Annotated in this window: 53 protein-coding genes (2 of these 53 running past the window's edge); 4 read left to right on the top strand and 49 right to left on the bottom strand. The window is 47.9% G+C overall.

Features of this window, described 5'->3' with window-relative positions; genetic code table 11:
• The 3 genes in view from HGO97_RS02645 to HGO97_RS02635 are tightly spaced (at most 25 nt apart) and all read right to left on the bottom strand, a layout consistent with a single transcriptional unit that may run on beyond the window.
• Positions 1-443 carry the 5' portion of an ABC transporter permease gene (locus HGO97_RS02645; protein ID WP_216239138.1) on the bottom strand. 556 nt of this gene lie to the left of the window's left edge, so 443 of the gene's 999 nt are visible here — the first part of the coding sequence; its start codon is at positions 441-443; its stop codon lies off the left edge, out of view.
• Positions 436-1,968: a sugar ABC transporter ATP-binding protein gene (locus HGO97_RS02640; RefSeq protein ID WP_216239137.1), complete on the bottom strand. Its 1,533-nt coding sequence runs from the start codon at positions 1,966-1,968 to the stop codon at positions 436-438. The genes HGO97_RS02645 and HGO97_RS02640 overlap by 8 nt, the downstream gene beginning before the upstream one ends.
• Before the next feature lie 25 nt (positions 1,969-1,993).
• Positions 1,994-2,947 (bottom strand): aldo/keto reductase, encoded by a 954-nt coding sequence (locus HGO97_RS02635; RefSeq protein ID WP_216239136.1) that lies wholly within the window; start codon positions 2,945-2,947, stop codon positions 1,994-1,996.
• 353 nt (positions 2,948-3,300) lie between these two features.
• Here HGO97_RS02635 and HGO97_RS02630 point away from each other — a divergent pair, with 353 nt between their 5' ends.
• Positions 3,301-4,449 carry a sugar ABC transporter substrate-binding protein gene (locus HGO97_RS02630; RefSeq protein WP_216239134.1) on the top strand — a complete coding sequence of 383 codons (1,149 nt, stop codon included), beginning with the start codon at positions 3,301-3,303 and terminating at the stop codon, positions 4,447-4,449.
• Positions 4,450-4,518: 69 nt separating this feature from the next.
• Here HGO97_RS02630 and nifJ read toward each other — a convergent pair whose 3' ends face one another.
• The 10 genes from nifJ to HGO97_RS02580 all read right to left on the bottom strand — a co-directional run bounded on the left by nifJ (position 4,519) and on the right by HGO97_RS02580 (position 15,566).
• Positions 4,519-8,061 carry a pyruvate:ferredoxin (flavodoxin) oxidoreductase gene (gene nifJ, locus HGO97_RS02625; RefSeq protein WP_216239132.1) on the bottom strand — a complete coding sequence of 1,181 codons (3,543 nt, stop codon included), beginning with the start codon at positions 8,059-8,061 and terminating at the stop codon, positions 4,519-4,521.
• Between the two features lie 175 nt (positions 8,062-8,236).
• Complete coding sequence (gene lgt / locus HGO97_RS02620) at positions 8,237-9,184, bottom strand: prolipoprotein diacylglyceryl transferase (RefSeq protein WP_216239129.1); 948 nt, start codon at positions 9,182-9,184, stop codon at positions 8,237-8,239.
• A gap of 51 nt (positions 9,185-9,235) precedes the next feature.
• A complete protein-coding gene (ychF, locus tag HGO97_RS02615; protein ID WP_216239127.1) occupies positions 9,236-10,333 on the bottom strand; it encodes a redox-regulated ATPase YchF in 1,098 nt (365 codons plus the stop codon).
• 53 nt (positions 10,334-10,386) lie between these two features.
• Positions 10,387-11,607 (bottom strand): tyrosine-type recombinase/integrase, encoded by a 1,221-nt coding sequence (locus tag HGO97_RS02610; protein ID WP_216239125.1) that lies wholly within the window; start codon positions 11,605-11,607, stop codon positions 10,387-10,389.
• Between the two features lie 107 nt (positions 11,608-11,714).
• Positions 11,715-11,975, bottom strand: a complete 261-nt coding sequence (locus tag HGO97_RS02605) for an excisionase (protein ID WP_329735910.1) — start codon at positions 11,973-11,975, stop codon at positions 11,715-11,717.
• Positions 11,976-12,403: 428 nt separating this feature from the next.
• The gene (locus tag HGO97_RS02600) at positions 12,404-12,655 is read right to left on the bottom strand and encodes a helix-turn-helix domain-containing protein (protein ID WP_173899603.1); all 252 of its coding nucleotides are present in this window, start codon (positions 12,653-12,655) and stop codon (positions 12,404-12,406) included.
• Complete coding sequence (locus HGO97_RS02595) at positions 12,636-13,076, bottom strand: RNA polymerase sigma factor (protein WP_173899602.1); 441 nt, start codon at positions 13,074-13,076, stop codon at positions 12,636-12,638. Before HGO97_RS02595 ends, HGO97_RS02600 begins: the two co-directional genes overlap by 20 nt.
• A 582-nt stretch (positions 13,077-13,658) precedes the next feature.
• On the bottom strand, positions 13,659-14,033 hold the full coding sequence (locus HGO97_RS02590) for a thioredoxin family protein (RefSeq protein WP_069986858.1): 375 nt from the start codon (positions 14,031-14,033) through the stop codon (positions 13,659-13,661).
• Positions 14,034-14,156: 123 nt separating this feature from the next.
• Positions 14,157-15,170, bottom strand: coding sequence for a permease (locus HGO97_RS02585; protein ID WP_216239122.1), 1,014 nt, complete (start codon positions 15,168-15,170; stop codon positions 14,157-14,159).
• Positions 15,171-15,254: 84 nt separating this feature from the next.
• Positions 15,255-15,566, bottom strand: coding sequence for an ArsR/SmtB family transcription factor (locus HGO97_RS02580; RefSeq protein ID WP_033120020.1), 312 nt, complete (start codon positions 15,564-15,566; stop codon positions 15,255-15,257).
• A 174-nt stretch (positions 15,567-15,740) separates the two neighbouring features.
• On the opposite strand from HGO97_RS02580, the gene HGO97_RS02575 reads away from it, so the two are divergent.
• The 3 genes from HGO97_RS02575 to HGO97_RS02565 all read left to right on the top strand — a co-directional run bounded on the left by HGO97_RS02575 (position 15,741) and on the right by HGO97_RS02565 (position 17,976).
• Positions 15,741-16,097 carry a helix-turn-helix transcriptional regulator gene (locus HGO97_RS02575; RefSeq protein ID WP_069987137.1) on the top strand — a complete coding sequence of 119 codons (357 nt, stop codon included), beginning with the start codon at positions 15,741-15,743 and terminating at the stop codon, positions 16,095-16,097.
• A 239-nt stretch (positions 16,098-16,336) separates the two neighbouring features.
• Positions 16,337-16,666 (top strand): plasmid mobilization protein, encoded by a 330-nt coding sequence (locus HGO97_RS02570; protein WP_069986856.1) that lies wholly within the window; start codon positions 16,337-16,339, stop codon positions 16,664-16,666.
• The gene (locus tag HGO97_RS02565; RefSeq protein ID WP_069986855.1) at positions 16,627-17,976 is read left to right on the top strand and encodes a relaxase/mobilization nuclease domain-containing protein; all 1,350 of its coding nucleotides are present in this window, start codon (positions 16,627-16,629) and stop codon (positions 17,974-17,976) included. The genes HGO97_RS02570 and HGO97_RS02565 overlap by 40 nt, the downstream gene beginning before the upstream one ends.
• Positions 17,977-18,156: 180 nt before the next feature.
• Here the strand turns inward: HGO97_RS02565 and HGO97_RS02560 are convergent, their stop codons facing one another.
• The 36 genes from HGO97_RS02560 to HGO97_RS02385 form a co-directional block, all read right to left on the bottom strand.
• Complete coding sequence (locus tag HGO97_RS02560) at positions 18,157-18,522, bottom strand: cysteine-rich VLP domain-containing protein (RefSeq protein WP_076939100.1); 366 nt, start codon at positions 18,520-18,522, stop codon at positions 18,157-18,159.
• Complete coding sequence (locus tag HGO97_RS02555) at positions 18,519-18,731, bottom strand: transposon-transfer assisting family protein (RefSeq protein WP_083256317.1); 213 nt, start codon at positions 18,729-18,731, stop codon at positions 18,519-18,521. Before HGO97_RS02555 ends, HGO97_RS02560 begins: the two co-directional genes overlap by 4 nt.
• Entirely contained in the window at positions 18,728-19,672 is a 945-nt protein-coding gene (locus HGO97_RS02550; RefSeq protein ID WP_069986853.1) for a hypothetical protein, read from the bottom strand. The genes HGO97_RS02555 and HGO97_RS02550 overlap by 4 nt, the downstream gene beginning before the upstream one ends.
• Positions 19,673-19,675: 3 nt before the next feature.
• Positions 19,676-23,392 carry a YodL domain-containing protein gene (locus HGO97_RS02545; RefSeq protein ID WP_216239120.1) on the bottom strand — a complete coding sequence of 1,239 codons (3,717 nt, stop codon included), beginning with the start codon at positions 23,390-23,392 and terminating at the stop codon, positions 19,676-19,678.
• A gap of 202 nt (positions 23,393-23,594) precedes the next feature.
• Positions 23,595-25,694, bottom strand: coding sequence for a DNA topoisomerase 3 (locus HGO97_RS02540; RefSeq protein WP_216239119.1), 2,100 nt, complete (start codon positions 25,692-25,694; stop codon positions 23,595-23,597).
• Complete coding sequence (locus HGO97_RS02535) at positions 25,691-26,392, bottom strand: DUF4366 domain-containing protein (RefSeq protein ID WP_069986851.1); 702 nt, start codon at positions 26,390-26,392, stop codon at positions 25,691-25,693. Before HGO97_RS02535 ends, HGO97_RS02540 begins: the two co-directional genes overlap by 4 nt.
• Positions 26,382-26,639 (bottom strand): DUF4315 family protein, encoded by a 258-nt coding sequence (locus tag HGO97_RS02530; protein ID WP_216239117.1) that lies wholly within the window; start codon positions 26,637-26,639, stop codon positions 26,382-26,384. Before HGO97_RS02530 ends, HGO97_RS02535 begins: the two co-directional genes overlap by 11 nt.
• Positions 26,640-26,681: 42 nt before the next feature.
• On the bottom strand, positions 26,682-28,763 hold the full coding sequence (locus HGO97_RS02525) for a CHAP domain-containing protein (RefSeq protein ID WP_069987135.1): 2,082 nt from the start codon (positions 28,761-28,763) through the stop codon (positions 26,682-26,684).
• 38 nt (positions 28,764-28,801) lie between these two features.
• Positions 28,802-29,683 (bottom strand): DNA-methyltransferase, encoded by an 882-nt coding sequence (locus HGO97_RS02520; protein WP_069986849.1) that lies wholly within the window; start codon positions 29,681-29,683, stop codon positions 28,802-28,804.
• Positions 29,680-32,109, bottom strand: a complete 2,430-nt coding sequence (locus HGO97_RS02515) for a VirB4-like conjugal transfer ATPase, CD1110 family (protein WP_173900120.1) — start codon at positions 32,107-32,109, stop codon at positions 29,680-29,682. Before HGO97_RS02515 ends, HGO97_RS02520 begins: the two co-directional genes overlap by 4 nt.
• Complete coding sequence (locus HGO97_RS02510; RefSeq protein ID WP_069986847.1) at positions 32,057-32,467, bottom strand: PrgI family protein; 411 nt, start codon at positions 32,465-32,467, stop codon at positions 32,057-32,059. The genes HGO97_RS02515 and HGO97_RS02510 overlap by 53 nt, the downstream gene beginning before the upstream one ends.
• A gap of 21 nt (positions 32,468-32,488) precedes the next feature.
• Positions 32,489-33,358, bottom strand: a complete 870-nt coding sequence (locus tag HGO97_RS02505; RefSeq protein WP_069986846.1) for a VirB6/TrbL-like conjugal transfer protein, CD1112 family — start codon at positions 33,356-33,358, stop codon at positions 32,489-32,491.
• 16 nt (positions 33,359-33,374) lie between these two features.
• Positions 33,375-33,590: a Maff2 family mobile element protein gene (locus HGO97_RS02500; protein ID WP_005928550.1), complete on the bottom strand. Its 216-nt coding sequence runs from the start codon at positions 33,588-33,590 to the stop codon at positions 33,375-33,377.
• 209 nt (positions 33,591-33,799) lie between these two features.
• Positions 33,800-34,012 (bottom strand): condensin complex subunit 2, encoded by a 213-nt coding sequence (locus HGO97_RS02495; RefSeq protein WP_069986844.1) that lies wholly within the window; start codon positions 34,010-34,012, stop codon positions 33,800-33,802.
• Positions 34,009-35,790: a VirD4-like conjugal transfer protein, CD1115 family gene (locus HGO97_RS02490; RefSeq protein WP_216239115.1), complete on the bottom strand. Its 1,782-nt coding sequence runs from the start codon at positions 35,788-35,790 to the stop codon at positions 34,009-34,011. The genes HGO97_RS02495 and HGO97_RS02490 overlap by 4 nt, the downstream gene beginning before the upstream one ends.
• Complete coding sequence (locus HGO97_RS02485; protein ID WP_216239108.1) at positions 35,787-36,263, bottom strand: PcfB family protein; 477 nt, start codon at positions 36,261-36,263, stop codon at positions 35,787-35,789. Before HGO97_RS02485 ends, HGO97_RS02490 begins: the two co-directional genes overlap by 4 nt.
• A gap of 94 nt (positions 36,264-36,357) precedes the next feature.
• The gene (locus HGO97_RS02480; RefSeq protein ID WP_005422968.1) at positions 36,358-36,576 is read right to left on the bottom strand and encodes a DUF5348 domain-containing protein; all 219 of its coding nucleotides are present in this window, start codon (positions 36,574-36,576) and stop codon (positions 36,358-36,360) included.
• A 23-nt stretch (positions 36,577-36,599) separates the two neighbouring features.
• Positions 36,600-37,583: a DUF6017 domain-containing protein gene (locus HGO97_RS02475; protein ID WP_069986841.1), complete on the bottom strand. Its 984-nt coding sequence runs from the start codon at positions 37,581-37,583 to the stop codon at positions 36,600-36,602.
• Between the two features lie 726 nt (positions 37,584-38,309).
• On the bottom strand, positions 38,310-38,963 hold the full coding sequence (locus HGO97_RS02470) for a thiamine diphosphokinase (protein ID WP_216239106.1): 654 nt from the start codon (positions 38,961-38,963) through the stop codon (positions 38,310-38,312).
• Positions 38,956-39,618, bottom strand: coding sequence for a ribulose-phosphate 3-epimerase (gene rpe / locus HGO97_RS02465; RefSeq protein ID WP_216239104.1), 663 nt, complete (start codon positions 39,616-39,618; stop codon positions 38,956-38,958). The genes HGO97_RS02470 and rpe overlap by 8 nt, the downstream gene beginning before the upstream one ends.
• Positions 39,619-39,621: 3 nt before the next feature.
• On the bottom strand, positions 39,622-40,500 hold the full coding sequence (gene rsgA / locus HGO97_RS02460; protein ID WP_216239102.1) for a ribosome small subunit-dependent GTPase A: 879 nt from the start codon (positions 40,498-40,500) through the stop codon (positions 39,622-39,624).
• A 3-nt stretch (positions 40,501-40,503) separates the two neighbouring features.
• Positions 40,504-42,654 carry a Stk1 family PASTA domain-containing Ser/Thr kinase gene (pknB, locus tag HGO97_RS02455; RefSeq protein ID WP_216239100.1) on the bottom strand — a complete coding sequence of 717 codons (2,151 nt, stop codon included), beginning with the start codon at positions 42,652-42,654 and terminating at the stop codon, positions 40,504-40,506.
• On the bottom strand, positions 42,648-43,391 hold the full coding sequence (locus tag HGO97_RS02450; RefSeq protein WP_216239098.1) for a Stp1/IreP family PP2C-type Ser/Thr phosphatase: 744 nt from the start codon (positions 43,389-43,391) through the stop codon (positions 42,648-42,650). The genes pknB and HGO97_RS02450 overlap by 7 nt, the downstream gene beginning before the upstream one ends.
• 66 nt (positions 43,392-43,457) lie before the next feature.
• Positions 43,458-44,513 carry a 23S rRNA (adenine(2503)-C(2))-methyltransferase RlmN gene (gene rlmN, locus HGO97_RS02445; protein ID WP_216239096.1) on the bottom strand — a complete coding sequence of 352 codons (1,056 nt, stop codon included), beginning with the start codon at positions 44,511-44,513 and terminating at the stop codon, positions 43,458-43,460.
• Positions 44,514-44,534: 21 nt separating this feature from the next.
• Positions 44,535-45,884, bottom strand: coding sequence for a 16S rRNA (cytosine(967)-C(5))-methyltransferase RsmB (gene rsmB / locus HGO97_RS02440; protein WP_216239094.1), 1,350 nt, complete (start codon positions 45,882-45,884; stop codon positions 44,535-44,537).
• Positions 45,885-45,910: 26 nt separating this feature from the next.
• Positions 45,911-46,609, bottom strand: a complete 699-nt coding sequence (locus HGO97_RS02435; protein WP_216239092.1) for a zinc metallopeptidase — start codon at positions 46,607-46,609, stop codon at positions 45,911-45,913.
• Positions 46,610-46,661: 52 nt separating this feature from the next.
• Entirely contained in the window at positions 46,662-47,606 is a 945-nt protein-coding gene (gene fmt / locus HGO97_RS02430) for a methionyl-tRNA formyltransferase (protein WP_216239090.1), read from the bottom strand.
• A 1-nt stretch (position 47,607) separates the two neighbouring features.
• Complete coding sequence (gene def / locus HGO97_RS02425; RefSeq protein WP_216239088.1) at positions 47,608-48,084, bottom strand: peptide deformylase; 477 nt, start codon at positions 48,082-48,084, stop codon at positions 47,608-47,610.
• Between the two features lie 159 nt (positions 48,085-48,243).
• Positions 48,244-50,469 carry a replication restart helicase PriA gene (gene priA / locus HGO97_RS02420; RefSeq protein WP_216239086.1) on the bottom strand — a complete coding sequence of 742 codons (2,226 nt, stop codon included), beginning with the start codon at positions 50,467-50,469 and terminating at the stop codon, positions 48,244-48,246.
• Between the two features lie 14 nt (positions 50,470-50,483).
• On the bottom strand, positions 50,484-51,944 hold the full coding sequence (locus HGO97_RS02415) for a UDP-N-acetylmuramoyl-L-alanyl-D-glutamate--2,6-diaminopimelate ligase (protein ID WP_216239085.1): 1,461 nt from the start codon (positions 51,942-51,944) through the stop codon (positions 50,484-50,486).
• 245 nt (positions 51,945-52,189) lie between these two features.
• Entirely contained in the window at positions 52,190-53,236 is a 1,047-nt protein-coding gene (locus HGO97_RS02410; protein WP_216239081.1) for a hypothetical protein, read from the bottom strand.
• A gap of 84 nt (positions 53,237-53,320) precedes the next feature.
• The gene (locus tag HGO97_RS02405; RefSeq protein ID WP_216239079.1) at positions 53,321-54,088 is read right to left on the bottom strand and encodes a DeoR/GlpR family DNA-binding transcription regulator; all 768 of its coding nucleotides are present in this window, start codon (positions 54,086-54,088) and stop codon (positions 53,321-53,323) included.
• 92 nt (positions 54,089-54,180) lie between these two features.
• A complete protein-coding gene (locus tag HGO97_RS02400; protein WP_216239077.1) occupies positions 54,181-55,656 on the bottom strand; it encodes an FGGY-family carbohydrate kinase in 1,476 nt (491 codons plus the stop codon).
• 3 nt (positions 55,657-55,659) lie between these two features.
• The gene (locus tag HGO97_RS02395) at positions 55,660-56,481 is read right to left on the bottom strand and encodes a carbohydrate ABC transporter permease (protein ID WP_216239069.1); all 822 of its coding nucleotides are present in this window, start codon (positions 56,479-56,481) and stop codon (positions 55,660-55,662) included.
• A gap of 14 nt (positions 56,482-56,495) precedes the next feature.
• A complete protein-coding gene (locus tag HGO97_RS02390; RefSeq protein WP_216239067.1) occupies positions 56,496-57,374 on the bottom strand; it encodes a carbohydrate ABC transporter permease in 879 nt (292 codons plus the stop codon).
• 13 nt (positions 57,375-57,387) lie between these two features.
• Positions 57,388-57,671 carry the 3' end of an alpha-L-fucosidase gene (locus HGO97_RS02385; protein ID WP_216239062.1) on the bottom strand. It continues 1,009 nt past the right edge of the window, so the window shows 284 of its 1,293 coding nt (coding positions 1,010-1,293); its start codon lies off the right edge, out of view — the gene reads right to left on this strand; its stop codon occupies positions 57,388-57,390.

The raw sequence follows: 57,671 nt of genomic DNA, 5'->3' as shown, positions 1-57,671 counted from the left end.
TTGTTCAACAGTTGTGTACACCCGTCCAGAACAGTTGCCAGTGCAAGTGTACATACAAAAGTCGGAACCCCTATTTTGATCGTAAACAATGCAAGCACCAGCCCGACTGCTACAGATGCCAGAATTCCTGCTAAAAAACCTAAGATCACATAATTGGAATTGACATCCGCGAGAAACTTTCCAAATACTGCACCGACTAAAGTACACTGCGCTCCAATCGAGAAACTCATTTCTCCTGCTGACATCAGTACCATATTTCCCAGTGCAAGCACTCCTACAATACTACTGAGCGCCAACAGATTCATTACATTATTCAGCATTAGAAACCTGGGCTGTACCGAGCGGAACACCGTGACAATAACAAGTAATGCAATCAATAAAAAGAATCTGGGGAGTTGTTCCTTTAAACCTGTTTTTTTCCTCACATATGATTTTTTACTCATCCGTCCGTTTCCCCCTTACCGCTACACTCAGAATATCTTGTTTATCAAATTCCTGCCTGTCAAATCCCTGTATGATATTGCCATCTGCAAATACATAGATCTTGTCACAGACATTCAATAATTCGTCAATTTCTGATGAAATAAATAAGATTCCAATGCGTTTACTTTCCTCTTTGTGATCGGTAAGCTGCCTGATTTTTTGATAAATTTCAAATTTCGCTCCAACATCAATGCCATTTGTCGGCTCATCCAAAATCAGAACATGTATATTCTCTATTGCAATGGAACGCCCTATAATGATCTTCTGTATATTCCCGCCTGACAGGCCGGAAATCGCCTGGGCTGATGAATAATACTTTACATCGTTGTCTTTTAGGATCTGATTCGAAAATTCCCTGCTTTTTCCCCTGCTGACGATCCCGATTCCTCTGCCGGCAAGCTTCTTTTTCAAAAATAGATTGCAGATATTATCCACTAATGAGAGACTTTTGAAGATACCGTTTGATCGCTTTTCCGGTGTCATGATCAATCCCTTTTCGATCATATCTCTTGTATTTGCTTTTGTAATGTTCTCTCCATTGAACTGAAAAGATTTTTCAGATTTTCTAAGGCCGAATAATGATTCTGCACATTCTGTTCTTCCCGATCCAACTAACCCATAAAAGCCAACTACTTCCCCTTTATGAATCTGAAATTTAAGATGGTGCTCTCTTCCATCATATTTAATCTTATCCACATCTAATAGAACCGGAAGCTGTTCAAAATCCTTTTTTACGACCTCCACTCTTCCATAAGACTTTCCTGTCCGCAGCATTGCCGTAATCACCTTTACCTGAGTCAGATTCTCAACCTTATCCGTCAAAGTGTTTCTTCCATCTGTCAGAACGACGATTCGGTCAGAAATAGCAAATAGTTCTTCTATTTTATGTGAAATAAAAATCACAGCTATATCCATCTCATTGCGTATTTCTTTAATGAACTTAAGGAACGGCTCCACTTCTCCTTCTCCCAGTGATGCCGTAGGTTCATCGAGAATCAGGACCTTCGGATTATTGTAAAAGGACCTCATAATCTCGATCAACTGCTGCTCCCCCGCTCCAAGCTCCTCCACCGGAACATCCAGCGGAATCTTAAGATGCAGTCTTTCCCTGATTTCCACTGCCCTCTCATAAGCTTTCTGTTCGCTGAGTATTCCTTTTCCAGGCTCATGGCCAAGGCAAATATTCTGTGCTCCTGTCAGCATGCCCACTAAGTTACGTTCCTGATAGACCATGCTGATTCCAGCCTTCATGGATTCTGTTGTGTTCTTGTAACTCACCTTTTTCCCTTCAAAATACATATCACCGTCATCAATCGAATAAACTCCCGTCAGCATCTTGCAGAATGTACTCTTTCCAGCTCCATTTTCTCCGATTATAGAAACGATTTCCTTGTTATGTACTTCAAAATCAACATGATCAACGGCAACAAAATCACCAAATCTTTTGGTCGCTCCCTCAAAGCGGAGTATTGCCTGATTATCCATCGTATCCACCTGCCAATCTCATTTTCTATTTGCCGACAGTTTCATCAATCGCCTTATCGATCATTGCCATTTCCTCTGATGTCAGTTCCCATTCTGTACATTTGCAGTTCTCCAAAGCTTCCTTTACATTTCTGACTCCGCAGAGTGATGTGGTAACAAAATCTTTCTGTATATTCCAATTCAATGCCACCTGTGCGACCGGCACATTCCTCTCTGCCGCTACTTTGTCCAGTGTCTTTAATAGTTCCATCACCTGTGAGAATCTCGGCTCACGGAAATGCGGATACTGATAAAGGTTCCTGATATCATCCTCGGCAAGTTTCGGCAATTCCCGGATGGCACCTGTCAAAAGCCCGCTTGCAAGAGAACTATGAGTCATAACACCGATATCATGTTCCTTGGCCCAGATCATATTATCTTCCTCACCACGTGACACCATAGAGTATCCTGACTGTACCGCCGTAATATCGATATATTCTCCCATCCTTTCCATGTCATCAATTCCAAAATTAGAAACTCCCAGGAATCGTACCTTTCCTTCCTTCTGCCATCTTTTGACACATTCTGCTGTCTCCTCAAATGGCACATTCGCATCCGGTACATGAATCAGGAAATAGTCTACGTAATCTGTACCCAGATTCTTTAGGGATTCCTCAAAACACGTTGTCATCCACGCTGGAGAACAATCCGGAAAATTAGGTTCCACTCCATCGGCCGGATTTCTAAAGCCACACTTGGTCGTGATCAGGACCTTATCCCTTCTTCCTTTGATGGCTTCACCCACTACCTTATCCGACTCACCTAGACCATACACCCAAGCCGTATCAATATGATTCACTCCTGCATCCAGCATCGCATGTACGGCGGCGATACAATCCTTCCTTTCAACAGATCCATAACCAAGTCCTCCCATCGCCCATGTCCCAATCGTTAATGCCGATACAGATACCTCTGATTTTCCTAATGTTTTGTAACGCATAATTTTCCTCCTTCTGCTTTTGGTTTACTTTCTATGCTTCGATGTTAACATATGTTCATATATTGTGTCAATTGTTCTTTCGAAACTTTTTGTTTGTTTTCTTTTTAACAATTATAATTCAATTGACAAGCATTTAATTGTGTTTTATAATAATTTTAAGAAAACGAAGTGTTCATTTGTTCATTGTAATCATCATTTGTTCTAATTATAAAAATCAATTTCTCATTAAAAAGAACAAATGACCACAAAAATCTACATACAAAATCATTGGAAGGAGGGAATACACAATAACGGCACTTCGGGGGACATGCTATAAATCCAAATAGTATAAGATTGAAAGGATGGTAAATTTTATGAAAAAGAAAGCACTTTGCACTTTGTTATCGATCGGACTGGTATTATCACTGACCGCCTGTGGAGGTTCTTCCGATTCCTCTTCATCCGCATCTGACAGCAGCAGCTTGGCAGAAGCCTTTGACGATTACTCTCGTCCGGCGATTGCCAAGGAGGATGAGGTCAGCATTATTTATCTTGTTTCTAACCTTACAGACGAGAGCAATATCCGCTGCGAACAGCAGGCTGCGATAGAGGCAGCACACCGGGGCTGGGATTACCAATGTATCAATTATGAAAAGGAAGATAATTTCCGCGAATATTTCCAAAATGCCATTAACCAGAACCCAACCGCCATTATCATTGGTGTTACACAGTCATTCGATTCCTATCAGGACCTTGTAGCACAGGCCCGCGATGCAGGTATCGGCATCTACTCGAATGACAATAGTGTCATTGAAGGAGTCATCTCTAACTCTACCATGGATAACAAGGAAGCATCGAAAGCAATCATGGAGCAAGTTGCCAAGGACCATCCTGACGGATTGAATTACGCGGTATTTGAACTCGGAATGTCAGAGGTCGTAACACTGCGCGCCGACGAAGCCAAGGCCTATGCCGACGATAATTCCTCTTACAAGTTATTAGATTCCATCGATCTGGCATCCACAGGCGACCTGAATACAGCAGGTTATACCATCGCCCAGACTTGGCTGCAGCAATATGGAGACAGCCTTAATTTTATCTTCTGTTCCGCTGACACTCCCGCTCTTTCTGCTGCCGAAGCAATTACACAGGGCGGCGATGCAAAAGGAGAGAAGACTTTCGTTTCCGGCGTTGACGGTGGTTCCTCTACATGGAGTTATATCCGCAACAATACGCCACTGAAATACACGTACTCCCAGCCATTTGAGTATTTTACACATATGACCTTCGAAGTCATCCATGACATCCAGGTCGAAGGCCTGAACCCTGGCGATAAAGACTGTGCTATTTCAAAGGCCGGCGAGTACATGACCGCATCCGGTATCGTAACAACTGTTGATAACTGTCCTGCTGCCGGAGATTCTATTCATTCTGTATTCGATTATTATAGGGAAAGTCCTGATGCAAAAGATGCATGGTATACCTGGACAGACGGCCCTGGTATTTATGAAGTGACCGATTAATTTCAAAAAAGGCAGGCCCCTTTTCAGGGAACCTGCCTTTTATCTGTTGGGAACTTATCCCGTCAGTTCTTATTCTTCTCCGTAAAGAGTGATCAGTTTCTTAAGGTAAGCGTATCTTTCCTTAGCTTCCTTCTCATTCAGAGCGAAGAGTTTCTCAGCCTTTTCTGGATTAGCTCTCTTAAGTGCATTGTAACGAACTTCTCCGTCAAGGAATGCCTGGTAGTTCTCCAGGTTAGGCTCTTTGCTGTCCAGTGTGAACTTAGCGCCTTCTGCTGCCGGATTGTATCTGAAGTTGTTCCAGTATCCGCACTCTACTGCTAACTGCTCTTCTGTCTGAGCCTTGCTCATACCCTTCTTGATACCATGGTTGATACATGGAGCGTAAGCGATGATGAGTGATGGTCCCGGATAAGCCTCTGCCTCTGCAATTGCTTTTACGGTCTGGTTGAAGTCAGCACCCATAGCGATCTGTGCAACGTATACATAGCCGTAGCTCATTGCGATGCTTGCAAGGTCTTTCTTCTTGGTCTCTTTTCCGCCTGCTGCGAACTGTGCTGTAGCACCAGTCTTTGTAGCCTTGGAGGACTGTCCACCTGTGTTGGAGTAAACTTCTGTATCGAATACCATGATGTTGATGTCTTTTCCACTTGCTAATACGTGGTCAACACCGCCGAATCCGATATCGTAAGCCCATCCGTCACCACCGAAGATCCACTGTGACTTCTTAGCGAGGAAGTCTTTGTTCTTCAGTAAGTCAACCTTTTCTGCTCTGTCACATCCGCAAGCTTCGAGAGCTGCTACTAATTTATCTGTAGCTGTTCCATTGGTAGCTCCGCATGAGAAAGTATCCAGGTATTCCTGTGCAGCTGCTTTCACATCTGCATTCTCAGCTGTCTCGGCAAGTGCTTCAACTTCACCTTTCAGTCTCTCTCTGATTGTGTTCTGAGCGAGCAGCATACCATATCCGAACTCTGCGTTATCTTCGAACAGAGAGTTACACCATGCTGGTCCTTTGCCTTCTGGTGTTACTGTGTATGGTGTAGACGGTGAAGAGTTACCCCAGATAGAGGAGCATCCTGTTGCGTTAGCAATGTACATTCTTTCACCGAATAACTGTGTGATTAACTTAGCGTAAGGTGTCTCACCACATCCTGCACATGCTCCTGAGAACTCGAGCAGTGGCTGTTTGAACTGGCTTCCCTTAACAGTTGTCTCTTTGAACTTGGCAACAACTTCTGGTTTTACAGGGATCTCTGTACCATAGTCGAAGTAGTCCTGAGCACCTGCATTTGCTTCCATGTTCTCCATAACAAGTGCCTTCTCACCCTTCTTACCTGGGCAGACATTTGCACATGATCCACATCCTGTACAGTCATAAGCTGATACAGTGATGGAGAACTTCATTCCCGGCATACCTGTCATGTCGAGTGTTGCAAGTCCTTCCGGAGCCTTTGCCATCTCTTCTTCTGTCAGTGCAATCGGGCGGATAACTGCGTGTGGGCAGACATATGCACAACGGTTACACTGGATACAGTTCTCTGGCTTCCAAACCGGGATATCTACTGCGATACCACGTTTCTCGTATGCGGATGTACCTGACGGTGTAGAACCATCAACATAATCCTTAAATGCAGATACTGGAAGTGAGTTACCTTCCTGAGCATTGACTTTAGCCTGGATGTTCTTAACGAAATCAACAACATCTTTTCTTCCGCTCTCGTCAACGTGAGGTGTTGTAAGTCCTTCATCCTCAGCGCTCTTCCAGCTCTCTGGTACAGCTACTTCAACAACCTGCTTAGCACCAGCATCGATTGCATCGTAGTTCATCTGTACGATCTTGTCACCTTTTCTTCCGTAAGTAGCTTTCGCTGCTTTCTTCATCAGGTCGATTGCTTCTTCCTCTGGAATGATTGCTGCCAGTTTGAAGAATGCTGACTGAAGAACTGTATTGATACGTCCGCCAAGTCCGATCTCTTTACCGATCTTAATACCATCGATTGTGTAGAACTTGATGTTGTGGTCTGCGATATATGCTTTTACCTGTCCTGGTAAGTGCTTCTCAAGACCTTCTGCATCCCATGGGCAGTTCAGAAGGAATGTACCGCCGTCAACCAGTTCCTGAACCATGTTATATTTGTCAATATAAGATGGGTTGTGACATGCTACAAAGTTAGCCTGTCTGATCAGGTATGTGGATTTGATCGGTTTCTTACCAAAACGTAAGTGAGACATTGTTACACCACCGGACTTCTTGGAGTCATAGTCGAAGTAAGCCTGTGCATACATGTCTGTGTTGTCACCGATGATCTTGATGGAGTTCTTGTTAGCTCCAACTGTACCGTCTGCTCCAAGTCCCCAGAACTTGCAGTTGATTGTTCCTTCTGGAGTTGTAACAAGCGGAGCGCCTGCATCCAGAGACAGATTTGTCACATCATCTTCAATACCGATTGTGAATTTCTGCTTCTCTGTGTTGTGGAATACAGCAACGATCTGAGCCGGTGTTGTATCTTTGGAACCTAATCCGTAACGTCCTGTGAATACAGGAACTGCATCGAACTTAGATCCTTTAAGTGCAGCAACAACGTCCAGGTATAATGGCTCTCCAAGAGCACCTGGCTCTTTTGTTCTGTCGAGTACGGAGATTCTCTTTACTGTGTCAGGAATTGCATTGATGAGCGCTTCTGCACAGAATGGTCTGTAAAGGCGAACCTTAACAACTCCGACTTTCTCGCCAGCTGCAAGCATGTAATCGATAGTCTCTTCGATTGTATCACAAGCAGAACCCATAGCAACGATTACGCTTTCTGCGTCCTCTGCTCCATAGTAGTTGAACAGCTTGTAATCTGTACCGATCTTAGCGTTGACCTTGTCCATGTAATTCTGAACGATTCCCGGAAGAGCATCGTAATATGGGTTACATGCTTCTCTTGCCTGGAAGAAGATGTCAGGATTCTGAGCGGAACCTCTGTGGCATGGGTGGTTCGGGTTCAGTGCGTGTGCACGGAATTCATCGATAGCGTCCATGTTCACTAAGTCTTTCAGGTCTTCGTAATCCCATGTCTCGATCTTCTGGATCTCGTGAGATGTTCTGAATCCGTCGAAGAAGTTGATGAATGGAATCTTTCCTTCCAGTGCTGCACAGTGTGCAACTGCTGTCAGGTCCATAACTTCCTGTACACTTGATTCACAAAGCATAGCTGCACCTGTCTGGCGGCATGCATATACGTCAGAGTGATCACCGAAGATTGACAGTGCGTGGCTTGCAATCGCACGTGCGGATACGTTGAATACACCTGGTAATTGTTCACCTGCTACTTTATATAAGTTAGGAATCATCAGCAGTAATCCCTGTGATGCTGTAAATGTAGTAGTTAAAGCTCCTGCTGCTAAGGATCCATGCACAGCTCCGGCTGCACCTGCTTCGGACTGCATCTCTGTTACCTGTACTGTCTGTCCGAAAATGTTCTCTCTGCCCTCGGTAGCCCATTCATCGATATGTTCTGGCATAACGGATGACGGTGTAATTGGGTAAATCGCTGCAACTTCTGTATACGCATAGGAAACATGAGCTGCTGCCTGGTTACCATCCATGGTCTTCATTTTTCTTGCCATTTTTTGTTCCTCCTTAAAATTACATTGTAAAATTAATTTTTTCACATGTGTTTTAATTATATCGCCAAAAAGTATAAAAGTCTATAGAGGCTGTCCCATTTTTTTGTTTATTTTCCCGTACAACAAACGGGCGCAGGAAACATTTTTCATGTGTCCTACACCCGTATCTCACCTCTTATTTAAAAAGCCTGTCCTTCCCTTTCGGCCGCTTCTTCCCCACCGGTTTATCCGGCATTGGTTCATAGATCTTACCGCCCGTTAAGAATGGCATCCTTTTATGGTTCTTCCGCAGGTAGAGCAGCATCACTCCTGTTACTACAACAATCACGCCCGCTAATACCTGTGACACCGGAAGGCCGATTCCAGGTATCAAAAGCTGGTCCGTTCTCAGCCCTTCAATCCATGCTCTTCCAAGCCCATATCCGAACAGATACAGAAGGAACAGCTCGCCTTCATATTTCTTGTGTTTTCTATATACGAACAACAGAATGAACACCGCGCAGCACCAGAGCGACTCATACAAAAATGTAGGATGTACCTGGATGTAGCTGACACCGTCCACCACCTGGATATTCTTTCGCATCAACTCTGTCACATCACTGCTGCGCACCGCATCCAGCGGCAGCTGCATGGCAAACAAGCTGTCTGTGTATTCCCCGAAGGCCTCTCTGTTGAAGAAATTCCCCCAGCGCCCCAGCATCTGTCCATTCACAAGTGCCATTGCGATCGTATCAAAAATCTGCGGAGCACTCAAACGTTTGACCTTGGCACATATGATGACTGTAATCACCGCGGCGATCACACCGCCGTATATCCCAAGCCCGCCTTCCCGCAGATTCAGGATTTCCAGAAGGTTATCCTTATACATGTCCCAGGAAAAGGCCACATAATAGATCCTGGCCCCGGCAATCCCACAGATCACCCCGATGATTCCCATATCCAGATAATCCTCAGGGTTCTGTCTCGTCCGCTTCGCCTCAGATGTCGCAATCAAAAATCCAATCAGGATTGCAGTCCCGATGATGATACCATAGTAAGCGATTTCGAATCCAAAAACCGAAATCGATTTTCCCACATGCTCCAGATGAATGCCAAGATGCGGGAAATTAATATTATAATGCATACTGCATACTCCTTCCAATCGGGTCGAAATTCAAAAGGGTCAGTCCCCTTTTTACACGTTAAAGCGGAACAATATGATATCGCCGTCCTGTACCACGTATTCCTTCCCTTCCAGTCTGACAAGCCCTTTCTCTTTTGCTGCCGCGTGTGTGCCGCATGCCATCAGGTCATCATAGCTGACGACCTCTGCTCGGATGAAGCCTCGTTCGAAATCTGTATGAATCTTACCAGCCGCCTGCGGCGCCTTGGTCCCTCTTGTGATAGTCCATGCTCGCACTTCCGGCTCTCCGGCTGTCAGGTAACTAATCAAGCCAAGAAGATGATAGCTTGCTTTTATGAGTTTTTCCAGTCCTGACTCTTCTAAACCTAAATCTTCCAAAAACATCTTTTTCTCTTCGTCATCGAGTTCAGCGATCTCCTGCTCGATCTGCGCGCATACTACGAAGACTTCGCAGTCTTCCTGTTCCGCATATTCACGCACTGCCTGTACCCCGGCATTATTCGCGCCGTCATCTGCCAGATCATCCTCTGTGACATTCGCTGCAAAAATCACTGGCTTATAGGTCAGCAGATTATAACTCGTGAGCCATCCCTGCTCATCCTCATCATCTGTGGTAAAACTCTTAGCCATCTTATTCTCTTCCAGATGTGCCTTAATACGTTCCAAAAGCGCAAGCTCTTTTGCTGCTGCTTTGTCATTCCTTGCCACCTTCGTTGTCTTGGCAATTCTTCTTTCCAGAATCTCCAGGTCAGAGAAAATAAGCTCCAGATTGATTGTCTCAATGTCACGGAGGGGATCGATCGTACCATCCACATGTACAATGTTGCTGTCCTCAAAACATCTTACTACATGCACGATTGCATCTACCTCACGGATGTTCGCAAGAAACTGGTTGCCCAGGCCCTCTCCTTTGGATGCACCTTTTACCAATCCGGCAATATCAACGAATTCAATCGCCGCCGGAACGATCTTCTTTGTGTGATACATTTCTCCCAGGACATCCAGACGCTTGTCCGGTACGGTAACAACGCCCACATTCGGGTCGATCGTACAGAACGGATAGTTCGCAGACTCCGCCCCAGCCTTTGTCAATGAATTAAACAGTGTACTTTTTCCTACATTGGGAAGACCAACGATGCCTAATTTCATAATTGTTTATACCTATCCGAAAAGCCTTGATTTATAAGGCTTTTCGCCTTTCCTTAAATTTCTTGTACGCCCTTTTTACGCCCTTTTTTTGAAACTGGCGGCGTAGCCTGTTGAAATTGGCGTATGGCGTTTACCAGTGATTCGTCCGTAACATGAACATATCTGTCCATTGTTGTTTTAATACTTGCGTGTCCTAAAAGCTGTTGCAGCACTTTAGGCTGTACGCCGCGCTCAATGGCGCGTGTAGCATAAGTATGTCGCAAGGCGTGCATACAAAAGCGTTTAATACCTGCTTCATCACACAATTTGTATAAGTGTGTGTCATAGGAACTGTTTTTTGCGGGTTCTCCTGTTCTCCAGTTGATAAAAACCAAATCTCGCATAACAAGGCATTTATTTTCGCCTGTCCTGCTGTCGATATACTCTAAAACCTGTGACAATGTTTCAGACTGTTTTCGTTGGTCTTTTTCATCATAGCAGCTTTTGAGAATGGAATATGCCTTATCTGTGAGAGGAATGGTACGATAACTTTTCTGCGTCTTAGGTGGTCCCGCACGCCAATATCCCTGGCTGTGTCGATACTCTAAACTTTTGTTTACTGTCAATGTCCGCTTTTTCCAATCAATAGCGTCCCAAGTCAGACCAATCAATTCAGCCGTTCTCAATCCTGTTTCCAGTAACAAGGCGTACTGCCTGTAATTATGAGAGCGTTCCGCTGCTTCCAAGAACTTCTCCTGTTCCTCAACGGTTAAGTATTTAATATCATCTACCGCACGAACGGGTTTTGTGTAGCGGACACCATTCATCGGGTGCTTTGCGATAATATCATTCATAACTGCTGATTTCAGCATGGTTCCCATTGTGATATAAGCCTGTCGAATGGTCGAGCCTGCGTAGGTAGTTTCCATTCGGTTCAGAACAGCTTTACAGTGCATGGGTTTTACATCAGCTATGCACATGGCACCTATTACGGGTTGGATATTCCATTTGTAACGCTCTTTATAATTTCTTATGGTATTCGGAGCAAGGTCACAAACGATATTCTCAATCCAGTAAGTAAACCACTTGTCTACCGTCATATCGGGAGAAGTGACGATAAGGTTATGCCGTTCCTCATATCTTGCGTCAGCAAGCCAGTTTTTCGCTTCCGGCAATGTTTCAAAATATTTCTCTTTGCGTTTGCCGTCTTTTGCGTAGTATCTTGCGGAGAATAAACCGTCCTTTCTTTGGTAAATGCCTTTGCCGCACTCTTTACCTTTAAGATTTTTTCCCATATATCGGACTCCTTTCGTATCTCAAAAGAGAGTCCAATGCAAGCATATATTATAGCATAAAGACTCTGTTTTTTCAATCTCAATAACAAGAATTGTCGATTAGATATTCATATTGTCAGCTCACGCCGGATATATTCTTCAAATTCACGACGTTTGACTAATTTTCTTGTCCCCACATATAGTACAAATGGACAATTAGGTTGCTTTAGCATGGTGTCAATCTTGTTAATTCCAATATTGCTATATTCGGCAGCTTCTTTTATGGTCAATGTCAGTTTAAGATGTATCGGTACTCTTTGTTCGCTGCCAGTTGTAACTGCTCCTTTAGTGCCTATCGCACAAGGGGCGTTCATTTTTTCTTCATTCATAAGAACATTTCCCCTTTCAATGGTTGAAACAATTAAAAACATCAGTAAAGTGGGCTATCGTCAGACGGTCGATTAGCTTCTCAACCTCACGGGAATTGCACCCCTGCGCGGTTCTCGCGCAGCCCTATCCATTGCCTGCGACGCTTTTAACGCTCGGACTGTGGCTATAAGGGAGTATCATTATGTATTTTGCGCGTCGTCGCCGACAGGCTGCTATACCTGTTTTCCGGCGTCGGTGTTGGTCGCTCGTCTATCAAGCGGGAAAATCCCGCTATAATAGGGTCATGGCGCACCCGCCGCATGGCTCGGCGCAAAAGGAACGTATCTGATTTGCCCTATGCTGCGTCGCCGTTATCTTGCGCCGCTTTCTTTTTCAAGGTACAAAAGACAGAAATATGCAAAGAGGAAAGGGGAGGAACACTTTGCGTTTATTTCTCTGTCTTAAAGGATAGGACAGCCCGCATGAGCTTTGCTTGCAGCCGTTCCCGCAAGTCCTCGTCTATGCCGTAATAGGTGTTGCCGCTTTCGTCGCGGAGCTTTCTCATAGACAGATGGGCTATGTAGCTTTGGTAATGCTGCACCACAATTTTCATGGCGTCGGGGTCGCCCTTTGTCGCGGCTAGAATGACCGGGTAGGGTAACAAGCCGCGCTCATTGTCATTACAATTCGTTCCATTCATCAGCGCGTTCCTCCAAATATCGTTTTAGCAGGTCAAAAGAGCTTGACCGTCTATACTGTACTGTGCTGCGGGGTACTTTCATAAGCTCCGCGATTTCAGTGTCGGTCATGCTGAAAAAGTAGTACAGTAAAACGGCTTGCCGCTTTTCTTCCGGCAGGGAGCGCATTGCTTCGGCAAGCAGCTTCGCCGTAATCTTCAAACCGCCTGCACAAAAAGCGTCCTCGTCCTCATTGACAAAATATCTGTCAACGGTATAAAGCTGCTTTTCCTCATGCGGGGCAAGGTCTGAAAAGTTGACTTCGTGCTTTTGCCGACTTCTGCTTTCCCGGCAGGCGTCAATCAGTTCGTTGCGTAGCGTGCGTTTGCAGTACGCATTAAACTCACATCTTGTCTGCCATTCCAACCGATTAGGGTAATCCATGTTCTCACCCCCTTTCGTCCCGGGGGCGGGTTATTTATCCCCTTTCGGCTGCCTTCCACGGACGCACCGCAGATTTGCCAAACGGAATAGAAAAGTTTTTCAAAAAAGTTTTGAAAAACACAAAATGCGCCCGTCCGCAAGACGCGGACGGGCGCAAAGGAAATGTATGCAGTATTTAGGTGATTTGACAGTTCATATTCGTAGCCGGAATACCCCGACGGCGGGTGATAGCTTTTTTTGACCGTAGATTATTCGGTGGGTTAGTGTAAATAAAAATGGACACGACGCTACCTCCATAGATACCGCCGTATCCTAAAAAAGGGCGACTTTAATACCCCCTCCGTAACTCAATTTTTCAAAAAAGGAAACGGCGGTCTTGTTTGTTATTTCAAAACCGCCGTACTGCTGCCCTTAATGTTCGGCAGTTTCGCTTTCGTTTTCAAAACGCATTTTCAATTTTTGATAATAGTTCTTAACACTTTTATCACCGTCATTATCGAGAAACAGGCAATAAGGCAACCGTTAGATACTTTTGAAATACGTTTATTGCACTTTTCTCTTTGCTCATGAGAGCCACCCCCTTTAGAACCCCAATTTGTGCAGCAGCTTTTCAACATCAGCAGCTTTAAGTACCTTACCCATTGCAACTACTTTTTCATTAACGACGAGGGCGGGCATACTCATTGCACCGTACCCCACGACCTTTTGCAAATCAGTTATATACTCCACTTCTACATCAAGTCCCATGCTTTTAACCGCCGCCTTTGCCTGTTCGTATTGTTCATGGCAGGAAGCGCAACCCACGCCAAGAACTTTGACGCTCATTGCCCCATCCTCAATTTTTACCTTGTTTGCGTCCTCTTCTGTCGCTTCAAAAGTCGCACAATCACTTTGACAAGCGCAAGCGGGAATGTTTTTTTCTTCGTCTTTCTTCTTACCAAAACCAAATAATGCCATTTTCTTTACCTCCAAATATTATTTTTGTTAAAATGCAAGCCAAAACATATCCTTTGCACAAAGCCTACAAGTCAAAATGTCAATTACAGGATACCAATTCTTTGCCATGTTCTTATACCTCCCTCACACAATTAGATATTGTATTGCATTAAAGAAATATCCCACAATGATAATGCCAACGGTACATATTGCAATGAAGATACCGAGCAACTTCGGCTTAACTGCCTTTCGCAACATGATTACGGACGGGAGCGAAAGCGTGGTAACGCCCATCATAAAGGACAGGACAACGCCAAGCTGTGCGCCCTTTGCAAGTAGGGCTTCTGCAATCGGAATTGTGCCGAAAATATCCGCATACATGGGAACGCCCGCAATCGTCGCAAGGATTACGCCAAAGGGATTACCCGTACCAAGCACTTTGACAATAAAATCTTCGGGTATCCAATCATGGATAAATGCACCGATACCTACGCCAATCAGTACATAGGGGGCAACCTTTTTTGCTGTTGCTAAAACCTGCTCCCATGCGTATTTGATACGGTCTTTGAAGTGTAGTTCTTCCTGCGGAACATCAAGGGTATTTGCATTGCGGATAAAACCCTCAACGTAGTTTTCAAGATGTAATTTCTCAATCAACGTGCCGCCCACAACGGCAATCACTAATCCAAGCACTACATAAAGGACAGCGACTTTCCAACCGAAAATGCTCATAAGAAGCACAAGAGAGCCGAGGTCTACCATAGGGGAAGAAATCAGAAATGAGAACGTAACCCCAAGCGGCAATCCCGCGCTTGTAAATCCGATAAATAGCGGAATGGAAGAACAGGAACAAAACGGCGTTACTGTTCCGAGCAGCGCGGCGATACAGTTTGCACCCACACCATGAAATCTACCAAGTATCTTTTTTGTTCTTTCCGGCGGGAAGTAGCTTTGTATGTAGGATATAATCAAAATCAGCACGCCGAGCAGCACCATGATTTTGATTGTGTCGTAGATGAAAAACTGAACGCTGCCGCCGACTTTCCCGGCGGTATCTAATCCGCAAGCATTCAATAAATCACCTATCAAACGATTGAGCCAACTCATACCCAAAAGTTCGGTTTGTAAGAAATCCCAAATTGACTTTACAGTTTGCATAAACATAGACCTCCTTAAAATCGACACATTGCAATTTGTCGATATATTAGTTTTTGTATAAGCCGCTTGCTGCCTACAAGCGGCTTATTGTTTACAGGAACAATTATCCGAACAACCGGGAGAGAACTCCGTTATTTCGTCCAACAACTCTTTTGCTTTTTGTACTCCTTGCGGGTCAAAGGAATAATGCGTCCATTTGCCCTCTTTACGTCCCCGGACAATTCCTGCGTCGCAAAGTATTTTCATGTGATGTGATAGCGTCGGCTGCCCTATATGCAACTCGTCAAGCAATTCGCAAGCGCATTTTTCCCCGCCTTTGAGTAGCCCTAAAATCGTTAATCTATTCGCATCGCAAAAGGACTTGAAAATCCTTGCGCGTTTCTCATTCTCTGTCAAGCAATTCACCTCCTTGCTCTTGTATTATACCCATCATATCGAAGTTTGTCAATGCGTTTTTGGAAAGTTTACAACCGCTTTTGTATAATCGGCATTATTTAAGCTAACACTATGAACTGTGTAGACATATTCAAAAAGAAAGGGGAACAGTAAAATGTAAGAGGGTGAATGAAAATGGCTAAACGACCAGTACCACTATATGACTTTAAGGCGTTCGGGGCAGCCATAAAAGCCGCGAGAAAAGAATACGGAGAGAGCCGCAAAACGGTAAGCGACGCGCTCTATATATCCCCGCGCTATCTTGCGAATATCGAGAACAAGGGACAACAGCCGAGCCTGCAAGTTTTCTATGACCTTGTTACTCGTTATCATATTTCGGTAGACCAGTTTTTCTTTCCGAATGATAACGCCGAGAAGTCCACGCAGCGGCGGCAGCTTGATACTCTGCTTGACAGCATGAGCGATAACGGTTTGCGTATCGTTGCGGCTACGGCAAAGGAAATAACGGAAGTCGAAAAAGACAATGACTAAAACTGAATATGCACTAAGAACGCTATGGAAACGCTGTGTTTCTATGGCGTTTTTCTTTTCCTGCGGGTGTCTTTGGCAAAATCCCGTCTTTATCGTGGAAGAAAGCGAAAAGATGAATAGCAAGCATAGGAAGCGGGTACCCACTTCCGTATTTTGCCTGCCCTGCTCTGCGGCAGCGTCGGCAAAATTGCTTGTTGGGAAGTGTCCCAAACCCTCGGAATGGAAAGGAGCGTCAAAGCATGGACGGACGAAAAAGAACAGTACAAATCAAGTTCAGAGTAACGGAAGCAGAACGGGATTTAATAGAAGAAAAAATGAAGCTGATACCCACCCGGAACATGGCGGCGTATCTGCGGAAGATTGCCATTGACGGGTATATCCTGCAAGTAGACCACACCGACATAAAAGCTATGACAGCGGAGATACAGAAAATCGGTGTCAACGTCAATCAGATTGCAAAGCGTGTGAACAGTACAGGCAGCGTCTACCAAGAGGACATAGAAGAAATAAAGGGGGTGCTTGCGGAAATATGGCGGTTACAAAGATTAAGCCTATTAAAGGAACGCTGAACAAAGCCCTTGACTATATCCAAAATCCCGCAAAGACTGATGAAAAAATACTTGTGTCCTCGTTTGGCTGCGCCTATGAAACGGCAGACATTGAGTTTGGTTTTACCCTGTCGCAGGCGTTGGATAAAGGAAACAATTTAGCCCACCATCTGATACAATCCTTTGAGCCGGGAGAGGTCGATTATCAGACCGCCCATGAAATCGGACGGCAGCTTGCAGACGCAGTAACCAAAGGGCAGCACGAATATGTTTTGACTACTCACATTGACAAAGGACATATCCATAATCATGTGATTTTCTGCGCGGTCAATTTCGTAGACCACCACAAGTACAATTCCAACAAGCGCAGCTATTACGGCATACGGAACATGAGCGATAAGCTGTGCCGGGAACACGGCTTGTCTGTTATCACTCCGAGCAGAGGTAGCAAGGGAAAAAGCTATGCAGAGTATCAAGCGGAGAAAACGGGTACAAGCTATAAAGGCAAGCTAAAAATTGCCGTGGACGCGCTTATTCCCCAAGTATCAGATTTTGAGGAATTGCTTTCAAAATTACAGGCGGCGGGCTATGAGATAAAGCCGGGAAAATATATCTCCTGCCGCGCTCCCGGACAGGAACGGTTTACCCGATTGAAAACCCTCGGCGCAGATTATACAGAGGAAGCTATCAGTGAACGGATAAGCGGCAAACGCGCCCACGCTGCGAAAGCTCCCCGCGCAGATCGCGGCGGCGTTAGTCTGCTCATTGATATTCAGAACAGTATCAAGGCGCAGGAAAGCCGGGGCTATGAGCAATGGGCAAAAATCCATAATCTGAAACAGGCAGCTAAAACCATGAATTTCTTGACGGAACACAAGATTGAGCAGTACGCAGAGCTGACAGCGAAAATCGCGGAAGTTACCGCAGCAAGCGAACAGGCAGCGGACAGCTTAAAAGAGGTTGAAAAGCGACTTACCGATATGACGCTGCTTATCAAGCATATCACTACCTATCAAAAGACAAAGCCTGCCTATGCTGCATACCGCAAGGCAAAGGATAAGGATAAATACCGGGCAGCCCATGAGAGCGATATAATTCTCCATGAAGCAGCGGCAAAGACAATCAAGGCAGCGGGTATCTCCAAGCTCCCAAGCATTACCGCCCTGCAAGTAGAGTACGCAGCACTTCAAAAACAAAAAGAAGCCCTGTATGCCGACTATGGAAAACTGAAAAAGCAAGTCAAGGAATACGACGTTATCAAGCAGAACATCGACAGTATTTTGAAAGTGGAACGTCAGCCGGAACGGGCAAAAGAAACCGAGCGCGGATAAATAAGCATAAAAAAGAACGGACGCGGCAGCCGATATGTTGGCCACCGCGCCCGTTTTCTCATAGGTGCAGCTTTTGAAATGTTACGCAGTAGAACCGCGATTTTAGGGGTAAAGGTATCAATCCTTTACCTCTTTGTTTTTGTGTCCGAAAAACCCTGCAAGCAAAGGCTTTTTTCGCCCCTACTGCGTAACAAGAGTACGCTTTTTTCTCATGCGCTCGGCTGCCTGTCTGCGGGTAATGCGCTTGCGGCAATCCGGGCAGTATTTGACGCTGTTTGACTTCGACGCAAAGGACGCACCGCACACGATACACTTTCGCATATCGTCGGTATGGTAAAGCTCCGCAAAGAGCAGCTTATCAAGAGGAAGTACGGCAATCCGAAACCACTTACAGAGCAGCGAATAGGAAATGAGCTGCGGGCATACGCAAGTGTCCCCGTCGTCTAGTAAAATACAGTTGCCATTCTCGCAGTTGCAGCACTCCTTTTTCACAAGGGTGTTTACCTTGCGGCTTTGTCGCGGCGACAGCCGCTTAATCCCGGTCATACTTCATCAGCAGGATAAACGGCAAGCTCCCTGTACTCGGCTTCGGTCAGCGCGCCTACTTTGGAAAGGGTGCGCTTTGCAAGCTCCCGTAATCCCGCGTCCATGTAAGGCAGCGCAGCGGTCATGTCCTCTATAAGCTGCGCCTTGCTTCCCTCATGGTAAATGCTCAAAAGGTTTGTTTCCTCAACAGTAAATCTATTCATGCTCATACCTCCAAATCGTGATTTTTTCTTTTTGCCGCTGCCTTTTTCGGGGCGGCTGTTTTCTTGTCTGCGGTAAGCTGCGCCCGGACAGAGGGGCGCGCTTTTCGGATATTCCGGCTTCTGTCCTCGCTTTTGTCTAAAAATGCAAAAGTGCCATGTCTGCCCTCAATCTTAGAAAAAGAAAGTGTTTTGTATGGCAGCATAGCAAACAGACGGTCGGTGTCCTTTGTAGAGGCTAACTGCATAAAGTAAGGCGAAAGCTCCACCATGAAATGTGTTTTGTTGGGGCTGTTAGGGCTGTCCTGCCGCTTCATTTCCGCTACAATGCGCTGTGCTTCGGCTTCAATCCGGCTGTCATGCAATGCGGTAATATGCGCCTTGAAATCCCCCGGCTTTAAGCGGTCATAGCTGCGCTTTTCCTCCCGCATGAGAAAATGCAATGCTTCCGGGTCATTAGGCTGCGCTTCAAAGCGTTCAAACTTCCCAAGCTGCGGGTCGGGATTGCCGTCAAGATACTGTCCGGCGGGCTGCACCCGTTCTCCATGCTCATAGAGCAGCGTGTAATTATCTGCGGGTAATGCCTGTTCCTTAACGTGCCGGAAATGCTGCGGATAGTCAAGCTCATAGAGATTGCCTTTGATTTTTCCGTTTACAATCCCGGTCAGCTCCACCGCATAGGCAAGGACTTTATCGCGCGTCTGTTCCCCGTAAAACCGCCATGTGTTATGCTGTCTTGTGCCTTTTAGAAAAACGTCGCGCTCCCGGAAGCAGCTCGTCCCGGACGGGCGGGAAAACCATAAAAGCCGCCTGTCCTCGGCTGTGGGGCTTGCCGCCGCTTTCTGTAAAATGTTTCTATCAAGGTCAAAATCATTCTGATAAAAAGCGGTATTCTGTTTCATAATCGCTTCAAGGGAAGTGATAACGTCCACATCTTCAAACTTATTCATAGGTCAGCTCCTTTCCAAGTCCTGCGATTTTTGCTTCGTGGGTTTCTTCTTTCCCGCCCGTTCCTTATCCGCTTTGAGCTGCGCCCGGATAGAGGGCTTCTCTTTGCCGCGTTCTTTGTCTGCCTTAATCGCTTCCGCAAGGTCAACAAGGGAAATTTGTTCCCCGGCTTTTACCTTTGCTTCCAGTTCGTCAACAGTAGGGGTGTTGTTGATGATACCGTCAAAGCTGTTGTCATTCTGCTCGATTGTGTCCTCAACGTGCTTTAGCGGGTTTATCTTTTCCGGCTGTTGTGTCTGCTCCTGCAAAAACTCCGGCACTTCCTTGTAGCCGAAACTATCAACATAATGCGCCGCGTCCTGTCCGTTCTGATGAAGCACTACCACGTCGGAAACAGAAAGGCTGTGTCCCTTAAAATCTTTCGGGTGGTCGATATTGAAACGGGTGTAAATATCTTCAAGGGAAGTACCCGGCGTAAGCTCTGCGGAATAGACAAGCTCATAGTTTGCCTTATCAACCACATTTCCCGCCGCCTGCAGGCGGTCGTAAGGCTCAAAGCGGAAGTCCCGCGTTTCGTCCCCTTGCTTTAGCTGATAAATGGAAAAGGTGTCTTTGTCGGCTTCGGCTTCCTGCGCCTTTGCATATAGCTCCTTTACTTCTCCCTGCGTCAGCTCTCCGGCGTTCAGCCCGCCCATGAGTTCCCGGCATTTTGCAAGGCTGCCGATATACAGCACGTCCCCGATTTTTGCCCTGCCGTTTTCCTGCGGGAGATAGGCTTGCAGGAAAAAGCGGTCGTTGTCGCCCGTTGTGCGGGGGTTGGCTTCAATCTTATAAATGTACTCCGGCATGGCGGCTTTCTCCCTCGGCGCGTCCTGCGCCTGTTCCTGTGCCTTTTGCAGCTCTGCGATATGTCCGTCAATGGAATTGATAATCTCGGCGGCGGTGCTGCGGATTGTTTCAAGAGAGCTTTTCAGTTCGGCAAGCTCTCGTCCGGCACTCCACCCTGCAACGTACCCAAAGGAATAGTCAGAAGTATCAAGCCCGTAATGCTGGCACACGGTATAGGCGATACTTTCTGCCTGTACCTCGCGGGTGCGGCGGTCGGGTCTGTTCTCCAAGTCCTCCAAAGGGGCGTTAAGGTCAATGTCATGGAGCTTCGCATGGGCGATTTCATGGATAAGGGTTTTTAATGTTTGCAGCTCGCTCATGCCCTCATCAAGGGCAATACGTTTGTCCTCCAAATGGTAGTATCCGTGTGCGCCGCCCTCGATTTTCTCAAAAGCAACGGGAACAGGGGAAGTCTTTTCAAGGGCAGCGAAAACGTCCTTGTAATGCTCCACATCTCCAGTCAGCATATTTACGGCAATGTCGGGGATTTCCTTGCCCTCGGTCTGCGATACATCAAAGACAGATACCACCTTAAAGGCGGGGATTGTGATTTCCTTTTCTTCGGTTACGGGCTTTCCGTCCTTACCGATAATGACTTTCTGTGTCTGCGGGTCGATTTTCTCCATTTCTTTTTTAATCTTAAAGGGCGACGGTGCAAGGATTTTGATACTCTTTTGTCCTTTCATCACATTTCGCCCAAAGTTATTTTTCCATGCGGAAAATCCGGCGATAAGAGAAGCGTCGGGCTTCTGCATGGCGATCAGCAGCGTATTGTTAAAGCTGTAATTATGAAATTTTGACATAACGCGCAGATATTCCTTGTAACGCTCGCTGTCGAACAGCTCCGTAATACCCTGCTCCAAGCGGTCAGTTATTTCTTTGAGCTTTTCGGCGGGTTTCTCGGACGTTAAGACAATGGGGATAACCGGGCGTGGCTCCTGCGGCGTTGCTTCGGGAACAGCCGCCTGTAATGCCGGGGCTGCGTCCAGTTCGACGGTCGGCTGCGGGTAGCTCATAATGCGGTAGTCCTCCGGCACATCGCGCCCCTCAAAGTGTTTCTCCCATGCGTCGCCGCTTTCCACAAGGTAGCCGTATTCCGTAAAGCTGCCTTTTTCCTGTGCGGCGGCGTTTCGTCCAAAGGCGATAAGGTCAATGCTGTTTTTCCATTCAGCGGGCATTTGCACCATGCCGGATTTGTTAAGGTAATAATCGCCTAATTCGCGGGGATTATGTACTTCGGGAATATGCACGAAAAAGTCCGGGTTATAGGTTAGGTCGATTATCTGCCCGATATTCTCAAAACCGTTCTTTCGCTGTGTGGCGGCGTTCAGCGCGGCAATCCCGGAAGCGTCAAGGGTTTCCAGTCGTGCCGCAAGAAAATTCAGCTCGTCCACCTGTGCCGCGCATACCATGTCATAAGGCAGGGCAATGTGCCTGTCCTCCCGGTCAGAGTAGCCGTGAATGAAAAATTCCTGCGGGTTGTCTGCGGTAATGCCGACGTTTTTCATTGCTTCGTGAAGCTGCTCTTTTGTAGCGGGCATGGAAAGCCAGTAGCCACCCGGTTCTCCCGTTTCAAAACGGGTGCGGCTGTCAATCAGGATTGCAAACTGTTCCGTTTCCTGTCCCGGTTCGGTTCTCGGTGCAGCGGCGGGAATGTCGGCGGCGGGCTGCTTGATTTCCTCTCCCTCTACGGTGTAGCCCGGTAAGAGCTGCCCGTTTACCCTAAACTGTTCCGCGTATTCCGGCGGGATAACCGGGGAGATTTCCGTAAAAAGTTTTTCATACGCCTTGATACGCCCATTCAGATATTTTTCCATAGCCGCCCGGTCAGCAAATACCTTTCTGTCCTGTCCGGCGATTTTCGCCTGTCCGTATCCGTGGGGGCTGTTGGTGTAGACGTTCCAAGACAGCGTATAGGAATACGGGATAGACTTCTGTGCTGCCTTGTCGTAACGGGTATTTTCGTAAACATGGTAGCTCATTTTATATACCCGGTTGCTGATGGTGTGGCGGTCGTTGTCCTCGTCCTGCCACTTGTTCGCCGTATGCTTCACTTCGGGTATTCTCGCATACTCAATCGCCTTGTCAAATAGCAGGGTCTTTCCTGCCTGTTCCTCCCATGCGGAAGCCTGTACTTTCAGATTTTCAAAAACGGTCTGCTCCGCAGCCGCGCTTTCCTCCCGCAGCTTCACAAGCTCGGCAAGAGGTAAGGCGGTCAGCGGGGAAATATCCGCGCCTTTCGTGTCAAAATAGATACCGCGCTCAATCTTCATCTTGTCGGCGGCTTCCAGTCTGTCATGGTCGTATGAGGAATAACCTGTTTTCCATTCGTCCATTTGCTCGCTCCTTTCTTTTTCAATCATGCGGTGCATAAGTTCGTAGTCCTCAATGCTCATGCTTCCGTCAAATATATAAGGGTCAAAATCTTCCCCGTCCCGGTAGGGCTTTTCGGAAAAGGGAAGCCCCGCTGCATGGGCGGCGGCTCTTGCTTCCTCGATAACCTCCGGAGGAAGCCTGTCGTCATGCGCCCCGATAAAACCGTCAAGGTCGTTCATGCTGTTTTCATAGTGATAGCGCACTCCGGCGGTCAGCTCGTCAAGGCTCATATTCTCGCCTAAATGCCCGCAGTAGTAGCCGTTTAGAATAACGGCGGCGGGGTCAGCCGCTTTGATTTCCTCTAACCGGCTCCTGTCAAACGGTTCTAAAGTACCGTCCACTTCAAGATGAAACAGCTCGGCATTCCATGAACGTCCTTGTTTCCAAAATGCTACCCATGCAATACCGTCCCTAAGTTCCTCTTGATAGTCCTTTACGCTGTCGCGCAAACTTGCCATGTGTAAAACCTCCTTTCGCGTATGGCAGCGCGGACGCTGCGTTTGTGGTTACATAGTCCTACTACGGTGCGCCCGCATTTCTGCCAAAGATTTTTGAGGATTTTTAGAGGGTTTGGGAAACTTCCCAACAAGCAAAATCCCCGCCAAGCTCGGTTAGAGTGGCAGGGATTTTACGGAAGTGGGTACCCGCTTCCTATGCTTGCTATTCCAGTTGTTTGTCCTTTGAAATGGTTACTTTGTAATTCACATACTTACCGCCCGTGTCGGCTAAAAGTACCGTTCCGTCGTAGGTTTTGCCCGTTTTCGGGGAGTACAGTTTTTTGATTTTTGCCTTGCCGGATTTCAGAAGCGCGGCGGCAATCTTCGGGGTAAAGGCGGTTTTGCGTTCCTCAAAGAAGCGGTCGTTTTTCCACATGGCAAAGCTACACTCTTTGTTGGAACAGTAGTAGTTTTTCTTTCCCTCATAGACCGGGGATTTACAGCGGGGGCATTTCCCAAGCTCTGTTTTCTCTGTCTTGAAAAGCGCCTGTTTCTCGCCTAACACGGAAGCATAGGTTTTTACAAGCTCCCGCGCCATAGCTTCAATGCCCTGCATGAAAGCGGTAGGGTCAGCGTTACCCTTTGCAATCTGCGTTAGATTGTTTTCCCATGCCGCCGTAAGCTGCGGAGAAGTTAAGCTGTCCGGCAGGACGCAGACAAGGTTTGTGCCGTCTTTGGTGGGAAATAGCTGCTTGCCCTTGCGCTCGATAAAGCCGCCTTTGACTAACTTCTCAATGACGGCGGCGCGGGTGGCAGGCGTACCAAGCCCCCGGCGTTCTGCGTCCGGGTCGGTGTCCTCATTCCCGGCGCGTTCCATAGCCGACAACAGGCTTGCTTCATTGTGAGGCTTCGGGGGCGTGGTGTCATGCTCCGTAACCGCTGCGGCAGGATTTTCAAAGGTCTGCCCCTCGGTATAATCCGGCACATCTAACGCAAGTTCGTTTTCCTCGTCGTCGCTGTCGGGCTTCTTTTTGATGGTCGCCCGAAAGCGACGGTCAATGTCTTTCCACCCGGCAGCGATTACCATTTTTCCCCTTGCCGTAAAGTCATGGTCGGCGCAGGAGAAAACCGACGTTACCGCTTCGTAAACGTGCGGCGCTGCGGTCGCCATAAGCAGCCGCGCCCCGGTAAGGGTAAGGATATTTCTTTCACTTTCCGGCAGCGCGGAAAGGTCAGCTTTTGCAAGCTCTATTGTGGGGATAATGGCGTGGTGGTCGGATACTTTTTTGCTGTTCAGTACCTTTACAAGCTCCGGCGTAAAGGAAACGCCCGCCATAAAGGGCAGCTTGCCGCAGAGAAGCGTTACCATGCTTTTTGCCGTGTCGCCCATGTCGTCGGTCAGATAGTTGCTGTCCGTTCTCGGATAAGTAAGCAGCTTCTTTTCATACAAGGTCTGTGCAAGGTCAAGGGTCTGCTTTGCCGTGTACCCGTAGATACGGTTTGCTTCCCGTTGCAGAGAGGTAAGGTCAAAGAGCTTCGGCGGGGCAACGGTTTTCTTTTCACGGGTCAAGGAAGTGCAGACAGCCGCCGACGCTTCGCAGGCCGCTTTCAGTTCGCTTGCTTCATCAGCGGCGCGGATCTTCGCGCTTGCCGCTTCCGCGCCGGAAAGCATAAGGCACACATGGTAATATTTTTCTTTCTTGAAGTTCATAATGGCAGCGTCCCGGTCTACAAGCATTTTTAAGGTCGGGGTCTGCACACGTCCCACGTTCAAGGTCTTTCCATACAGGCAGGAGAAAAGGCGGGTCGCATTGATACCGATAAGCCAGTCAGCCTTTGCCCTGCATAGTGCGGAATGGTAGAGGGCGTCGTATTCCCGCCCGTCCTTCAGATTGTCAAAGCCGCTTCGGATTGCTTCGTTTTCCATTGAGGAAATCCAAAGACGGGTAAAGGGCTTCTTGCAGCCCGCTTGATGATAGACAAAGCGGAAAATCAGCTCGCCCTCGCGCCCTGCGTCGCAGGCGTTGACAACCTCGGAAACGTCGGCGCGGTGCATGAGGTCTTTTAAGATTTTGAATTGCTTTCCCTTGTCGGCAGCTACGGTGTACTGCCATTCCTGCGGCAGAATGGGTAAGCTGTCATAGCTCCACTTTTTGTACTGTTCCCCATAGGCGGCAGCTTCCGCAAGTCCTACTAAATGCCCGATACACCAAGAGATAACATAACCGTTCCCCTCGATATATCCGTCTTTCTTTTCCCTTACGCCAAGGGCGGCGGCAACCGCCGCCCCGACGCTGGGTTTCTCACAAATCACAAGTTTCATTCTTCCTCGTCCTCCTGTTCGGTGTCTGCGATGTCAGTTTCTTCCTCCGGCTCGTCCTCGTCGTATTCGTCAAAATCGAACTCGTCAAGGTCGGTGCTGCCTTTTACGTTCTGCTTCGGTTTCATAAACTTAAAGTAGTAGAGGGCTGCACCGCCGCCAAGAAGTCCCACAACAAGGAAAATCAAAAGCCCGCCCATGCCGTTTTGGGGCTGCTCCTGCTCGGTAGGTTCCTCCGGCGCGGCTTCCTTGCCTGTGCAGCTATCCATGTTGACAGAGCAGACAGGACAGGCGGTGTTGACTTCGCCCGCCTTGCATTTCTCGGTACAGTTGCAGACAGCCGGGGGCTGCTCGGTCTGTTCCTCCCCGATAATCGCCATAAGGTCGCTTTCGTCTACTTGATTTAAGAAGTGGACGGAATTTTCCCCCTCGGCTGCCCGGTCAACGATAATGTAAAAATAGTTGCCGCCTTTGCTTTTCACGACGATAAACTGCTTATCCTCGGCAGCGTCCCCGTCAATGTCGTCCACAAGGGTCATGTTGCCCTCCGGGGTAAGGGGCTGCGGTTCGGTTTCCACGATTACGCCGCTGTCGTTGGTTTCTTCCGTCGGGGTCTGTGCATAGGCGGTAACGGAAAAGCCGCCCACAAGGACAAGGGCGGCGCAAAGTGCGGTAATGCTTGCAAGGATTTTATTCTTCATTCTCGGTTTCCTCCTGTTCCTCATAGTCTGCGGGGATAGGGGCAATGCCCGGAATACCGCCGCCCGCAAGCATGGCGGTAAGCTCCTGCGGGGTCAGACGCATGGAGCGCACGAGCTGAACGATTTGCAGATTTTCCGCTTCGGTTTTCTGTGCTTCCAGTCCGCGCAGCCTGTTCTGATACTCCGTGATTTTCTCACGGGTCTTTTGGATTTCCTTTTCAATTCTTTCGATTTTACTCATAGTCATAATGATTTTTCTCCTTTCGATTTTCAAATGTGTTGTTGTATGTCAGTTCCAGTTCATCAGCCCGTACCCTTTGATACAGGCATAGTCAAGGGGATAGCTCTTAATCTTGCAGGCGTCGCCGGAATTGCCCTCCACGGTATAAACGCGGCCCTCGTCCCTGCCGATAACAAGCCCAACATGGTCTGCGCTGCCGTCTAAGTCCCAGTCAAAAAAGATAGCGTCACCGGGGGCAATGTTTTCATAGCCCCGCGCTCCCCATTGTCCGTGAGAGGTAAACCACGGAATACCCTGCGACTGGCAGGCGGCAAAACGCGGCTCGGAAAGTCCCATTTGCCCGTAGCACCAGGACACAAAACAGGCGCACCATTCCACGCGGCTGTTAAAGCCGTACCAGCTCCAATACGGATAGCCGCCCACATTTCCGACTTGCCGTTTTGCAAGGTCAACGATAGCGGTATTGCCGGGGCGCGTTCCGTTCACAAAATCCACGCCACTTAAATCCTCGGACGCGGAAGTGTCGGGAGAGCCGCCACCAAAGATAAGGGGCTTGTTCCCGCTTGTCTGTAAGTACACCCGGTACATTTCCAGTTGTTCCGGGGTCAGGTTGTTTTCCGCAATCGCAGATAGCGGTGTGTTCGTCAGCTTGATATTGAGAATGTAATAGTTGTAAGGTACTTCCACCTCATATTCGTAGGTTTCAGTGGTCGTTTCTCCCGTTTCCGGGTCGGTAACGGTGGTTGTGCCTGTCCGCGTTTCCGTCCGATAGCGTACCTCGATTTCTTCGGTCAAGGTCAGCTTGTATTGCTGCTCAAAAATCCGCTGCAATTCTGCCTGTACGTCGGCGCGGGTGTAGCTTTGGTATTTTGCGGTCAGATAGGACGCTAATTCGTGGGGGTTATGCCCGATATTCGCAAGGTCATAGCGGTACTCGTCATAGCCCGGATTGTCGCGCTCGATATTGTCAATCCTGCTTTGCAGCTCGTTTTCCAATCCGGCGTAGCTGTTTTCTACTTCCACAAGGTCGCTGTCCTCGGAGGTATAGGACGTTCCAAGCACCCCGTTTAACGCGCCGGAAAACATAGCTCCGCAGGAGGACAGCCCGGACATAACCATGATAAAGAGCAGCAGCACTCCGACAGCGATTGCCACACCCGCCGGGTGCCTTGCCACAAATGCTGCGGTCTGTTTTGTTTTCTCGGCGGCTTTGGCTGCCGCCTTGCGGGTGCGTTCTGCCGCGCCCTTGATACCCTTTGCGGTATTGCGGGCTTCCTTTGCATACTGCCGCTTGATTTTCTGCTTCTGCCAAAACCGGGAAATGGGGTTAGAGGTAAGCTGCGGGTTCTCATGCAGGGTCTTGTGATACTGAAAATCCACGTTTGCCTTGAAAGCCGCTTTTTCTGCCTTTGCCGCTTCCCGGTAGGGTTTCAGCTTATGGCTGCGGTAGCCCTGTTTGATTTTCCGCGCCCCGTACTTCAATCCCCGTTCTGCGGCTTCCTCGCTCTTGTGTGCGCCCTCCACGCCGGAATTATCCTTTTCGACAGAATGGATTTTGTTATGTACCAAAATCCCGGCTTCCTGTGCGGGGCGGGATAAGGGGCTGTGTTTCTCCTTAAATCCGGGCGGCTTGTCCTTTTCCTCAAAGTGCAGGCGGGTCTTGCCTTTCCCGGCAGCTTCGTCAAAGGTGCGCTCTTTTACAAGTTTCTTTTCTTTGGGGATAGCTGCCTTTGCCTTATCCAAGCGGTCAGCGGCTTTGTTGGATTTCCTGATGTATTTTTCAAGTTCCGGGGTGTTAAGTTCTTCCTCAGTAAACTGCAAGCGGGAAGATTTCGTTTGTGCGGTGGCTTCCTCCTGCGCCCTACGTACTGCCTTTTTACTTGCCTTGCGGGTGTGGGCAGCGTCAAGATATTCCATGACGCGCTCCGTTTTGCCTGTGTCCGCTTTGGGGGCAGCTCCCGGCGCATGGGGAAGCGGGATTGTATCAGATACCGGGTTAAGCTGTGCCGCCGCGTCCTGTGCTGTCTGTTGCTCCGGGGATTTCTGAAAATCCGCGTCCTGCGTCCGCTTGCTGATACGTTCCGTGTCTCCCGTGGTCTGATTTTCTGCGATAGCCCCGTCGCGGGTCATTTTCTGCGTGATTTTATCGCGGGGCTTTAAGGGGTCTTTCAAGTGTTCCCACCTCCAATCCGCGCCCCTGCAAGGGCGCAATACTCGGCGTTCAGTTCAATGCCGATATAGCGTCGGTCAAGGCTTTTCGCTGCAAGCCCGGTGGTGCCGCTTCCAAAAAACGGGTCAAGGACAACGCCGCCTGCCGGACAGCCCGCCAGTATGCACGTTTCCGCGAGCTTCGGGGGATAGGCGGCAAAATGCCCGCCCTTATACGGTACGGTATTGATAAGCCAAACGTCCCTCTTGTTTCTTGTGGTCGGCATAAGGGCGTCGTCATAATAGCCGCCGCTGCGGGTTTTATTGATACCCTGTACCTTGCCCTGTCCCGGTACTTCCTCGGCGTATTTGTGTCCTGCGCCGCGCCCTTGTCGGTACCGCGCAGCCGTTCCCGGCGCGATCGGCTCTGCAATGGCGGCAGCGTCATAGTAATATTTCTTTGATTTCGTCAGTAAAAAGATATGCTCATAGCAGCGGCTCGGTCGGTCGCGGCAGCTCTCCGGCATAGGATTTTCTTTCAGCCAGATAATATCGCTGCGTAAATACCACCCGTCAGAGCGCAGGGCAAAAGCTAAAAGCCACGGAATACCGATTAAGTCCTTTTGCTTGCAGCCCGCTTTCATGCCTGTGCCGCAGTAGGTATCTGCGATATTCAGCCAAAACGTCCCGTCGTCTTTCAGTACCCGGCGCAGTTCCCGGAATACTTCTACAAGCCTGTCAATGTACTGCTCCGGCGTGTCCTCCCGTCCAATCTGCATATCAAGCCCGTAATCCCTAAGTCCATAGTAGGGCGGGCTTGTGACGCAGCAGTTCACGCTTTCGCTCGGCAGCTCCCGCAGGGCATAGAGGGCTTCACGGTTGATGATTACGTCCGTTTTCATGGCTTGCTCACTTCCTCCGGCTTTGTCGTAAGCAGACGGTAAAGCTCGGTGTCCGTCGGGAAGCGGTCAATGAATGGCAGCACCACGTTTCCGTAAAAGATAAGCCCCTCGCCCGCTTCGGTATGGGTCACATACTTCATCTGCTGCGGGGAGATATTGAGCTGCTTTGCAAGGATAGCCCGGTCGCCCTGTGCCTGATTGAGCATGAGGACAAAATCGGAGTTTTCAAAGATATTCTCGACTTCGCGGCTTGATAAAAGGTCTTTGACGTTCTGTGTGATTGCCGTCGGTATGCCGCCCCATTTACGAAAACGCTTCCAAATCTCCACGGAATAGGCTGCGGTCTGTTCCTCTTTCAAAAGCAAATGAAACTCGTCCATATAGTAACGGGTCGCCTTTTTCTCGGCGCGGTTTACGGTAACGCGGTTCCATACCTGGTCTTGCACAATGAGCATACCTAACTTTTTGAGCTGCTTTCCAAGCTGTTTAATATCAAAGCAGACAAGGCGGTTAGAAAGCTCCACGTTGGTACGGTGGTTAAAGACGTTCAGAGAGCCGGAAACATAAAGCTCCAATGCCGCCGCAATGCGGGCAGCTTCCGGCTCCGGCTGCTTCAAAAGCTCGTTGTAAAGGTCGCCCAAAATCGGCATTTTTTCCGGGTCGGGGTCTGCAAGGAAAGGTCGGTACACATTCCTAACGGCGCGGTCAATGACGGTCTTTTCCACGGGCTGCAAGCCCTCTTTGCCGCCGATAACAAGCTCACAAAGGGAAAGGATAAAGTCGGATTTCAAGGCAAGTGGGTTGTCGTCCTCGGAGTAGTTGAGGTTAATATCCATAGGGTTCACATACTGGGGCTTACCGTCCATGCCTTTTCCGGCAGGCGACAGGCGTATCACTTGCCCGCCCAAACGCTGCACAAGGGAAAAATATTCTGCTTCCGGGTCGCAGATAATAATATCGTCGTCGGTAATGAGAAAGGCGTTTGTCATTTCCCGTTTTGCCGCAAAGGATTTACCGCTTCCCGGTGTTCCAAGAATAAGCCCGTTTGGGTTTTTCAGTTGCTTGCGGTCGCAGAGTATCATGTTGTTTGACAGCGCATTTAAGCCGTAATACAGGGCTGCGCCCCGCTGAAAAAGCTCCTGCGTGATAAACGGGATAAAAATAGCGGTGCTTGATGTGGTAAGCCCTCTTTGAATGGGGATAAGGTTCTCCCCAAGTGGGATAGAGGACATAAAGCCCGCTTCCTGCAAATAGTCAAGGCGGGTCAGAGCGCAGTTGTTTTTCTGTGCAAAGCCCGCCGTAGCAAAGATGTCATTATCCAGTTTCCGCTTCGTGTCTGCCATGTTTACCACAAGGAACGTCAGCAGAAACATTCTTTCATTTCTGCTCTGTAAATCCTGCAACAGGTTCTTTGCTTCGCTGCCAAAGGTGGCAAGGTCGGACGGGATTATATCCATGTCGTACCCGCTGCGTACCGCTTTTTTCTGTTCCTCAATCTTCATCTTGTCGAGGTCGGTAATTTTGCGCTTGATAGTCTTGATTGCTTCGCTCTGGTCGATACTGCGGATATGCAGATTGACGATAATTCCGTTTTCAAGGTCGAGAATGTCCGAAAGCATACGGTCGTTCAGCTCCGGCGCAAGGATTTCAAGGAAGCTAACCGCGCCGAGCTTACGCCCCATGCGAAACGTCCTGCCGTCGCCAAAGCGGAACGAGGACGGGGCGATAAAGTCCTTTGTGGTAAGCCCGGACGGTACGAGCCAGTCCCAAGAGAAACGGAACGGCTCGCCCTCCGGGTGGAAAATCCCATGCAGCACGTTCAAGCGTTCCTGCCCGTTCATGGGGCGGGCAGCCGCGCCAAGCACCTTAAAATTATTGAGTACGTCGGTTTCGATACGGGAAAGGCGGGCTTTTGCGGCTGCGAGATTGTCCGCTTCAATGGAAAAGGTAATGTACTTGCACTTTTCCAGTCCGTTGTTGCCTTTTTCAAGCTGATTTTTCAGCATATCCGCGTACTCTTTGCGGATAGAGTTAAAAGCGTCGTCTTGCGCCGGAATTTCGATAGCTGCCTGTGCCTTTTCCTTTCTTGCGCCCTGATTGATGAAAGAGAGCTGCACCGAAACGGAAGCGTCAAAGTAGTTGAGAAAATCGCACCAGTTTTCAAAAATAGCGGTCTTATCATCTGCCTGTGCAAGCTGATAGTTAATATCTTCAAAGACAAGGCTTTTCGAGTATTTCTTTTCCGTTACCCTGCAAATCCCGTCCGGGTACATCTGCAAGTAGGGAATGGTCTGCTGCGCGGTGTGGGGCTTCCCGTCGCCCTTTGCTGCCTGTATCACGGCGGCGATTTCTTTCTTTTCTGCGCGGGTCAGCTTACGCTTCACGGGATTTTTTACCGCGCGGGTCATGATTTTTCGTTCTGCCATTGACAATAGCCGATACCTCCTTTTCCAGTTTTCGTTGTTTTTCTATGACGACATAAAAATTTTCCGTCTGATAGGGGCGTTCCTTTGGTCGGATAAACTTTGTCTGAATGACGTTCTTTATCACGACTTCAAGGGGCTGCCCGTGTTTTTCATACATTGCCAAGAGGAAGCAGGGAAGCATAACGATAATCATTGCAAATGCCGCCATGCTTGTTCCCGCGCTGTCTTTGAGTAAAAAGAAAAGCGGTAGTCCCATAGCGAGGGCTGCCGCAAAACATATAATCTGCCGCTTTGTCAGATTAAAAGCGACTTTCGTTTTGATTTTTGATAAGTCTTTGGGTACGGGTACATACGCCAAGTGAAAACCTCCTTTCGGTCTTTAATGTGCGTTAAAGATTGACTTCGCAAGTGCGCCTGTTTTGAATAGGGAGAAGCACAAAATCACGGTGTAGGCTGCAAGGGAGAAAATCGCGCTGTGCAGGTTGTCCGCTACAATCATGCTGCCAACCAAAACCGCATAAATGCCGACGCATATCATAATGAGGAAGCCTTGAAAACCGAGGGCGAACAGGGCTTTTAAGTAGTTGTTTCCTATCTGTCCCCACTCTCTGTTAGTCATAGTTGCAAACGGGATAGGCGATACCGAACAGTAAAGGTAAATCTCTATCATTCTGCCGTACAGGATAACCGTGATAAGCACCGACATGATTTTCATGCAAAGGCTCACAAGGCTTGTTTCCATAACGAGCAGTAACAGTTCGGGGATTTCCATAGCGTCAAGTCCGGCTTGCATGGACGAGAGGGCGGCGTCAACGTCGATATTCGTATCGCCGCCGATCACGCCCGCCGCGCCGGAAACAACGTGTTGCGCCATATCGAACACCGCCATAGTGATAGTAAAGGTGTGGGTAACGAGATACACCGCTACCCACGCCTTGAAAAACCACTTAAAGAACATGAACGTGTCAATATCGTGCATATTGTTCTTTTCCGTTACCATGCTGATAAGCTCCACGCATAGAACGTAGGTAATGACAAGCCCCGCAATGGGTACAATCACATTTTCCGACAAGCTCTGTATCATGGAAAATATGCCTGCGTTCCACCCCTGCGGGGTTTGTCCTACCTCTGCGGCGATAGTTCCGACTTTTTCGTTTACGTCCCCGAACATAGTTGACAGATTACCGTTAATGGCTCCAATGAGGATTTCCTTTATCCATTCGTTAATCGCGTCAAGTATGCTCTGCATAAGCTAACCCCGCCGCTTAACCGAACAGGCCGGAAAGCAGAGGTACAAGGGTGCCGCCGATAAGGGCAACGCCGCCGCCCGCCATGAGCTGTTTCATGCCCTGGCTTTTCGCGCCCGGATTGTCGTTTCCGTAGCCCTCCAAGAGGTTGATAACGCCCCAAATGCCAAGACCTGCTCCGAGAGCGATAACAAGTGTCTGCAAAACGCCTACTGCGCTGTTGAAAAATGCCATAATAAAACTCCTTTCTGCCGCTTTGCGGCTGCCCGAAAAAGGGCATAAAAAACGGCGGTCAGTTTTCGATAACTGCCGCGGTCATAAGTCCCCGCGCTGCGTAATTTCTGCGGCGCGGCGGTATTCAGTTGTAAGGGTGCGGCTTCCTGCCGCGATACGCGCAAGGAGTAGGGGCGCGTACCATGTAGCCCGTGTTTATTGTTTTTACTTTAAGCTCCCTCCTTTTCAAAAAGTGGTGTGTAGACAGGCATAATGCCGTACTGCCGTTCCCGGACAGCTTCGATATACTTGATATAGGAAATACCTGCCTGTATTGTCCTGCGTTCCTGTTCCCGCTGCATTTCCTCGGCTGCTTCCACAAGCCCGCTGATAGCCCGGATTAGCTGCTGTTTTGCCTTTTTCTTTCTGATACGCTTATTCATTCTGTATCCTCCTGCAAATCTGCTTCGTCAACTTCGTAATAGTCAAATACCTCGTCCGGCTTTACGATTGCAGGACGGCGGCGCAAGTGCTTTTCCATGTCAAAGGCATTTTTCTTGTCAAAGTCGGAAAGGTACTTGTACTTCGGGTGTTTGGTAATATCGTATTTTTCGGAGAAGAACGGACGCACCCCGCGTAGCTGCAAGATACATTTCCCGCCGTCCATGACCGCAATTTCATCTTCGCTCATAAGCTGCTTGCCTAACTTCTGATAGTTCAGCCCGTGGGAAAGTTCCCGTCCTCGCGTTTCGGAAGTGTTAAAACTGTCAATCGTTTCTTTCCCCAAGATTTCCGACATTTCTTTAAGGGTCGTTTTCTCCTTGCCGCCCAAGAACAGGGTCGTATCGCAGTTGCCGACAATGGTATCGGCGTTGTCCTTGTAGATAGCCTTTAGCTGCGACTGGCTCTGCAAGATGATGGACGCGGAGATTTCGCGGCTCCTTATCGTGGCAATGAGTTTTTCAAACTTCGGTATCTGCCCGATATTTGCAAACTCGTCAAGCAGACAGCGCACATGAACAGGTAGCCGCCCGCCGTACACATCATCTGCCTTGTCACAAAGCAGATTGAAAAGCTGTGTGTAAAGGATTGATACAACAAAGTTAAAGGTGTCGTCGGTGTCGGAGATAATAACAAAAAGCGCGGTCTTTCGGTCGCCTAAGGTGTCAAGCTCCATTTCGTCGGTTTCCATCAGCTCGCGCAGTTCCCGAATGTCAAAGGGGGCAAGACGCGCACCGCAGGAAATGAGGATAGAGCTTCTTGTTTTTCCGGCAGACAGCAAAAACTTCTTGTACTGGCGCACCGCAAAATGTTCCGGGTCTTTTTCCTCCAAGCGTTCAAACATGAGGTCAACGGGGGATTGAAATTCCGGGTCGTCCTCGCGGGCTTCCGACGCATTTATCATTTCAAGCAGCGTCGTAAAGTTTTTCTCGTTCTCCGGGGCTTCGTACCAGATGTAGCCGATAAGGGCGCAGTAAAAAAGCCGTTCCGATTTCACCCAAAAATCCTCGCCGGATTTTTCCCCGTCGCCTTTGGTGTTGGCGATAATGGTATTTACCAGTTTCAAAATATCCTTTTCGCTGCGCAGATAGGCAAAGGGATTGTACCGCATGGATTTCTTGAAATTGATGGTGTTTAGCACCTTGATTTTGTACCCGCCCCGCTGCAAGAGCTTCCCGCACTCGATTAAAACCGTTCCTTTTGGGTCGGTTACAACATAGCTGCTGTGCATTTGCATTAAGTTGGGCTTTACAAAAAACCTCGTCTTGCCGCTGCCGGAGCCGCCGATTACAAGTACGTTTTTGTTTCGTGCATATTTCGGGTGCTTCGGGCGGCTACTCATCATCAGCCTTTCGGTCTGCGTCAGCAGCACGTTATTTTCAAACATGGGGTCGATATATGGCTTTATATCCTCGGCATTGCCCCAACGTGCAGAGCCGTACTCCATGCCCTTACGGTATTTCTTTGCGTTCTTGCCTTTCACATAGACCGCAAGCCGGATAACGACAGCCCCGCCAATGCCGATAAGCAAATCCATAGGGGCAAAACTCGGCAGGGCATTTGAAAAGGCGGCAGAAAAGCCACTGCCAATGGAAAGCAGCTTGCCGGAGAGGTCAGCCCCCGGCGAGAGCCGCACCGCCTGTCCGACTTTATCAAAGAGATACACAAAGAGCAGATAGGGGGCGTTTAGGATAAGCAGCTTCTTGATATTCGGCTTCATAGCGATACCTCCCTGTCCTTGTGTTTTGTCTTTTGACGGTTCGCGTTAAGCTGCTTTGCTGCTTCCCGGAATGTGGCAAGTGCCTTTCGGATAGAGGGCTTTTGCTCCTTGTTCAGCTTCTTTGCGGAAAACTCCTTAAAGGCTGCGGTCAGAGCGTCCGCGTCCCGCCCCTTGAAAAAGACGAGATAACGGGGCGGCGTTTCGGTGCTGTCTTTCTTTAGGGCAAAGTCGATACCGTATTTTTTTGCCGTCTGCTCAAAAGCTTTGATATTGCCCTCGGTTATCTCAATGTTGGATAGCCCCGCGTTCTGTTTCGCAAGCTGCTTTAGGGTCTGCTTCCCGTGGGGCTGTTTTTCCTGCTGCTTTTTTGCCTGTGCAAGCATGGCTTTGATTGCCTTTTGCAGCATTTCAGCGGTCAGCTTTACTCCCTTGACAGAGAGCGCAACCACTTTTTCGTTGATTTCGTCCTGCAATGTTTACCGTCCTCCTTTCCCGGTAGTGATAGTGTTAGGGTGGCACGCCGCTTTTGGGCGTGAAAAAGGGGCGTCCGTTCTTCACGCCGCCCCGTTAAATCCGTACCCGCAGCCCGTTCAAGTCCTCGGCGCGGATACCTACAAGATACCAGTTGTCCCCGTACTCAATCCGGGTCGGCTTCCATTTGCCGCCTGTGAATACGTCCATGCACTCGCCGCAATGCAAGCCGCCGTAATAGTCGGCAATATCAAAGCGAATATCGTAGCGGTCAGCGGTTTCGTCAAAAATCAAAGCTCCTGTTTTCTGTGCCATGTGGTAAATCCTCCTTTTTTCGTTTACAGGCTTTCGCCCTCGTTGTAGGTGTAGTAGTCCGGGTCGCCGTACTTCGGCTTCCTCGGTGCAAGTGCGCCGCTTGCCATATCGTGAGCGACAAGGGAAGTATAGTAGCTGTCAATGGTAGACGGGGCATTGAAAAGCACCGCCTTTAGGTACTGCTTGATGTTGCGGATCTTTGTTGTATTCTCCTGCATACAGTCAAGCACAAAGCGGATATGTTCGCTGTTCAGCTTCATAAACTTTGACTTCACAAGCTCGGCGGGGTAATCGTCCCCGGCAATACGGATTTTCTTTCGTGCCGTACAGACGGTTTCAAGCATAAGGTCAACAATCTCATTCAGACGGTCGCGGTCAAGGCTTCTGTCCTGCAAGAGAATGTCATAGGCGATATTGTCTTTGATAATTTCCTCATACACTCGGTAAGCGTCGTTCCTTTCCGTTCTTTTCCGTTCCGGCGGCTCTGCCGCTTCGTCCCCGTCATAAGGCAAGGGATTTAGGGAATGGATAGGAATGGAATGGGTAATTGATAAATCCGTATTTGATTTTTCTTTTTTTGGTAAGTTAGTTCTTGATATATCTTTATTTAATTGCGTTGGATTTTCCGACGTCGGATTATCCGTTGTCGGATTTTCCAATATCGGGTTATCCGCTGTTGGTTTTTCCAATACCGGGCAATCCAATTCCGGCGGCTGCGGCTGTTCGTAAATGGTGTACTCGATAGCGGTCATTTTGCCTTTCTCGTCGCGTCCCTGCCGCCTTGTGATATATCCGGCTTTTTCAAGCTCCCAAACGGCGGTACGGATAGCGTCGATACTTTCCCGGTTGATATAGGACAGCCCCGCAAGGGTGTAGTCCCAATCCTCCGGCAAAGACAACATTTGAGATAACAGCCCCTTTGCCTTTAAGGAAAGCTCCTTATTGCGTAAGTGGTGGTTGCTCATTACGGTGTAGCCTGTGTTGCGCTCCACGCGGAATACTGCCATAGCTTCATCACTCCTTTGCTTTGGATTTGTTACGCAGTAGAACGGCGATTTTGAGGGAAAAGGTATAAACCCCTTGCCCTGTCAAAATTGCTTCCGCAAAGCCGCTTGTAGCAAGGCTTTTTCTGCCCCTACTGCGTAACAAAGGGCATGAAAAAAGCGGCGTTCCTGTTCTTCCGTGTGGAAGTGGGAAACGCCGCTTGTGCGGTGCAATATAAAATTTTCGGTTTGTTCTGTTATGCCGTATGGTCTTATCCGTAGAAACTTATAAGCGTACTATTTATCAGTAAAAATTGCATTGGACTCCGATTTTGAACTATCAATCTACGCCCATTTCTACGCCCAAATGGCATTAAATTATGTGATTTTACATGGAGCTTTATGCTTTTGCTTTTTTAAGAAACCTTGCAACCATGCGGTTTTACGGACTTTTATGGAGGTACATGGATTTATGAAAAAAGGCTAATTTATTACAATTCCTAATTTCATAATCTCTGATTCTCCTTATATTTCAACATTTTTATAAATATTATTCTTCAGACTCTCCGCTATTTACTGCTTAGCAGTTCCAAAAGACTTTCTTCATTATAATGGAATGGTACTGCAAAATCAATAATTTGTAGAATTTTTGTTTTTTCTATCATCCAAAGACAACATGACATAAAGAAAAGAGCAGAATATCACTCCTGCTCTTTTCTTCATTCTTCATAATCATCGTTAAGTTTCACTTTAATCCCGCGTCTCCATCAGCACCACGATTCCATAAGGGAAGGTAATTTCCACCTCATCCCCTTCAATTTCATTACTGACACAGAGGCTGTCGAACGGAGTCAGGGCATGGTAATCAAGCGGATACTTAGCCCCTTTTAAGCTAAAATTTTCTACAGTTCCATCCAGCGGAAATACAGAAAAATACGGTCCGAAGGCCTCTTCCTTTTTCAATACAAAATCACGGTCCAAAAGCCGAATCTGGTTATGCTTGTCCACGATCCTTGCATCTGCCCCAGCATCCAGTGCGATCTTTAAGCTCTGCACATTTGCCCAGGCATGGTCCATCCGCGTCCCGGTACCTCCCAGGATCAAAATATTCTGTCTGCGCAGATCCAGACATAACCGAAGTGCGATCTCCGTATCTGACGCATCCTTGACCGGATTAAATTCCCTAATCGGTACCTTTGTCTCTTCTTTGTAATATGTGATCACTTCTTCCGGTGCACTATCAAAGTCACCAACGATATAGTCTGGAAGAATCCCATGCTCATATAGGAAAATAAGTCCGCTGTCCACACCGATTATAAATTCTGTCTCTTCATCCTTTAAAATATCCAGGGCAAACTCCTCTTCCAAAAGCCCGCCGCTGACTATGACCGTTCGCCTACTCATACGCTCTCAATATCTCCATAAATCCATTCACATTTTCACCGATACTGCCCTTGAACACTGCGGAACCAGCCACGATCACATTAGCGCCTGCATCCAGCACATCCTTTACATTGCTGTGGTAGATACCACCGTCCACTTCAATGTTGGCATTAAGTCCCTTCTCGTCGAGCATCGCACGCAGTGTCTTGATCTTATCCAGTGATTCCGGGATAAATGCCTGACCGCCAAAGCCCGGCTCTACACTCATGATCAAGAACATCTCCACCTGATCCAAAATCGGAAGCAAAGACTCCACCGGTGTGGCTGGTTTGATGGACACACCTGCCTTCATCCCGTAGGCATGAATTTTATCGAGCGCAGCCTGGATGTCTTCGCAAGCCTCCAGGTGGACCGTCAGAAAGTCTGCCCCGGCCTCGTGAAACGCTTCCACATAGCGAATCGGGTCCATCACCATCAGATGGACATCCATCACCTGAGAGCTGACTCCCTGGATGGATTTGAGTACAGGCATCCCAAAGGAGATGCTTGGCACAAACATCCCGTCCATCACATCAAAATGGAGATACTCGGCACCATTTTCAGATGTAGTCCTGATCTGCTCGCCTAACACTTTAAAATCTGCTGATAATATGGATGGTGCTAACATTCTTTTCATAAGCTAATACCTCTTCTTTTCCTGTAATTCCCGGTACATTTCCAGGTAATCCTCATACCGGACCGGGTGAATCTTACCTTCTTCCAGTGCTTCCTTAACTGCACAGCCCGGCTCATGGACATGGTCACATCCATTGAACCTGCATTTTCCTTCATATAGAGCGAACTCCCTAAAGTAGTATTTTAATTCTCCCTTTTCAAAATCATTGACATACAGAGAACTAAATCCCGGTGTGTCCATGATATAAGAATTCTCGTCAATCGTAATCAATTCCGAATGCCTGGTCGTATGCTTTCCTCTGGCGATCTTCTTGCTGATACTGCCTGTCTCCATCTGAACCTCGGACTGGAGCAGATTAATCAGGGAGGACTTGCCCACTCCTGACGGTCCTGCTATCGCTGTCGTCTTTCCGGCAAGCACGCTTCCAATACATTCCACATTTTCCTGCTTCAAGGCACTGGTGAAAATGACCCGATACCCGCAGGCACGGTAAATCTCCTCCAGCTTTGCGAGCTCCGGCTGTGTTGCTATGTCTTTTTTATTAAAACATAATACGACCGGAATCTCCTTGCTTTCCATCATGACCAAAAAACGGTCCAAAAGATTAAAATGAGGCTGCGGCTCGGTCACCGCAAATACGACCAGAGCCTGGTCGATATTCGCCACTGCCGGACGAATCAGCTCATTCTTCCTCGTGAGGATCTCTACGATATTCCCGGTCTTCTCCGCCTCATCCAGAACTTCAATCTCTACATTATCACCCACTAGAGGCTTGATCTTTTCCTTTCGGAACACCCCTTTGGCCTTACATTCATAAACACCGGATTCTACTACATGAACGTAGTAGAATCCGGCAATTCCTTTTATAATCTTTCCCTGCATACACTATTGACCTTCTGTATTATTCCCCGGATCATCTGACGAACCGTTGCCGTCATCCGGTACATCAGGAGTCGGCGGTGTTACCTCTGCCGGTCCTAAGCTCACAACAAAGTCTACATAGGAGTCCTTCTCCATCTCACTACCTGCGGATGCAGATTGATAGATGACATATCCCTTCATCACGCTGCCGCTGTTCTCGTAAGTTACCCTGCCTGCCTGTAACCCTGCATCTGTAAGCCTCTGATTGGCTTCTGCCTCAGTATGTCCTGTCAAGGACGGCACTGTGACCATCTCGATCTCTGGTCCTTTGCTGACCACATAATCAACAGCAGTTCCCTTTTTGACCTTCTTGCCCTCTGATGTCTTTTGAGACATGACGATTCCGGCCTCATATTCATCGCTGTACTCTTCTGTTACATTTCCACTCTTCAAACCTGCTCCTGCGAGGGCTGCATCCGCATCTCCCCGGCTGATTCCAACAATAGACGGAACCGAAACCTTCTCTGCTCCCTGGCTGACGACCATCGTCACCTTCGAGCCTTCCTTTACAGATGCTCCAGCGCCCGGATTTGTGGAGATGACCTTGCCTTCTTCCACGGTGTCGCTATACTCTGATTTATAATCCACCACCAGTGATTCATCCTCCAGAGTCTGCTGTGCCTTATCCTCTGACATTCCCACAACATCCGGCACAGTCGTTTCTTTAACCGCCTTTCCGCTGCTGATGACCACCTTGATCTCCGTATTTTTTTTGACCTTTGTATCTGCTCCCGGATCCTGGCTGATGACCAGCCCTTTGGCATATGTGTCTGACGGTGCCTGGCTTACCTTAATGCCAAGCTTCTTCTGGCTTAAGATCTCCTGTGCTTCATCCTTGGACAGTCCCACAACATCTGGCACCTTCACCTCAGACTCCGTCTGCGTCTGTGTTGTCGCAGGGCCCTTTTTAAACATGCCCGCGGCCTTACCGACCATAAAAATCACAACAAATGCAATAATGACAGCCGCTACGATCATCAGGATCTTCATAATTTTTTTCGTATTCGGGTCTACCTCTCCATTCTTCCTGCGATCCGAAGTATACTCGTCATCGTAGTCTCCGTCATAGTCCCCGTCGTCGTCATCGTAGTCATAATCATCGTCCGCATAGTCATCCTCTGCGTCGTAATCGTCATCTTCATAATCATCGTCGTCATCATAATCATAACCATCGTCATAATCATCTTCATCATCATAACCGCGGTCCTGGAAACGTTCCATCTCCTCTGTAGGCATGATGACCGTCTCGTCCATATTCGAAGCAAATGGAGAGAGATTCACGAAGTTTCCCTCCGGGCTGACCAAAGATCTCTTTAAGTCCAGAATCAGCTCCTGACAGTTCTGATATCTGCGGTCTGGATTCTTCTGGGTACACTTCATGATGATCTGTTCCAGACTGTACGGAATATCCGGTACTTCCACTGCCGGTGAGACAATCTCCTCCTGCAGGTGCTTAATTGCAACCGAAACCGTGGAGTCCCCGTCAAATGGCACATGCCCTGTCACCATCTCATACATCGTAATACCCGCGGAATAGATATCACTCTTTTCGTCCACGACACTTCCCCTTGCCTGCTCCGGCGAGGTATAGTGTACAGAACCCATGACACTCGAACTAATGGTCTTGGTGGACGTCGTTGCCCGCGCAATCCCAAAATCGGTCACTTTTACTTTTCCTTCCTTGGAAATGATGATGTTCTGAGGTTTGATATCCCGGTGAATGATATGCTGGTTATGGGCAGCCTGAATACCAGTCACCATCTGAATAGAAATGCTGATTGTTTCCTTTGCGGAGAGTTTTCCCTTTTTCTCAATATAATCCTTTAAAGTGATTCCCTCCACCAGTTCCATGACCATATAGTAAAGTCCGCGGTCCTGGCCCACATCGTATACATTGACCACATTCGGATGCATCAGGCCGGCTGCGGCCTGTGCCTCACTTAAGAACTTCTGTATAAAGACTTCATCTGTGCGGTAATCACTCTTTAACACCTTTATTGCAACGTATCGGTTCAGCTTATGGTCCTTGCCCTTGTAGACATCCGCCATTCCCCCTGAACCGACGCGTCCTAATATCTCATAACGTTTCCCTAAAAATACTCCTTCTTTTAACATATACTCACCTCATCCGCAAACGGCTCCATCAGGATAATCCCTATATTATCTGTACCGCCGTTTTCTTTTGCTGTTTCTACCAGAGACTCTGCGGCTTCCACAATGTCCCTGCCTCCCTGCACGATATGGAAGAGTTCCTCATCCTCCACCATATTGCTGAGTCCGTCTGTACACATCAAAATGATGTCTCCCCGTTTCAGACGGTGCTCATAAAAATCTACGTCAACGCTGTCCTTCGCTCCAATCGCCCTTGTAATAATATTCTTATCCGGGTGGTGCTTCGCCTCCTCCGGCTTGATTCCGCCGAGGCGCACCATCTCCTCCACAAGGGAATGGTCTTTTGTCAGTTGGATAATGCCCTGGTTGATCAGATAAAGTCTGCTGTCCCCTACATTCGCAAAATACATCATCTGATTCACGATCGTCGCAGCCACGACCGTCGTCCCCATCCCTTTCAGATGTGGATCCTGGGAGGCCTTCTTTATGATCTCCCGGTTGGCCGTCTTGATTGCTTTTACCAGCGCTTTCTCTACATCGTCTTCATGGCTCTGCTTTAATTCTCTCTGCAGGACCTCAACTGTATATTTTGAAGCATAATCGCCGGCTTGATGTCCGCCCATACCGTCAGCCACCACAAACAGGTTTGGGAGAGGTCCTAATGGATTATCTGTCGTATAGACATAATCTTGATTCACTTGTCTAACCATTCCTACGTCAGTAATGGAAAATGTCTTCATAGCATATCTCCTTTATTCACACCTTACCCTGCCGCATCCATCCTCGTTCCAATGATCGGAACGCTATCATAAAGTATCAGCAGCGGTTTCGTTTGTCTGCACATAACGTCGTCTGAGCTGTCCACAGGCTCCATCGATATCTGCACCCATTTCCCTTCTTATAGTAACATTTATTCCGCTTTTTTCAAGTTTATTTTTGAAATTCAGCGCATTTTTCCTGCTTGGCTGTTCAAAAGAACGCTCTTTGATCGGATTTACCGGAATCAGATTCAAATGACAGTTCCGTGGTTTCAGTATGGCAATCAGTTCTTTCGCATCCTCATCACGGTCATTTACGCCATGGACAAGACTGTACTCAAATGTGATTCTTCTGCCTGTCTCTTTAAAATACTCGTCACACGCCTCTAACACTTCCGGCAGCTCATACTTATTGGCAACTGGCATCAATTCCCTGCGTTTCTCCTGTGTGGCCCCGTGAAGGGAGAGTGCTAGCGTGATCTGCAGCTTTTCTTTTGCCAGTTCCTTCATCCTGGGGACGATTCCACAGGTGGAAACAGTCACATTCCTCTGACTGATATGCAGTCCGTGCTCATCGGTCAAAAGCTCGATGAATCTTAGGAAATGCTCATAATTGTCCAACGGTTCGCCTGTTCCCATAATCACGACATTAGAAACACGCTCCCCTATGATCTTCTGAATCTGGTAGATCTGCCCCAGCATCTCCGAAGGGGAAAGATTTCTGACCAGACCGCCGATGGTCGATGCACAGAAACGACACCCCATCCTGCAGCCGACCTGTGAGGAAATACAGACCGAATTTCCATGCTTATAGCGCATCAGTACACTCTCCACCACATTCCCGTCATAAAGCCGGAATAAAAATTTATTTGTCCCGTCCAACGCCGATTCTTGTCTTTCCAACATCTTGACCGGAAGGATCACGTATTCCTCATAAAGCTTCTCCCGAAGCCCCTTTGACAAGTTCGTCATCTCATCAAAGCTGTCTGCCAGCTTCACATGGAGCCATTCGTAGACTTGCTTAGCACGGAACTTCTTCTCCCCGAGGCCCTCCAGTTCATTCTGTAATTGTTCATATGTATATGCGCGAATATCCTTCTTCATTATGCCCTATGCCTTTCCCTATCACTCTAACCGTTGGAATTTTGCAATAAAAAATCCGTCGCTCTCATGTACTCCCGGCAGAAGCTGTAGACAGCCCTGATTCATAACGCTGTCCTTGAGAGCATCACACAAATGCTCCTGAATCGGAGCCAGTATAAATTCTGGATGTTTTTCCAAAAACCAATGCACGTTGTCCATATTCTCAGCACGGTTGATCGTACACGTGCTGTATACAAAAGTACCGCCCGGTTTTACATACTGCCAGACCACATCCAGAATGCTTTTCTGAATCTCTGCGAGCTCCTCTGCCTGCTCAAGGGTGGTCTTATATTTCAGATCCGTCTTCCTTCCCAGCACGCCCAAGCCGGAGCATGGCAGGTCCGCAATTACGATATCTGCCTTTTCTACCGAATTCTCATCCAATACAGACGCATCCATCACCTCGGCAGAGATATGGTCGAACTGCATTCTGTCGATATTCTCCCGAATCAGATGTACCTTATAGTCTGTCAGATCCCTCGCCTTCACCTGACCGGTCCCATTCAGCTTATCGGCCAGGTGAATGGACTTTCCGCCCGGAGCGGCACATACATCGATGATATAATTCCCCTCCTTCGGTGCTGCGATCTCACCGACCAGCATGGAGCTGATATCCTGAACGGCAAAGAGTCCCTCCTGAAAGCTTCTTAAGTCCCCCAGATAATCATACCCTGTTATCTCATATGCATAAGGCAGATACGGATGTCTTTTCACACTCACGCCCTCTGACTTTAACCGCTCTTCCAATGCCTCAGGATTGATCCGGCTTACATTTGTGCGGATCGTCACTGGCTTTTCCTTTTGGAAATCGGCCAGTATCTTCTCCACTGTATCCTCATCATATTCCTTGAGCCACAACTCTAAAATCCATTCCGGCATTGAATATTTCACGGACAGGAACGCCCGGGGCTCTTTCGGATACTCTACTTGTTCTAAGTTCCGAGCTGTATTGCGCAGCACCCCGTTCACAAAGCCCTTTAACGTACCAAAACCCTTTTTTACCGCCAGCTTGACTGCCTCATTGCAGACCGCGGAATCCGGCACGCTGTCCATATATTTTAACTGATAGACCGCGCTACGAAGGATATTGCGGATCACAGGCTTCATCTTCTTTACCTTTACCTTGGAAAACTGATTGAGGATATAATCAATCTCTATCATATGCTCAAGCGTCCCCTCTGCTACTCTGGTAATAAAAGCACGCTCCTTCTTATCCAGATACTGATATTTCGCCAGCACATTTCCCAGTGCAATATGGCTGTAAACATCATGCTCGGTCACATCCATCAGAATTCCAAGCACGATTTCCCGCTCACTTAACGGTTTTGTCATGTTATATCCTCCATCATTGTTCCTGATTAATCATTTCTTCTGTTTCCTGTTAATATTAGCAGCCTTAAAAGCTGTAAAATCATAGATGCCGCACTTGCCACATAGGTCAGTGCCGCTGCACCCAATACCTTTTTCGTTGCCGTTACCTCCTCCGGGTAAAGCATACCTGTCTTCTCAAGGACCTGCACTGCTCTTTTCGATGCATTGAACTCGACCGGAAGTGTCACAATCTGAAATAATACCGCTGCCGAAAACAGCAGGATTCCCAGATTGATCAACAAAAGGGAGGAACGTCCATTGATAAACAGCCCCATGATGATCAGCGGCCAAGCCGCCATAGAACCGAAATTTGCCACCGGTACTAACGCCCCTCTGATCTTAAGAGGTGCATACCCAACATGGTGCTGTACCGCATGGCCGCATTCATGTGCCGCCACACCGATGGCTGCCACAGACGCAGACTGATACGTTGCATCTGAAAGTCTCAATATCTTACTGCGCGGGTCGTAGTGGTCCGTCAGATTCCCGGCCACGTGCTGCACCTGCACATCATAAATTCCATTTGCACGCAGGATTTTCTCTGCAGCCTCACGTCCGGTCATCCCGGAATGGCTGCGTACCTGCGAGTAGCGCCCAAATACGCTCTTCACTCTGCCTGATGCCGCCAGGCAAATGACTGCCCCTATAATTACCAGTATATAAGTTGGATCATAATAAAAAAACATACGATTCCCTCCTGTCTTCATGAGGCACGTATATCGGCAAAATGCCGGACTCTTACTGTCCCTGTTTGAATACCGTGCCTGTTTCCAGTGTATATCCCCTCAGAAATGCACTTGTCTCCATTCTCTTTTTCCCAGGAATCTGCAGTTCACTGACCCGAAGCACACCATCACCTGTCTTCACCGTAAAGTAGTCCTTTCCTGACTCCAGGACCTCCCCCGGCTCTTTTCCTTCGGATGACGGCGCATCCACAGCCTTTGCCTTCCAGATCTTAAGCACCTTATCCCCCCAGTGGGTGTAAGCACTTGGCCAGGAGTTCAGCCCCCGCACCAATCTCTCGATCTCGATGGCAGACTGCGTCCAGTCAATGTCTCCCATTTTTTTATTCAGCATCTTCGCATACGGCGTAGTGGTCTCGCCCTGATGTTCAAACAAAGCCGTGCCGTCCTCCAATGCCTCTAATGTCTCCACACAAAGCTCTGCACCTGCCTGTGCCAGCTTGTCATGCAGACTCTCTCCTGTCTCCTCTTCTGTAATAGGAACCTCTGTCTTTAAAATCATATCACCTGTGTCCAGCCCCTCGTCCATCTGCATGGTCGTAACACCTGTCATAGACTCCCCACCGATGATGGCCCACTGAATCGGTGCCGCTCCCCTGTACTTCGGGAGCAGAGACGCATGCACATTAATGCATCCGTATGGGGTCATATCCAAAATTTCCTTCGGAAGGATCTGACCAAAAGCAACAACTACGATCACATCTGCCTGATAGCTCTTTAATTCTGCCACACACTCCGGCTGTCTGACCTTTAATGGCTGATATACCGGAATATTGTGTTTCATGGCCGCCTCTTTGACTGGGGTGAACTGCATCTCTTTGCCTCTGCCCTTGGGTTTATCCGGCTGTGTCACGGCTAAGCAGACATCATGTCCTGCTGCCACAAGCGCCTCCAGTGTTCCGACTGCAAAATCAGGGGTTCCCATAAAAATGACTCTCATCTTACTCCTCATCCTCCTCATAATTCACATCATGAAGCCCGTCTTCTACTAAGTTCACATACAGATTTCCTGACAGATGATCGATCTCATGACAGAATGCTCTTGCCAGAAGACCCTCGCCCTCCATCTCGAATTCCTCCATCTCTTCGTTCAGTGCACGTACCTTTACGTGATCCGGCCTGGTAACTATGCCCCATTTTCCTGGTACGCTTAAGCAGCCTTCCTCTCCGGTCTGCTCACCGCTCGTCTCGATGATCTCAGGATTGATCAACACGATCGGTCCTTCTCCCACATCGATCACTACGATCTTCTTGAGCACGCCAACCTGCGGAGCCGCAAGCCCAACACCAAATCTCTCATACATCGTATCCAGCATGTCTTCTATGAGGACTCTTGTACGAAGAGTCATCTTTGTGACATCCTTACACTGCTTGGTTAAAATCTCATCTCCAATTTCTCTGACCTCTCTGATTGCCATAACAACCTCCACATTATTATTCTACTTTTTTACGAAATATATCAAATGAAACCAATCATTTTTAAATTTATCTAATGAAAATACGTAACTGTCAACTCTGGCGCATAGCTTGACAGCAAGTGTTAAGCTTGCGAGTGAACAGTAACGAAAATACACCATTTAGAACACATTCATCGGATTAAAGTCGAACTGAATCCTCATCTTCTGGAAGCCCGGATTCACCTCGATGTACTGTTCCAGATAATTTTTCATCTTTATTAGTGTATCATATCTTTCTGCTTTCAGGTAGAGCACTTTCCGGTACACATCATTGATCTTCCCGATTCCCGGACTTGCCGGACCTATGATTTCAAGCGGCGCATCCCGCCTGATCCGCAATGCATACTCTTTCAGATACCGGCATCCCTTTTCTAAAAGCTGCTCGTCCTCACAGCTCACCAGCACGGCCAGCAGATTCTCCGCCGGAGGATATCCCATCAGTACCCGGTAACGAATCTCCTCTTCATAAAACGCATCATAATCCTGGGCCGCTGCCGTGACAATTCCGTAATGTTCCGGGCTGTATGTCTGGATGACAGCCTCGCCCTTCTTCTGTCCGCGTCCCGCACGTCCGACCGCCTGCGTCAGAAGCTGGAAGGTCCGCTCTCCCGCCCGGTAATCGTCTGCATACAGGGACATATCCGCCGCAAGTACGCCGACCAGCGTCACATTCGGGAAATCATGCCCTTTCACGATCATCTGCGTTCCCACCAGAACATCTGCTTCCTCATTGGCGAAAGCTGCCAGTATCTTCTCATGCCCGTCTTTCTGGCGGGTCGTATCCATATCCATGCGCAGCACCCGGGCCTGTGGAAACTGCTTTTTCACGATTTCCTCTATCTGCTGTGTCCCGGCTCTGAATTCCCCGATGTGGCGCGATCCGCATTCCGGGCAGACCGAAGGCTTGGGCTCTTCATAACCGCAGTAATGGCACACCATCTTTCCGTTCCTGTGGGAAGACAGAGAGACATCACAATGAGGACATTTAATGACATGCCCGCATTCCCGGCAGGAAATGAATCCGGCATATCCCCGCCGATTCAGAAATAGCATGATCTGCTCCCCTTTTTCCAACCGGTCGGCTATCAATTCCTGTAATTGGAAACTTAGGATAGACCGGTTGCCATTTTTCAATTCCTCACGCAGGTCCACTGTATAGACCTGAGCCATCTCCTGCATCCTGGAGCGGTTCCTCATCTCGAACAACCGGTACTCTCCATTCCTGGCACGGTACATCGCCTCCATAGACGGTGTAGCTGAACCAAGGACCACACTTGCATCCTCCATCCCGGCCCGTGCGATAGCGGTCTCCCTTGCATGATACCTTGGCACCTGTTCACTCTTATAGGTCGTCTCATGTTCTTCGTCTATCACGATCAGCCCCAGATTAGGAAAAGGTGTGAACAGGGCTGATCTCGGACCAATCATGACATCGATTTTCCCTTCCTTCGCCCGCATCATCTGGTCGTAACGCTCTCCCGCAGAAAGCCTGGAATTCATAATGGAGACCCGTTCCCCGAAATTCCGGTAAAAACGGATGACAGTCTGATATGTCAATGCGATTTCCGGGATCAGTACGATTGCCTGCCTTCCCTGCGACGCCACACGTCGAATCATCTCAATATAGACCTCTGTCTTTCCGCTCCCGGTCACCCCATGAACCAGATATGTTCCCCGTTTTCCCTGCTCATACTCTTCCCAGAACGTACGGATCGCATACTGCTGTTCATCAGTATAGGTAATCTCCTTTGCCTTTCGCTCTCCCTTGACAGGGTTTCGATAGACCTGTTCGGATTCCAGAGTAACGATTCCCTGCTCTTCCAGTGCCCGGATAACGGTCAGCGTAATATTGAGCTTGTGGGAAACCAGTTCATAATCCAAAATCGGTTCATCCAGAAGTGCTGCCAGAAGTCTGGCTCTGGCCCGCTGATTCTTCTCCAGATAATAATTAAGCTTCTGCTTTCCTTCTTCCTCATTCAAAAGAAGACACACCCGCTTCTTTACCTTGGCATTTTCCTTCTGCTTGATCGGCAGGACCGTCTTTAACGCCTGAATCATTGTTCCGCCATACTGCTCCTTCATCCAGGCAGCGAGTGCGACCAGCTTTCCCTCAATTGCCATCCCGGTCCTGGAAATATCTGACAGTTCCTTGACCTTTGACTCATCATAATTGCAGATGTCAGAAAGCGCGACCACATATCCCTTCGTCTCACGGTTTCCTCGTCCGAACGGTACCAGGACTTCCATCCCAACAGAAAGTTCCCCTTCCAAATGGGAGGGGACTCTGTATTGAAAGACTCTATCCAATTTTTCATGTGTAATATCTACAATGATATCTGCGTACATGTAACTGACTTCACCTACTTTAATTCTTCCAGTATCTCACGGATCAGCACACGCTCATCCATCGGGTGCTTCACTCCTTTGATCTCCTGGTAGTCTTCGTGTCCTTTCCCTGCAAGAACAATGACATCCCCGGTCTGCCCATGCTCAATGGCATACTTGATTGCTTCTTTCCTGTCGCAGATTTCTACATACTTTCCATCAGTCCTTCCGATTCCGACCTTGATGTCATCGATGATCGCCTGCGGCTCTTCGAATCTTGGGTTATCGGAGGTGATGATTGTCAAATCTGCAAGGCGCCCTGATACCTCTCCCATCTCATATCTGCGGTCCTTAGAGCGGTTGCCGCCACAGCCGAACAGGCAGACTAAACGGGTCGGATCATATTCCTTTAAGGTAGTCAGAAGGCTCTCTAAACTCATAGCATTATGCGCATAGTCTATCATCAGAGTGAACTCATCCGAAACCTTGATCATCTCGATGCGCCCTTTTACCTTCGCTACTTTCAGTGCTTTCTGAATCTTCTCCACCGGCACCTGGAAATGCCTGCACACAGCAATCGCTGTCAGGGAGTTATAGACGCTGAATTTCCCCGGCACATCAATCTCCACATCAAAGTCCATCAATCCGGCCACATGGTAAGCGACACCAAGGTATCCCGGTCTGGATACCAGATGAGTGTCCACGGCCCTTAAATCTGCATTCTGTGAAAAGCCATAGGTCTCGACCTTACAGGTGGCCTGTGAAAATACATCCTCAAAATATTGGTCATCGACATTTGCGATTCCAAGCTTACACTGTTTGAATAGGAGACCTTTACATCTCTTATAATCTTCAAAGTCCGCATGCTCATTAGGTCCGATATGATCTCTTCCCAGATTGGTGAAGATTCCGATTTCAAATGGGATTCCTGCCGTTCTGTGAAGCATCAGCCCTTGAGAGGATACCTCCATAACAACGCAGTCACAGCCCGCCTCCACCATCTTAGCAAAATACTGATGGATCGTATAGGATTCCGGTGTCGTATTTGCTGCCGGAATGGTCTCTTCGCCGATGATTGCCTCAATGGTACCGATCAATCCTACCTTATGTCCGACCTCCTCTAAAATGGACTTGATCATATAGGTCGTCGTTGTCTTTCCCTTTGTCCCCGTGATTCCGATGATCTTCATCTTGTCTGCCGGGTAACCAAAATAAGCGGCAGACATCAAGGCAAGTGCATATCTCGTATCCGGCACCTTGATGACAGATACATGCTCTGGTGCCTCAACATCCTTCTCAACGATCACGGCAGCGGCTCCTTTTTCTGCCACGTCAGCAACAAAATCATGGCCGTCTACCACGGCCCCGCTGATGCATACAAAGGCACTGTCCTTTTGCACCTTCCGGGAATCATTCATTAATGTGGAAATCTCTATATCGGCGCTGCCCTGCACCACCTCATATTCCAAACGTTCTAATAGCTGTGTTAACTTCATGTACGTTCCTCCTGACTGGAAATCACTTTTGGGGATATATTCCCGCAGCTTGCTGCAGTCCCCACCGCAGGACATAGAATACAGAATGCCCTGTGGATATACTCTTATAGAATAACACAAAGTGCTCGCTGATGCAAAATTTCTCTTATGAATTCTTCATGAATTCTTTTACCTCAAACGCCTGACGCGGGATACGACTGCCATGATCGGCTGCCGTATCCCGCGCTCTTTTTTCTTGTGATTTTCTATTCTTCAAAGGTGTACATTGCCACCTCATTTATCTCACGGTTGGTTGATATCAGAATTTCTTTTCCATCGTAATCATACTTGAATACATTCGCCGGACCGCAGTCCTGATCCAGAACTGTAACTTCATACTGGCCGTTGACCTTGTTATAAGTGAACAGCAGCAGATTCCTGTTCCCTTTTCTGTGTCCAATGATGACGGATGCTTTTCCTAACAGGCTTCCGCCCCAAATTGCATGGGCAAAATCTGCCTGTTCATAACTGTATACCTTCTGGTATGTCCCGGCTGCTTTCTTATAGATTACCACTGTATTCCCGTGGAATGGGGAGATAGTGACCAGTTCCTTTTCACCGTCTAAGTCCAGGTCCAATAAGACTGCATCGCTGCATGGATCCTGAATCAATGTTTCTATTTCCCAGGGCTCCTCTGTGGACGCCGGCGGCTGGAAACGATAGACCCCGTCCTCACAGGAAATAATACAGGCTTCGCTTTCTTCTTCCTGTATTTTATAATATCCATGGTTCTTTAACATCCCATCTTTAATGACCGTAAGTTCTAACTGGCTGTCTTCTTGGAATCCGCTCAGATCTTCCGGCAGGACCGCCGCATAGACTTTCCCCGGCATAGACCAGTCGTCTTTATATCCATGTCCTGATTTCAGGGTACATGCAATCAGATAGTTTTTCCCGTTTCTGGTAAGGATATCGAAACGGTGTACATGAGGCAGTTCTGCCAGAGTCCTTATCTCCCAGGTGCCATCCTCTCCCGGGACAGCAATTACAATCTTGGCCTCCTTGGAATCATTCGGTGAATAGAACTTATGAGTTGCCAGAAATACACCTTCACTTCCCGGTACCTGAACCATGCTCATCACACCGCCCGGCTCCGTCCAAACTGTCTGCTCCAGATTTCCGTCTTCATCAAACATGCAGCATGGTGCATGCTTTTCCGCAGCAACTAAAAGATGCCGCCTTCCTTGATATAGAAGTGGTGCTATGGAGTAACATTTTTCCAGGTCTGAAATCACTTTTTTATTTATCCTCACGCTTTTCCTCCTATACTTTTATCAAATTTTTCAAATATCTTTGCATGCTTCTTCCATCTACAGCGGCTTTCATTCCTTTTCTGATCAATCACCTTTATGTACCAGATGCACCTTTACCCCTGCATTCTCCAGTTCTTTCAGAATATCCTCAGGCGCCTTCTCATCTGTGATCAGATGACCGATCCTCTGAACTGAGGAGGTCGTGAAGCTGCTGTTCTTCCCTATTTTCGTGTGGTCCGCTAATACATAGACATCCTTCGTCGCATTGCGGATCATCAGTTCATTGATTCTTACTTCCCCCGATATTTCCGTCGTCACCCCTGAAACCGGAGAGATTCCCGAACATCCCATAAAAGCCTTTTTCGGGAAGACGGTCTGAAGATTGCGGACTGCAAAATCTCCCACCATTGCATTCTTGGGATAACGCAGCTCCCCTCCCGTTATAAGGATACTGATTCCCTCATAATAATCCTTTCCGATAGCTTTGCCATTGTTGGTAATGACCGTCACATTATTGCGAGTCACATAATCCAGCATCTGCAGCGCATTGCGGCTCGTATTGATGAACAAAGAGTCTCCATCTTCCACCAGCGTAGCCGCATATTTTGCAATCAGGGTACGGTACATCTGTATCTCATCTTCTTCGGAGTATTCCGGCGCAATTACAGATGCTCCGCCATAAAATCTCGTCAGTACCTTTTGCTCCTCCAAATATTGGAGGTCCCTGCGTATTGTAATCAATGAGACAGCCAGCTTATCAGCCAGCTCATCTACCCTGACTGTAGGGTTTTCTTTCATAATTTCCAGAATCTGATCTCTTCTGCCGTCTACATATGCACGTTTTCTCTTCATACGTCCACCTCGTCCATATCACATATTTAGAATCCTGCCGCTCTGGAAAATCCGCCGCATTTATTTCTTTTTATATCATAACATTTTCTTTTCTAATCTTGATATATCATTTCATATTTTTTTCGGATTTTGTCTATCCCTCTGTATAGCTTTGTGACCTTTTCATCCGGGATCCAGATTTTTTTATGAATAGAGCGGTCATACGCCCGATAGGCCTCTTCCTGTGTCTTATAATTCCCAAGAGAGGTCTCTGCGGAAACCCAGGCCCCGATTCCAGTCGCCTCACATACCTCCGGCTGTTCAATTGCCTTTCCGAACATATCGGAAAGGACCTGACAATAGGTCTGATTTCGAAGCAGACCGCCTCCGGCCTTCACTGAAAGACACTTGGTACCGGTCAGTTTTTCAATGGCTTCAATACAGTCCCACAATTCGGCTGCAATTCCCTCTAACAAGGCCCGTGCGAATTCCTCCTTTTTATTAGAAAAGCTCAAATGGAAGATTCCGCCACGTATCTGTGGATTCCAGTCCGGCGTGCCTTTTCCTGCCAGTGACGGCGAGACAATGACACCGTTGGCTCCCGGCGGCACTTCCCCACATGCCTTCATGAATGTCTCATAGTCCCTTGTTTCTCCCTGGGAAAAGAGTTCTTTCACGAACCACTCCACAGACCGCCCAGCACTTAACACTGCACCTTCTACAATCCACTTTCCTTTCACCGCCGAAACATTACAGTTCAGACTCATATCAGGGTGGAAGACCGGCCGGTTTGCTATACCGATAGCATAAGCACCTGTACCGGAATTTACCTCGATGCTCCCCTGCTCTATGCATCCCATCCCCAGTGCCGCACACTGCTGATCTCCGCCTGCCGAGATGACCGGGATTTTCCCCTGCATCCCGAGAAGCCTCTGTACTTCTCTAGTGGCAGAACCGACAACACCGCCGACATCGATTAGCTGACATAATTTCGCCTTAGACAGCCCGAACAATTCCATCAGCTCGTCAGACCATTTAAGCCTGCTTATATCAAACAGGCTGGTCCGGCTGGCAATGGATGTATCTGTTGCAAATTCATGAGTCAGATGGAAAAGGATATATTCCTGGAAACCAATCAGCTTATATGCCTTCTCATACAGTTCTTTGTCATTTTGCATTAAGTACATCATCTTCGGGGCAGAGAACACCGGTGACAGCTTCATACCCGTAATCTGGTAGATATTCTTCCACTGTTTTCGGAATCTATCACACATCACACCAGATCTCCGGTCCTGCCAGGAGATTGCCGCTGACAACGCTTTCCCATCCTCTGTCACGGGAATGACAGAGGAGCGCTGCCCAGTCACGGAGATGACTTCAATCTTGTTCTTTGTCTCTCTTACCCATTCTCCCACCTCTGACAGAATCTGAAAAACATCCTTCAAAATGATTTCTGGATCTTGCAGCGCTGTTTCCCCGTCAACTACCTGGACACAATATTCATATTGGATACTTTTTTCAATTACACCCGCGTGATCCAGAAGCAGCCCCCGGACACTGGATGTACCTATATCTATTACAAAAACCATACTTTACCCCTTTACAGAACCTGCTAACATTCCTTCCTGTACTTTTTCATGGAACAACAGGTAAATGACTGTCAACGGCAGAACCGCTAAAACAATAGATGCAAAAATCGGACCCATCCTCACTGAAAAATCTCCCTTAAAATACATCAGGCTCCTGGAAACCGGATATTTCGCAGGGGAAGATAAGAGGATTACGGAAAATACAAGTTCACTGTATGCATACACAAATGAGATGATTGAAACCGTAGCTATAATCGGCTTGGAAATCGGCAGGATGATCTTAAACAAAATCTGCACCATATTACAACCGTCGATGACTGCTGCCTCATCCAGTTCCTTGCTGATTCCCTTGATATATCCGGTAATCAGGAAAATTGCCTGCGGAAGCTGGAAGGTCGTATAAGTCAGGATCAACATCCAATACCTATCATATCCTCCGATATCTGCTGCAATCTTAGAAATCGGGATGATTGTCGTATGAATAGGGATCATGACCCCCAGCATGAACAGCATGAAGCATGGAGTCAGGAACTTATATTTCATCCTTGCGAATGTATAGGATGCAAGTAATGCCACAACCACTACCAAAATAGTAGTACCTAATGCCAGAAATAATGAGTTGCCGATGGCCCTGAGCATATTCGCTGAGAACAGAGCATCCTTATAATTACTGAAATGCCAGTTTTTCGGCAGGGCAAACATGCTGCCATAAATATCATTGTTTTCCTTAAAGGAACAGAACACTGTGACAATCAAAGGATACAGAGTGATTACTGCCCACAGCCATGCAAAAACCTGAAATACTTTATTAGACATCTTCTTCATCTTTACTGCACCCCCTAATCATCAGATTTCAGGATCTTATTCAATCCCAGGCTCAAAGCCAGACCTAATACCAGTATCACTACACCGATTGCATTACCACGCCCAAAGTTCTTTGAACCAAACGCCTCCATGTAAAGAAGCGTAGCCGGGACTTCGGAAGAGTGGTTCGGCCCTCCGCCTGTCATCGTAAACACAAGGTCAAAGGTCTTCAAACATCCGCATACACAAAGGACTGAGAATACCTTAAAGGATTCCTTCATCAGCGGAAGCGTTATGTAAAACAATGTCTTTGTTTTATTTGCACCATCAATTTTAGCAGATTCGTATACGTCCGAAGGAATTGACACCAGGCCTGCTGCAAAGATCAACATATTAAAGCCGGCAAAAATCCACTCATTAACCAGTACAATGCAGATGACATTCACAGTCTTTTCCCCCAGCCAGTTAATTGCCCAGCTGGTCAGCCCGATTTTCTCCAACAGAGAATTGACCAGGCCCCAATCTGGCTGGAGCATGTATACCCAGATCAGACCGACTGCAGCAACAGGAAGCATGACTGGAAGATAATACGAAACCTTGAAAAACCGTACCCCCATGATTTTGGATGTAATGATTTTCGCAAGTAGAAAAGAAAGAGGCATCAATACAAGAAATCCTCCTGCCATGAAAAGCAATGAATTCCTCAGTGACAGCCAGAAATTTGGAGAGTGGAAAATCTTCACATAATTATCCAGTCCAATGAAAATCGGCTTTGCACTTGCGATTCCCGTCCATTTGAAGAAAGACAGATATACTGCCTGACATACCGGATACAGCAGAAAAACACATAACAGGGCCAGCGCCGGCAAAATAAAAGCAATTGACCAGATTAATTTTTTATTCTTTTTCATCATAAGTCTGCCATCCTTACTTTATTTCGATTTCCAATACAGTATCAATATCATTCTCTAATAAAAAAGTTCCCTGAATCGGCTCCTGGAAATTTATGAACGTATAGCCCGGGAACAGCTCCGTTACCCATGGTTTCACAATCAGTACCTCTGAACCATCAGATACCCTCCTGATCTTTTTAATCTCAGAAGTCGGAATATTCAATGCCACAGGCCCGATTTCCTGCTGCATCAGATGGGCATATACAAATTTCCCATTCCTTGTATAATATCCCCAGTCTGGTTTCCCAAGCCCTGCCT

The sequence above is a fragment of the Faecalicatena faecalis genome, from assembly GCF_012524165.2.
Taxonomy (GTDB): Bacteria; Bacillota; Clostridia; order Lachnospirales; family Lachnospiraceae; genus Faecalicatena_A; species Faecalicatena_A faecalis.
Note: the sequence above shows the minus strand (reverse complement) of the source record. Positions and strands in the feature narration are given on the sequence as shown.

Bases quoted from the DNA above. Each gene is read 5' to 3' on its own strand.
- HGO97_RS02505 (WP_069986846.1), bottom strand. From the start codon at position 33,358: ATGCAGAGCATACTTGACGCGATTAACGAATGGATAAAGGAAATCCTC.
- HGO97_RS02555 (WP_083256317.1), bottom strand. From the start codon at position 18,731: ATGAGCATGAATAGATTTACTGTTGAGGAAACAAACCTTTTGAGCATT.
- pknB (WP_216239100.1), bottom strand. From the start codon at position 42,654: ATGTTAAAAGAAGGAGTATTTTTAGGGAAACGTTATGAGATATTAGGA.
- def (WP_216239088.1), bottom strand. From the start codon at position 48,084: ATGGCAATCAGAGAGGTCAGAGAAATTGGAGATGAGATTTTAACCAAG.
- HGO97_RS02540 (WP_216239119.1), bottom strand. From the start codon at position 25,694: ATGAAACTTGTGATTTGTGAGAAACCCAGCGTCGGGGCGGCGGTTGCC.
- rsgA (WP_216239102.1), bottom strand. From the start codon at position 40,500: ATGCAGGGAAAGATTATAAAAGGAATTGCCGGATTCTACTACGTTCAT.
- HGO97_RS02610 (WP_216239125.1), bottom strand. From the start codon at position 11,607: ATGGGAAAAAATCTTAAAGGTAAAGAGTGCGGCAAAGGCATTTACCAA.
- HGO97_RS02565 (WP_069986855.1), top strand. From the start codon at position 16,627: ATGGCGGTTACAAAGATTAAGCCTATTAAAGGAACGCTGAACAAAGCC.
- HGO97_RS02415 (WP_216239085.1), bottom strand. From the start codon at position 51,944: ATGAAGTTAACACAGCTATTAGAACGTTTGGAATATGAGGTGGTGCAG.
- HGO97_RS02450 (WP_216239098.1), bottom strand. From the start codon at position 43,391: ATGAAGACATTTTCCATTACTGACGTAGGAATGGTTAGACAAGTGAAT.
- HGO97_RS02545 (WP_216239120.1), bottom strand. From the start codon at position 23,392: ATGGCAAGTTTGCGCGACAGCGTAAAGGACTATCAAGAGGAACTTAGG.
- HGO97_RS02515 (WP_173900120.1), bottom strand. From the start codon at position 32,109: ATGGCAGAACGAAAAATCATGACCCGCGCGGTAAAAAATCCCGTGAAG.
- HGO97_RS02535 (WP_069986851.1), bottom strand. From the start codon at position 26,392: ATGAAGAATAAAATCCTTGCAAGCATTACCGCACTTTGCGCCGCCCTT.
- HGO97_RS02570 (WP_069986856.1), top strand. From the start codon at position 16,337: ATGGACGGACGAAAAAGAACAGTACAAATCAAGTTCAGAGTAACGGAA.
- HGO97_RS02560 (WP_076939100.1), bottom strand. From the start codon at position 18,522: ATGACCGGGATTAAGCGGCTGTCGCCGCGACAAAGCCGCAAGGTAAAC.
- HGO97_RS02575 (WP_069987137.1), top strand. From the start codon at position 15,741: ATGGCTAAACGACCAGTACCACTATATGACTTTAAGGCGTTCGGGGCA.
- HGO97_RS02600 (WP_173899603.1), bottom strand. From the start codon at position 12,655: ATGAATGGAACGAATTGTAATGACAATGAGCGCGGCTTGTTACCCTAC.
- HGO97_RS02640 (WP_216239137.1), bottom strand. From the start codon at position 1,968: ATGGATAATCAGGCAATACTCCGCTTTGAGGGAGCGACCAAAAGATTT.
- nifJ (WP_216239132.1), bottom strand. From the start codon at position 8,061: ATGGCAAGAAAAATGAAGACCATGGATGGTAACCAGGCAGCAGCTCAT.
- HGO97_RS02585 (WP_216239122.1), bottom strand. From the start codon at position 15,170: ATGCAAACTGTAAAGTCAATTTGGGATTTCTTACAAACCGAACTTTTG.
- HGO97_RS02525 (WP_069987135.1), bottom strand. From the start codon at position 28,763: ATGACCCGCGACGGGGCTATCGCAGAAAATCAGACCACGGGAGACACG.
- HGO97_RS02590 (WP_069986858.1), bottom strand. From the start codon at position 14,033: ATGGCATTATTTGGTTTTGGTAAGAAGAAAGACGAAGAAAAAAACATT.
- HGO97_RS02435 (WP_216239092.1), bottom strand. From the start codon at position 46,609: ATGTTTTTTTATTATGATCCAACTTATATACTGGTAATTATAGGGGCA.
- HGO97_RS02490 (WP_216239115.1), bottom strand. From the start codon at position 35,790: ATGAAGCCGAATATCAAGAAGCTGCTTATCCTAAACGCCCCCTATCTG.
- HGO97_RS02520 (WP_069986849.1), bottom strand. From the start codon at position 29,683: ATGAAAACGGACGTAATCATCAACCGTGAAGCCCTCTATGCCCTGCGG.
- HGO97_RS02595 (WP_173899602.1), bottom strand. From the start codon at position 13,076: ATGGATTACCCTAATCGGTTGGAATGGCAGACAAGATGTGAGTTTAAT.
- fmt (WP_216239090.1), bottom strand. From the start codon at position 47,606: ATGAGAGTCATTTTTATGGGAACCCCTGATTTTGCAGTCGGAACACTG.
- HGO97_RS02530 (WP_216239117.1), bottom strand. From the start codon at position 26,639: ATGACTATGAGTAAAATCGAAAGAATTGAAAAGGAAATCCAAAAGACC.
- rsmB (WP_216239094.1), bottom strand. From the start codon at position 45,884: ATGACAAAACCGTTAAGTGAGCGGGAAATCGTGCTTGGAATTCTGATG.
- HGO97_RS02475 (WP_069986841.1), bottom strand. From the start codon at position 37,583: ATGGCAGTATTCCGCGTGGAGCGCAACACAGGCTACACCGTAATGAGC.
- HGO97_RS02390 (WP_216239067.1), bottom strand. From the start codon at position 57,374: ATGATGAAAAAGAATAAAAAATTAATCTGGTCAATTGCTTTTATTTTG.
- HGO97_RS02480 (WP_005422968.1), bottom strand. From the start codon at position 36,576: ATGGCACAGAAAACAGGAGCTTTGATTTTTGACGAAACCGCTGACCGC.
- HGO97_RS02495 (WP_069986844.1), bottom strand. From the start codon at position 34,012: ATGAATAAGCGTATCAGAAAGAAAAAGGCAAAACAGCAGCTAATCCGG.
- HGO97_RS02630 (WP_216239134.1), top strand. From the start codon at position 3,301: ATGAAAAAGAAAGCACTTTGCACTTTGTTATCGATCGGACTGGTATTA.
- HGO97_RS02550 (WP_069986853.1), bottom strand. From the start codon at position 19,672: ATGAATAAGTTTGAAGATGTGGACGTTATCACTTCCCTTGAAGCGATT.
- ychF (WP_216239127.1), bottom strand. From the start codon at position 10,333: ATGAAATTAGGCATCGTTGGTCTTCCCAATGTAGGAAAAAGTACACTG.
- HGO97_RS02405 (WP_216239079.1), bottom strand. From the start codon at position 54,088: ATGAAGAGAAAACGTGCATATGTAGACGGCAGAAGAGATCAGATTCTG.
- HGO97_RS02470 (WP_216239106.1), bottom strand. From the start codon at position 38,963: ATGAGTAGGCGAACGGTCATAGTCAGCGGCGGGCTTTTGGAAGAGGAG.
- rlmN (WP_216239096.1), bottom strand. From the start codon at position 44,513: ATGAAGAAGGATATTCGCGCATATACATATGAACAATTACAGAATGAA.
- lgt (WP_216239129.1), bottom strand. From the start codon at position 9,184: ATGCATTATAATATTAATTTCCCGCATCTTGGCATTCATCTGGAGCAT.
- HGO97_RS02395 (WP_216239069.1), bottom strand. From the start codon at position 56,481: ATGAAGAAGATGTCTAATAAAGTATTTCAGGTTTTTGCATGGCTGTGG.
- priA (WP_216239086.1), bottom strand. From the start codon at position 50,469: ATGTACGCAGATATCATTGTAGATATTACACATGAAAAATTGGATAGA.
- rpe (WP_216239104.1), bottom strand. From the start codon at position 39,618: ATGAAAAGAATGTTAGCACCATCCATATTATCAGCAGATTTTAAAGTG.
- HGO97_RS02605 (WP_329735910.1), bottom strand. From the start codon at position 11,975: ATGAATGAAGAAAAAATGAACGCCCCTTGTGCGATAGGCACTAAAGGA.
- HGO97_RS02500 (WP_005928550.1), bottom strand. From the start codon at position 33,590: ATGGCATTTTTCAACAGCGCAGTAGGCGTTTTGCAGACACTTGTTATC.
- HGO97_RS02635 (WP_216239136.1), bottom strand. From the start codon at position 2,947: ATGCGTTACAAAACATTAGGAAAATCAGAGGTATCTGTATCGGCATTA.
- HGO97_RS02400 (WP_216239077.1), bottom strand. From the start codon at position 55,656: ATGGTTTTTGTAATAGATATAGGTACATCCAGTGTCCGGGGGCTGCTT.